Consider the following 57671-nt stretch of genomic DNA (forward strand, 5'->3'; position numbering starts at 1 on the left):
GCCCCCGCAACCACTTTCATTATAACTCCATAGAATGCAAGATATAACAATCACTTAGATCGGCGAAGTTGGCATTCGCCATTTTAGGGTGGTCAGGCGAGCTGAGAGGCTGGTTTGGCTAGCATCCAGAGGATCTGCGGCTCGCGACGCTTGTCTACTTCCATGTCCGACCACCTCCTTCTTCCACCATCTTGCAGAGCAGGGGCTATTCCAGCGCTGGTGCATGAGCGCGGGTGCTTGGGCTAAAGGTAGCCGCATAACCTGCTGAGTGGGGAAAGTAAAGCGTAAGCGACAGACGCTTGTTTCTTCAAGTCTACTGCGAGCAACGGCTGACGTCCAACGAGATCCTGACCAATGCAGAGGTAGCCAGGATCGAATTGCATTGCATCGCTCTTGCCGAGCGGAATTAGAACGCTTTCATCGAAGCTCTAATATGCGTACTTTAAGCTATGGAAGATCTCCATCCCTTGGCCCCGAACCATCTGCCGGCCTTTGTCACTGAGCCTGGGCGGACTGACGTGCTGTTCGTGGCGATGGGAGTGTTCGTGCTATTTTTCGTCGTCGGCATTGGCGTCTTTTATTTCAAGCTTCATGCACTACCCGAGCATATGGCGAAGCGCGGCCAGAAGATCCAGTTCGAGATTGTCTGCGTGCTCGCGCTGCTCGCAATGTTCACACATAATCACGCGTATTGGATTGCAGCGCTCCTTCTTGCACTCGTTCCATTGCCGGATTTCACGACCCCGCTCACATCGATGGCACGCTCTCTCAGCCGGATCGCCAAGGGTTATTTCGAGGACGAGCCGCCAATATTTCGCGGGCCAGAATTGCGCGACCGGTCGAGTATAAAACCGGCACCGACTGATGAGGCGACGGAAACGCCGTCTGCCAAGGTCCAAGATGCGGATTGACCCGACGGGGTGGATGGCTTCCGCTCCAGGCATCGCAATGTGCCAAAGTGTGACTGTCGAAAGTTACATGAGGGTGGGCGGTCCATAGGGAAGATTAGCACTACTTTGGCAGATTTTTTGGCTGAGAGGGTTCTGCGGCAGTGGGGGCGGCTGCGCGAGCGCGGTGAGGATGGCTTGCCTGACGGCGGGTAGGCTCGGTTGGGGCGGCGGGCCGAGGATTCTTTTTTCCCCCTGCCGCTTGTTTGAGGCGGCGAGATTGCAGGAAGGCATAGGCGATCATCGTCATCAGCGCGTGTCGGTGCAGGCCTGTCCATGAGCGTCCCTCGAAGTGGTCGAGGCCAAGTTCCTCCTTGAGCTGCTGATGCGCCTGTTCGCAGATCCAGCGCGCCTTGATGGCGCCTGCGATCTGCTTGAGCGGGGTGTCGGCGGGCAAGTTGGAGAGGTAGTATTTGCGCTCGCCGGTCGAGCGGTGCTCTCCGATCACCCAGACCTCCTCGCCGGGCAAATGCTGGGCGCCCATGTCGCGGATGCGCTGGGGCGGGCCATCAGCAACCCGAGCACGGACAGCGGCGAAGCGCGCCGAGAGGCGGCCTTTGGTGCCACGCCGCTAGATCACGATGAGATTGGATCGGCGCGATCCAATCTCATAAAACGTGATCGATCCTATATATTTAGAGCGGAATTTTAGGCGAAAACCGCTCACACTTTTCGCCATCCCGCTCTAGCTGACCGTCCGCCATGTTGCCGCCTCCAGCATCGCCTGCGCGGTGATCGACGTCACGTCGGGGATATGCCGCCGGCGCGGGCGGCCGCGTCCGGCAACGGGGAGGATCATCGCCACGTCGGCGGGATAAACCTTCTGCTTGAACGGGATGCCGACGGCCCAGGTGAGGCCGCGCGCAGTCAGTGCTTGCCGGAAGGGGGCGCTCAAGCCATATCCGGCATCGGCAAGCACGCAGCCAAAGCGTAAGCCGGCTGAGCGAGCCCGGTCGATCTCGGCCAGGGCGATCTCGGGCTTGGTCCTGAAGGCGCGATGGTCCTCGGGCACACCGGCACGATCGAGCCGGGCGGCATCGCAAGTCCAGCTCTCGGGCAGAAACAGCCGCAGCCCCACCATGACCGGCACTTCGCCACAGGCCAGCGTCAGCGACACCAGCGTCTGGCAGTTGGCGTTCTTGCCGGGCGCCGAGGCATATTGCGGCGCCACACCGACCGAGTGGCGCCCCTTCTTGGGCAGCGCGGTGTCGTCCACGATCAGCCACGCATCGTTCCCGCCAACCTGTCTGTCGGCCTCCGCGAGCAGCACCTTCTCCAGCGGCGCAGCATCCCGCACGCCGCTCGCGATGAAGTGGTGCAACTGGTCATAGCCGACGCCTGCGGCGCGCGCCGCCATCGGTTGGACACTCTTGCGATCCCCAACGCCAATCAACCCTGCAATATAGGCCGGACACATCCGCGCACGCGTCTTGTGCCGCAGTGCCACAACAAACGGCTCGAGCCAGCGCTCCAGATCGACTTGCCAGTCCCTGTTCATGGCCGGCCCCTCCAACAGCCGACTTCTCATGAATCACCGAAAACGCCTCTTGGGAATCGGGAGGGTTCTGTGAGGTCGCGCAGGGATGCACTGGCGACCGAACGCCGTGCGCGACCTCATCGAAGCCGGATTGAACTGGCCCGCTGACGCTGGCACGGCGCTATGGATTTAGTGCTGCGGCGTTTGATCGTGGTGCGCCGGTATTGATGGCGCATGCCGCTGCGGCAAGGGCGATGCCGCGCTGCGGCGGCGTCCGGCGCTGGTGTTGCGGGGCCACCGCGGTCTTGAGCGCGGCTTTGGCAGAGCCAAAACCGGAGCGGGATCACATAGGGAACACAGGCCCCTGTCGCACCGACTTGGGCCGGTGCGACAGGGCTGTCGGGACCAATGGGCGCGGCGGCGTGCACTCATGACGTGCCGGGCCATGGTCGCGCCGGCGGCAGCCTGGCGGTGATGCGCAGGATGCCGCCGCAGCAGGGACAAACGGTCGGATCGAAGGGGGCGCGCTGACAACTTTCCGCGCGGCGGCGTTGCGGCGGGGCATCGGCCAGCAATCGCCTGATGACGGCGAGCCGGGCGCGGCGGATGCCGTTGGCGAGGAAGCCGTAATGGCGGATGCGGTGGAAGCCATCGGGCAGGCAGTGGAGCAGGAAGCGGCGGATGAACTCGTGCGGTGCCAGCGTCATGGAGCGCGGTGCGTTGCCGTAACGGTAGTCGCGCCAGCGGAAGGTCACGCCGGTGTCGTCGGCGCTGACGAGGCGGCTGTCCGCGCCTTCCAGATGCATTTGATCTCGACCGGCATCTCGTGGCCGGCGCTGAACCAGATTGTGTGCGCCCTGCGGTTCTTCTACGGCGTGATGCTCGGGGAGGCGATGATGCCTGAGCGGATCCCCTACGCGCGGGAGCCCCGCAAGCTTCCGGTGGTGTTGAGCGCCGACGAAGTCGTCCCCTTCCTTAAGGCGGTGCCCAGTCTCAAGAGCCGTGCCGCACTGACCACCGTCTGCGCAGCGGGGCTCAGGACCTCGGATGTGGTCAGCCTGCGCATCGAGCACATTGACAGCGACCGCGGCATATTTGCGGTGCGCGGCGGCAAAGGCGGCAAGGACCGTGACGTAATGCTGTCGCCGCAACTGCTGGGCATTCTGCGAACCTATTGGCGTCTCGCCCGACCGCCGCGCTATCTCTTTCCGGGTCGCGACGATGACCATTCCTTCTCGCCGACTGTGCTACATGCTGCGTGCTGCTCGGCGGCAAAGGTGGCCCCAAAGCGAGTTGAAGAAGATCAAGGCGACGCTCACCGCAATCGCCCAGACGCCATAGAGGAGGCCGATTGCGGCCAGCGACATACAGATGCCGTTGAACACAAAGGCGAGCGCGACTTTCTGCATTACTTTGCGATAGGCGTGCCGGCTGAGCTCGCAGGCGATTGTCACTGCGCTCAGCCGGTATCAGAGGATGATGATGTCGGCCGAATCAATGGCTATGTCGGCACGTTTTCGCCCGGCAGGACGCCGGCACGACGCGCACGGCCTCCGGTCGGACGGTGTCGGCCAGAATCGTCTGGTCGCTGACCTTAGCCCGGCCCCCTTGCCCGGATTTGCGTCGCATTACTCGGCTTCCGGTGGCGCGACGTCCCGCTCGAAGCGTCCCTCACCAATGTCGGTGACGCGCATGAACTGCGTGCCAGTCCTGCCGCCACACCAGCGTCTCAACCAGGTTGTCGCACTATAGTCTTACGATCATAGTGACGGCAGCCGCCGTCACGGACCCTGGGCGGCTGCGCTGTCAGCCCGTCCCGCTCGCAAAAGCGAATGGTCTCCACGTCAACACTTACCTTTTCGGCGGCGCGGGCAATGGTCGTTAGATTTGCCTTGGCCTCTCATCTTCCAGAGAAATTTAAACTTCGTAAATATAGTATGGAGTCAACAAGTGAGAATGCCAGCCGAGGCAATCCGACCAAATTTCCCCAAGGTCAATCGCCGTGTCGTTCCATGCAATTGCGCCTTACGACTCCACGCCGGCCAAGCCCAGTGCTATTCTTGCCAGACAGAGAATGCAGGGAGGATGGCTATGCACGCGCATTCCCTGATGGCTATAGCGCTAATTGCAACAAGCGCAAATGCTGCGGAACCGATAATCTTCCACACGTCCCACTTTCCGGACCTGACCATCGTTGATCTCAGCCTACTCACCCGCGAGCTTTCCACCGTCGCCGGGTACGATATCGATGTCACCATAGGACTCACGGAGGTGGGCAGCGATGGTGCACCAAGCTACCGCGATCGCGGCAGGCATCATGCAAGCGTGCGATGCGGAACTCCCGCACGCATATTGGTCGGCGGTACCGACTACGCTATCCATCTGGCGTCGTCATGGCATGATGCCAACGATTGGAAGCGAGATCTCTGGCGAGCGGTGTGCACGGCGCCGACCTCCTGAAACTGCCCGTGCCGGATGGTGCACTGGGAATTGCAAAAGGTCAGAAAATCCGGTTGGCCGTTGCAACGCTCGGACATCAGTCACGATATTGGCAATCGCGGCTTTGGGGACGGGCGCATGTCGCCGAACTTCCAATGGTGTTGGCGCACATCACGCGTGGCGAAGAGAAACAACGCGGCGCCGACATGATGCGCGACTCTCGGTCGGTCGCGTCCGGAGGGCGGATGGTGAGTCGTCGCTTCATTGTCGTTTCACTCCCCTGTCCGACAGTGATTACACCTCTCCGGCTCTCAGCAGCCGTAGCGAAGACACGCACCAGTTCCTCGGCCAGATCCTAGCAGCTGCCAGCGGGCAGATACGTGCAATTAGCCCGGTCGACGCCAACCGCCTTGGCTGCTTGGGCGAAGCTGTGACCTTCTTCCTCTACGAAGTGGAAGACCTCCCGCGCAAGCTCCACATCGAGATGGCCGAGCCGCCTAGCGCAATCACCGCTCAGGCGGTACAAGAGGCCTGTGATTGCGAGTCCGGCGGCGGTTGGCTTCGGCAGTCTTGGGTGCGTGAGTGGGCTCCCAGACTGGCGTGTGGTGCAGCGTTCAGGGAAAGGACAATGTCCGACGCACGACATTGCAGCGCGCCGCGCTCAGACGGCGGCGGGCCGGCAATGGCTGCCGTCTCTGGCGTTCTCACAGCCTACGGACTGGCAGGAGCAATCAGCGAAATCATCGCGGCAGCAGGGGCCGCAATGTTCGAGCAACGCCTCGCGCAGGGCGGCCCGAGCACGATGCAGCCGCACCGCGAGGGCGCCGCTGGTCAAACCCAGTTCCGCGGCCAGCGCGCTGCGGTTGGCCTCCCCGAAATCCACCTGGCGCAGAAGATCGGCTTCCGAGGGGCGCAATCTGGATATCAATCCGATAACGCATCGACAGAATTCGCTCATCTGCTCGGATTCCTCGGCCCCGGGCCCAGGCTCACGCGTTAGGGCGTCGACCAGCCTGCCGCGTCGCGCTGACTTGCGGCGATGATCCGTCAACGTCGAGCGAAGGATTGCAAAGAGCCAGGCGTCCATCCGTTCGACCCGACGCAACTGGCCTTTGCGCGCCAGAACCCGGATGCAAAAATCCTGTAGGACATCCTCAGCGTCGGCACGGTCCCTGAGCCGTCGCATCAGGAAAGCCAGAAAAGCCTCGCGCCCTCGGGTGAGCGCCGCCTCGAGCGAAGGCCCAACGTTGCGGGTGCCGTCTGCGTCGGTCCTGTCGATCTTCATCGGGCCCTATCCGATCTTGGCAGGTGGAAGAATGTAGCGTCGCTGGGTTGCAGGTTATTCGCCTTGATCTGGATCAACCAGTCGTAATTGTCCGTAAGCCCTGTAACCACTTGGCCAGCCCACCAACTCCTTTGAAAAAGAAGGTGCCTACCCTGCGCACTATCGCGTTGGGCGTCGCGTCACGTCTGTCCTGCTGGCGGCGCTGGCCATTACCGACAACAACGTGCTGATCCGGGAGGCCGCGGAACCGGTCGGTCCGCTGATGGCGATGGCAACGCAGATACAGATCGATGGATTGCGGCTGGTCGTCGGCGGGCTGGGGTTCGAAGACCGCTGTGCTGTGGCCTTCACGCCGCAGTTCTTGGTCATCCCCGCCGAACTCGCCCGGATCATGTCGTCACTCGCCTACTTGTTGTGGACCGACATTGTGCGCACACCTGAACTTGGCGGAAACACGTTCGCGTTCCTCGTGCCCGCGTACGATTTGGCGATGACGCTGCGTCTTCGGCGAAACACTCAACTGGTTCTCCTCGGGAATCGTCGTTGCCCTCGCGGGCATCGCCCTGATCACTTCCCGATTCACGGATACTGCATCGAGTGCGGGCACCGGGAGAAATCCACCCTGCCGATGCGTCTGCTGCCGGAGCAACGAATTCGAACCTCAAGCGTCTTGCCAAAAGGCGCCGGAGCAAATGCCAGTATCGGCGATGCCATAGGAGCACATACCATGGCAGTTAGGACAGAAATGCGGCGCATCGCGCTCATTCCCATTCAGGCGCTCGGCTGGAGCTTCGGGATGTTTTTCGCGATAACCTACACGACGGGTATGCTCGTCGAATTCGTTTTCCAGGGCCTGATGATAACGAGTTCCTGGGCGCTGCTCTTGCCCCAGATTAAAGGGATTAGCCTTGCATGCTATGCGCAATGCGTCATTGAGACGCTGATTTACGGCTAGTTCGTGATGCTAATCTTTGGTCCCTTATTCAATCTTTTGCTGAAAGGAAACTGAGATGGCCTCGGCAAATCCGTCGCGCCAATCGAAAAGGCCAACTGCTTCGCGGCTGGCGGCAGATCAAGAAACATCGCCGCTGCCGGCACATCAGGTTTCGCAACCTGTACTGCCGGGCCCGACGGTCCAAGCCCCGACGAAACCCTTTCTACTGGACCTCGTAGAGCGCACCGTGCTGTTCCTAGATGTGCTTCGTGAACGCGCCGACAACATGATCGCGCACGAACGTCAGGGCATGCCGCCGCTTCTGGATTTCAAATACGAAACCATCCTCGACGCTCGCCATTTCGAAACACCGGCTAACTACGCGCTCCTACGCATCACCGAAGTTGGCGACGACTGCTGGGACGATTGCGTCGATCCGGGCAAGGCGCCGGTGATCGTCGTTGATCCGCGCGCCGGCCACGGCCCCGGCATTGGCGGCTTCAAGCGCGACAGCGAAGTCGGCATGGCGCTGCATGAGGGCCACGCGGTTTATTTCGTGGTCTTCTTTCCCGAGCCGATGTCCGGCCAGACGCTGGCCGATGTCCACCATGCGCTGCGCCGCTTCGTGGCCGAGGTCGCCCGCCGCCATCCTAGCCTACCGCCGGTGCTTTATGGCAACTGTCAGGCGGGCTGGGCGGTGACGCTGCTCGCCGCCGATTGCGTCGGACTCACTGGGCCGGTGGTGCTGAACGGCTCGCCGCTCAGTTACTGGGCCGGTGTGGCGGACGTTCATCCAATGCGGGTGATGGGTGCGCTAACCGGCGGAGCTTGGGCTGCTCACATGGTGGCCGACCTCGGCGACGGGCGCTTTGATGGCGCGTGGCTGGCGCAGAACTTCGAGAACCTGCAGCCTGAAAAGGCAATCTGGGAAAAATATGCCAGCCTCTTCACTCACGTCGACACAGAGGCTGAGCGGTTTCTCGACTTCGAACGCTGGTGGAATGGTTTCTACACACTCAGCCGTGAAGAAATTCTTGAGATCACTGAGAACCTCTTCATCGGCAACCAACTTGAATCCGGCGAAATGCACATCTGCGAGGATTGCAGCGTTGATCTGCGGCGCATCCGCAATTCGATGGTGGTCTTCGCCTCGGTGGGCGATAATATTACCCCACCGGAACAGGCGCTGGGCTGGATCGCGCGACTTTACCCCGACAGCGCGGCGCTAAAGGAAGCGGGCAAGCGCATTGTCTATTTGATCAATCCCCATATCGGGCATCTCGGTATCTTCGTCTCTGCCTCGATAGCGCGGCTCGAACACCGGGCGATCCTGGAAAGCCTGGACGAGATCGAGGCACTGGCACCGGGGCTCTACGAGATGAAGATCGACAACCCCTCTGGCGATCCCGACTGCCATAAGCCCGGTTTCGCGGTGCGCTTCGAGGCGCGCGAGGTCTCCGATCTGGGCATTAGCCCGGCAGGTTCGGAACTTCAGCGAGTGGCGCAATCCTCGCGCCTCGGCGATGCAACCTACGACCTTCTCTGGGGTCCCTGGATCAGGGCGCTTACGACGCCGGCGAGCGCGGCTGCATTGCGCTTGCTGCATCCAATGCGCTGGAGCCGCCTGATGTTCTCTGAACGCTACAATCCCTGGATGGGTGCGATTCGGGCGGTAGCCGAGGCCATCCGCCCGAACCGGGTGCCCCTACCCAACAGCGACCCGAGACTGCGTGCCGAGCGCGCGCTCATTGAGACGACCAGTGCGGCTATAGGCGACTGGCGGCGGGCGCGCGATGCTGGGATGGCCCTGACCTTCCGCGCCCTCTACGGGAATGGCTTCGGCGTCATAGCACCAAAAGACAAGGAGCGAGTGATCATGTGGTGGCTTACTGAAAACTGAGTCTGAATCCTCCCAATCGGCGGGATGCTGGTGATGAATTTCTTCGGGAACGCAAGCTGCGGACATGGCGATCGTGGCCGCTAGTACCAGCCCGCGGACGAGGTTGAGGTACATAGCCTTCGCGACGACGCTTGAAACCGTCAGATCCATGCGCGACACCGGTCCGCGCTTCCTAAGAAGACGAACCGGGACAGCCGGAAGGAACTGTGACATGAAGACCTTGATCGCCATTTAGCAAGCGGCGATATGCCTGCGGAGGTTCGCATTACCGTTGTCGGCATAGGGAAAATCGAGCGACTCGCGAAAGTGGGCCGCAGAGTTGGGCTCGCAAAGGCAAGAATGCTGCGGATTCGCTGAGGGTAGTATCATGGACAATGTTCTGCTACTGGGCTTTCTCGTCGGAATGGGCCACGCGCTTGAAGCCGACCATCTGGCGGCGGTGGGCGCACTCTCGACCCATGGCAGCGTGCGCCGGCATATGGCACTGCGCGGCTTTGCCTGGGGGCTTGGGCACACGCTTACGCTCTTTGCCATATGCACTGCGGTGATCGTGTTCGCGGTGGCGCTCACGCCGGAGCGGGCCGCCGCACTGGAGTTTGCGGTCGGGGCCATGCTGATCTTGCTGGCCGCCGGTGTGCTTTGGCGGCTCTGGCGCACACGGATCCATTTCCACGTGCACAGCCATGATGACGGGCGTCGCCACATCCATGCCCATAGCCACCGTATCGCCGAGATTCCCCATTCGCGTGATCGCCATGCGCATATCCATGCGCATTTTCCGCTGTCTGCGCTTCTAGTCGGCCTCGTTCACGGTGCCGCAGGTTCGGCCGGTTTACTGGCGTTGGCAGTCTCTACTGTCAATGACCCCTACGTCGCCCTCTCCTATATACTGATTTTCGGCTTGGGCTCGATGGTCGGCATGGCCACGCTGACCACTGTCGCGGCCTGGCCGCTCGGGGCGATGGAACGCGGGGCCGGCTGGCTGCATTCCGGCACGATGATGGCCGTCGCCGCGGTGGCTGCCTGGTTAGGTTTCTCGACTCTGACCCAAACCTGGGCACTCGCCGCGGGGGCGTTTTGATGCAGGCGCATAAATTTGCCTAATCGATTTCGACCAACTTGAGGGAACCGAGCGCTGTCGGAAGTGTCAGAGGCCGGGTTTCTTCACTTGCGCGGGGCCGGTCCGCGCTTCCCCACAAGACGAACAGGGACAACTAGAAGGAATATTTACGGGAAGATCCTGATCGCCGTCATCTACAAGCATCGGCCAGACTCCGCCACGGCGATACCGAACGGCTTCACGGTCCCGAAGAGGAATATACCATCGACCTCGCCGACGCCGTGATCGTGCGCCAAAGCGAGAAGGGCAGGCCGCGACTTCAGTACTCGGTTGGCCAAACCTCGTCAGGCGCCTGGAGTGGCGGTTTCTGGGGCTTCCTGATCGGCGTCTTCTTTGGTCCACTTGGCTCGGTGTCGGGTGGCGAGGGAGGCGCCGGTATTGGCGCACTTTCCGGCTACCTGACCGGCTACGGGATCAACGACGACTAAATCTGCGCGGTGAGCAAGAGAAGGTCGAGCCTTTGCTATCAGGCGCCGTTTATGCTGGCACGCTCGATGGCGACGGACACTGGAATCGCCGCGGTCGAAGGTGCCGCCCACGTCGCCCTCGGGCTGAAGGCGCCGGTGGTACTGACCTCGCGTGCCGAAACGATGCCCGCGCGGCTTGGTTCGATCGCGCTCGCCGCGTGGTTCCGCCCGAGGGAACGCGACACCGGATCGCGCGCCCAGCATCGCCAAGCCGGTTCACGTCTGCTGTGGCGGCGGGGGTGATACGGTGCATTGAAGCAAGATCGTGGCAATAAATGTCAAAACGTCAGGAATGGGCGTGCCGAACACCGATGGTGTAGGTCGACGCGACTTTGCCCATTATGCCGCCACTGGCGCCGGTGCGGTCGTACGGCCGCGTATCAGTTCGAAAAATCCTTCGGACGACGTCGCCAGCGCCGTCAGGATTGAGGTGGATCGCTCCGCGATGGGGACCGGCTGGCGGATCGCGATGAAGAGTCAGGGCATACCATCGTTGTCTTGAGGCGTTCGCCTACCGCAATCCAGGCAGCCCGCTCGGCACCATTCGAAGACTTGCCGAGCCGTTCGATATCATCAAAGAAAACCCGAACGCGACAGCCTACAAACTGGCGCTGGACGAAAACCGTAAGCCGGTTGACGCGAGCGAAAGGCTCAAAGTGATCTGGGCCTGCAATCACCTGGGCTGCATCCGTCCTGGCTGAACGCGCCCGCTATTGGCGACATCGGCCGATTGGTTCTGCTCCTCTTGCCGCACGGACTACGACCCTTCAAGGCGCATCCCGAAAGAAGGAACCCAATAGCAAGGGAAGTTTCTTACGTGGCCATGGCCAACAGGGTGCATTCTCACGTGCCAATCGGTCTGCTTGTCGGCTTCGTGGGCGGGTTGGCCAAAATCATCTGCGTTTCGGTCTATGTCGCCGGAATGGGGGTCAACGCCGCAAAACGTCGCGCGCGGCGGAGCAGAGGCGCTCGGCGTCCGCGGTGGCCCGAATACGCTGTCGTTGGGTGTCGCCGTCCGCCTAGCCTTAGCCGGATCACTGGACATTACAGTTGCTCTGCGGGCCCTGCCTATCCCTCGGCGCTTTCGGTGTTCCGACCTTGCGCTGGTCCTCGTGGCGCTGAGCGAGGACTGGGCTTTCGATTTCCTGCTGCAGGTTCTTAGCCCTGATTTAGTGACGATGGGGCCGATGTCCATCAGCTACGTCTCGAAGCTGCTGTTCGGGCCAAGCCCGAAGGGAGAGAGCCAAAATCCGCCGTGTCCCGAAGAGGTATGGCAAGAACCGCCCATCTTGGCGTCGCGAAATCTTGAAAGGGGTCGCTCTTTCCTGCGGTTTCGCTCCAAAATCTGAGCAATTTTTGCTTATACCGCACGCCAAATCCTGAATGTCGACCGGCCCTAGGCCATCTGGGGCGATGATCGAGCGACACGAATGGTAAAGGGTAAATGGACAGGCCATGAAAGTCAAAGATGTGATGATTACCGCCGTTTTCTCCATGAAGCGTACCCGACGCCCGGACTTGCGATCGAGCTGCGGTCACCGCTGAAAATAGCCGCGCAGGAGAACGCTGTAAGCGCGACCCCAAGGTCGCACAGAATTGCCCCAAGGTCGATCAGGAAACCGGCGAATGGACGGCTCCGCCGAGGATGGAAAAGAGTGGCGTCTGCAGCAAATCTCACGCGAAATGCCATGGAATTGAAAGGATGGGATCAGCAAGTCGGCCTTGATGGGAACAACTCTTTCCTCGGTCGTGATCCGATCGCCCTTCGTAATGTGGCAATTTGAAAATCGTCCTTGTTGACTTGGATCAAGGCATTCGGACGGCACCATGGATTGAATTACAATGGAATGAGGAGTCCGACGTGTTTCGTTTTCGCCTGCAGCCTTCGCTTTCCTCGGTGATCGGCGCCATCGCGCTGATCGCCGCGATGATGGCTGCAGGTGCGGGTGGGCTTATCCCTGCGCACGGCTTCGCCGACGAGATTCTGGGACAAGTCGTCATTCTGGCCGATGCCGACAATACAGGACAACCGGATACCGACAAATCGCATGGTGCGGCATTCGGGCATTGCCTGACAGGCGTGAACTGCATGATGGCCGTCCAGACTGCGTCCGCCGCTCTGGACATACCCAAGCCGGCTCGTTTGTCATCGACAATCGTCCAGCGCGTTATGGTCCCATCACGGATTTACGGGTTCTTCCGCCCGCCACGGCGCGGCTGATGCCGCGCCGCACGCGCAGCTCTTGAACGAGCTCGCGCCCTTCCTTCGACAAGACGGATCGTTAGCGACGCATTGCTTGTAATGCGACGCCCTGATCGGCGTCTACAGGTTGGTTCCTCAAGGAAGGACACCAGACATGGACAAGACAGTATCCATCCCGACCGATGGCCGGCGCGCAACCTCCCGCCTGCTGGAAAGCTGCTGCAATGGTGCGGCAGGCCCCGGGAAGGCGCGTCCGGCAGAAGCCGAAAAAGCCGTGCCGGCCAAACCTGCGCCGGCGCCGACCCAAGGCGGTTGCGGGTGTAGCCATCGCTGACCCGGATGCGCCGGGGCGCTGCACTGTTTACTGCAGTTCGCCCCGCCATCTGAACAGCAAAACAGCAATGAAGGACGTATCCAATGAAAACGATCACGACACTCGCTACCGCGCTCGCTCTATCCCTTGCGGCGCCGGGCTTCGCCCTGGCCAACAGCCATCACGGGCACGGCGCCCAGAAAGCGGCCGGGGACTATACCAGCCCGATGGGCGGCCAGGCCGGCATGATGCAGGGCATGATGCGCATGATGATGCCGATGATGATGCAGATGCACGGCCAGACAATGGGCGGCGCCATGACGGGTGTCGGTCCCGAGGGAAGCATGGCCATGATGGATGGCGCGATGATGCTCATGATGATGGGCGGCGACACGATTGGCGCCTCTTCGCCCAACGCCGTACGGTCAGCCATGCTCGCGCGGCTTGCCGAGTTTGACGCCGACAAGGACGGCAGCCTATCGCTCTCGGAATTCGAGGTGCTGCACGCCGCGGTGACACGCGAGACCACAGTCGATCGGTTCCAGCATCTCGACGCCGACGGCGACGGCCGCATTACCGAGGTCGAAATGGCTGCCCTCGCCAAGCGCGTGGAGATGCGGGGAAAGATGAAGGACTTGTCGGAGAAAGAGGATTCCGGAGAGCCCGCCAAAAACTGATGAGCCAGGCACTTCCGGTCCGCTGCAACTGCGGTGGCGGACCGGAACCTGAAAAGGAAAGAATGAGGGTATGGCACCGATTATCTACTTTGCAGCGGTTGCCGCGGTTCTTTTCATCGCCCTCCGGTTTGCATGTGGCGATTGTGTCATGGGTCGAAGAACCGCAGGCAATACGCATTTGATCCCGATGTTGGCGCTTGGATGGGCGCTCAGCCTCTTCCTGGCGATCACCTATCTGGTATGCGTGACCTTCGATCTCCTGTTCCCGAGCTATGCGATGTATGAAACCTGGGCCCGACTGCTGCCGGGTTTCGTTTGGCTTACGCCTGCCGGCTTCGCGATCGGCCTGATCGAAAGCTTCGTCTATGGCTGGTACGCCGCGCTCATCTTCGCGCCGCTGTATAATTGGTACTCATCGCGGTGGGTGCGATGAGCATATCCGAAGCCGGGAAAAGGCTGCGGAGTGTCTCCCGGCTTTGGGCATGCAGAGAACCTGACAACCGAAATCCGGAGATTTGAGCATGACCACTGCTGCGGTCGACGAAGCCGATCTCAACCGGAGGGATTTTCTCTACATCGCTACCGGATCCATGGCTGCGGTCGGGCTCGCGGCGGCGGCGTGGCCGTTCATTGACGCCATGAACCCTTCGGCTGAGGTTCGGGGTCAAGCAGCAGTGAATGTCGATCTGACTTCGATGGAGGCAGGTCAGCGGGTCACGGTGAAGTGGCGCGGCAAGCCGGTGTTCATCGACCGGCGGACATCCGGGCAAATCGAGAGCGCCGTCGCAGATGACGCAGCCGAGCTTAGAGATCCGCAATCTGATGCCGACCGGGTCGAGGACGCCGAATGGCTGATCGTTGTCGGCATCTGCACCCACTTGGGCTGCGTACCGCTTGGCCAGAAGGTGGGTGAGCCAGTCGGCGATTGGGGAGGCTGGTTCTGCCCCTGTCATGGGTCGCACTACGACACCTCCGGTCGGATTCGAAAGGGTCCAGCTCCGAAAAACCTCGTGGTTCCGCCTTACGTCCTTGTGCCGGGTGAAAAAGTCACCATTGGCTGAACAGAAGGGAAGCTATCCGGATGCCATCGGACAAGCGAAACGCTTTGCGCTTCCTCGGAGCCGCCGGCACCGTCACCGGGGCGCGCTATCTGATCGAGACCGGCCCGCGCCGCCTTCTCGTCGATTGCGGTCTGTTTCAGGGCTTCAAGACCCTGCGCGACCGTAACCGCAAGCCGTTCCCGGCGCGTCCGAGCATCATCGACGCAGTGCTTCTCACGCACGCACATCTCGATCATACCGGTTACCTCCCCGCCCTGATCCGGGCGGGCTATGCCGGGCGCGTCACCTGTACCGAGGCGACGGCCGAGCTTTGCAGCCTGATCCTTCCCGACAGCGGACATTTGCAGGAGGAAGAGGCCCGCTATGCCGTACGCAAGGGCTATTCCAGGCACAAGAAACCGACGCCCCTCTACACGTTGAAGGACGCCGAGGCGGCGCTCGAACGGCTGGATCCGATTGCCTTCGGTGAGCGCCTTGATCTCGGCGACGGTATTGGCGCCACATTCCTCCCGGCGGGGCATCTTTTGGGTGCAGCGCAGATCCGGCTCGAGATCGGGAACCGGGTCGTGCATTTCAGCGGTGATCTGGGTCACGTCCCCGATCCACTGATGCGGCCGCCCGCATCTTTCGGCGGCGCGGATGTGCTTGTCTGCGAATCGACTTACGGCAATCGCAGCCATCCGGATATCGACCCAGAGGCAGAACTTGCGCCGATCCTCAAGCGCACTTTCGCTCGTGGCGGGACGGTCCTGATCCCATCCTTCGCGGTCGGCCGCGCGCAGGGGCTGATGTACCACGTTGCACGGCTGATGAAGCGCGGCGAGATCCCGCGCGTGCCCGTTTTTCTTAACAGCCCAATGTCTGTCGATGCGACCGAGATCTATCACCGCCATCATGACGAGCATCACGTATCTCGGGAAGACTGCCTGGCCATGTTCCAACTGGCCAAGCGCGTGCAAACGGTCGAGCAATCGAAGGAACTCAACACTCGTCGGGGTCCAATGATCATCGTTTCGGCCAGCGGCATGCTGACGGGAGGGCGCATTCTGCACCATCTGGTCAGCTTCGGTCCGGACCGCCGCAATACGATCCTTCTGTCCGGTTTTCAGGCTGGCGGTACGCGAGGCGCTGCGCTGGCAGATGGAGCGAGAAATCTGCGCATGTTCGGGCGCGAAGTTCCGATCGCGGCCGAGGTTGTTCAACTTCAGAGTTTCTCGGGTCATGCAGACGCAGACGAGATCCTGCGCTGGATGGGCAGCGCGCCGCGACCACCCGCCATGACCTATGTCACCCATGGCGAACCTTCGGCCGCCGATACCCTGCGCGAAAGGATCGAGCACGAACTCGGCTGGGCGGCGCGCGCACCGGAACATCTCGACACTATCTGGCTGGATCGTCCGCGATGACCCAGACGCTCTCCCTTGTCCCAGCTCGAATCGACACCTATCGCCAACCGGTGGTCTACATGGCCGAGGATTGCCACATCTGCCGCGCCGAGGGCTTCGCCGCCCAGACCCGTGTTCGGATCGACCTGGGCGAGCGGTGGATTGTCGCCACCTTGAATGTGGTGGCGACGGGCGGGTGGCTGAAGGTTGATCAGGCGGCGCTCTCGGTTTCGGCCTGGTCTGCGCTTGGCGCACGGCCGGGGGACCGCGGGCGTTTCTCGCATCCCGAGCCCGCTGCCTCGGCCACCCGCATTCGGGCCAAGGCCTACGGGGAACGTCTCGCTGGGCGAGATTTCGCCGTCGTCGTGCGCGACACGCTCGACAACCGGCTGTCGGAGATCGAGCTCGCCGCTTTCCTCACCGCCTGCACCGGCGACAGGCTCGACGAGGTCGAGACGGAGGCGTTGACCCGGGCGATGCTGGACGCGGGCGATCGGCTCGACTGGGAAGGGCGCCGGGTGCTCGACAAGCATTGTGTCGGCGGGTTGCCGGGCAACCGCACGACGCCGATTGTGGTCGCCATCGTTGCTGCGGCAGGAGAATTGATCCCCAAGACCTCGAGCCGTGCCATCACCTCGCCTGCAGGTACCGCTGACACGATGGAGGTCATGGCACCGGTCGATCTGGATGCGGCGGCGTTGCGCAAGGTCGTTGAGGCCGTGGGTGGCTGCGTCGTATGGGGCGGCGCGCTGAACCTCAGCCCGGCGGATGATCACTTTATTCGTATCGAACGCCCCCTCGATCTCGATTCCACCGGCCAGCTCGTGGCGAGCGTGCTGTCGAAAAAGGCGGCGGTGGGATCGAGTCATGTCCTGATCGATATGCCGGTCGGACCGACCGCCAAGGTGCGCAGCCGCTCTGCGGCGGACGCGCTCGGGGCGCGGCTCTTGGCCGTCGGTCGACGGATGGGGCTGGATGTGACCCTGCATATCAGCGATGGCGCCGGCCCGGTCGGGCGCGGCATCGGCCCTGCGCTCGAGGCGGCAGATGTTCTGGCGGTATTGCGGCGCCAGGCAGATGCGCCGATGGACCTTCGATCACGAGCGCTCGACCTCGCCGGTGGGTTGCTCGACATTGCGTCGGGAGTGCATGGCAAAGGCCGCGCCCGGGCCGCGGCACTGCTCGACAGCGGTGCGGCCGAGGCGAAGTTCATGATGATCTGCGCTGCCCAGGGCGGATTCCGCGAGCCCGAAGCCGCGCCTGCGCGACACGAGATCATTGCTCCGCGCGCGGGCATGCTGGAGACCATCGACAACCGGATCATAGCGCGCATCGCCAAGCTTGCCGGCGCCCCGCGCCAGAAGTGCGCAGGCATCCGGCTCGATAGCCGGCTTGGCGACAGGGTGGAGGCCGGCCAGCCGCTCTACACAATCCACGCAGCCACACGAGGCGAACTGGCCTATGCGCGCGCCTATGCGGAGGCCCACCCCGAGGTCATGCCGATCCGCGAGGTGACGCCATGATCCTCGTCCCGCTTCCCGGCATGACGTCGCTGGCAAACGGCATCGCCCGCCACCTAGATGCCCAGGTACTACCGCTCGATCTGCATCGCTTTCCAGATGGCGAGAGCCTGGTGACGCTGCCGGATGGTCTTTCCGGTGCCGAGATCGCCCTCGTCGCCAGCCTGCGTGATCCGGATCGGTTGGCGCTGCCGTTGCGGTTTGCTGCAGCGACTGCGCGCGAATTGGGTGCGGTGCGTGTTGGACTGGTCGCACCATATCTGGGCTACATGCGCCAAGATCGCCGTTTCGAGGCCGGTCAGGCGATCAGCGCGCTGCTTTTCGCGCAGTTTCTCGGCGAAAGTTTCGAGTGGCTCGTGACCGTCGATCCGCACCTCCACCGAATTGCCCAGCTCGACGATGTCTTTCCGATGCCGACCGTCCGCGTTCCGTCCGCATCGCTCATCGCGGCGTGGGTCGCATCTGAAGTGCCTGACGCAATCTTGCTTGGGCCTGATAGCGAAAGCCAGCAATGGGTTGCCGACGTCGCCCAAATGGCAGGTCTCGCCTACGAGGTGCTGCGCAAGAGGCGAATCGGTGACCGGCAGGTCGAGGTGAGCGCGCCGGAAGGCGCCGATCTCAGCCGAGGCACACCGGTGATCCTCGACGACATCGCCTCGTCCGGTCGAACGATGGTGCGAGCCGTCGAACGGGTGCTGGCGGCCGGCGCCAAGCCGCCGGTCTGCGTTCTCATCCACGCGGTTTTTTCCGACCGCGCTTTCGATGACATTCTGACGGCCGGGGCGGCGCGCGTCGTCACCACCGATACGATCCCGCACCCTTCCAACGCCATTTCAGTCGCCGAATGCCTCGCTGCGGCGATCCAAGCGGCCGCATTTGAAGGTCTAGCAAAGGAGATCAGGTCTTGAAGAAGTCGAGCAATCTCGCAAGGAATTTCGTTCTGGGGTTTTTCGGCATAGGAGCCCTGGTAGCAGGGTACCAGAGCTTCATGCCCTCCAGAAGCTCGACCCCTGCAGCGGTAAGCACCTCAGCGCTCGTCGTCCCTCAACTGTCCACCGAAGCGGCAGAAGGCAAGCGTGTTTTCGACGCGGTCTGTGCCGCTTGTCATGGCCGGAATGCTCTTGGAACCGAACAGGGCCCACCGCTGGTCCACGATATCTACAATCCGGGCCACCACTCCGACGAAGCCTTCTATTTCGCAGCCGCCAATGGCGTGCGCCAGCATCACTGGCCCTTCGGGAATATGCCGCCGCAGAAGGTGAACCGCGCCGAGGTGGATGAAATCATCGCCTATGTCCGCGAACTGCAGAAAGCCAACGGAATAACCTATCGTCCCCATAACATGTAGGTCACGCCATGAACGATAGCCGCAGCCACGCTGAAAACGAGCCCACGGTCTGGACCTGCACGATGCACCCTGAGATCAGGCAAGGGGAGCCGGGCGATTGCCCGAAATGCGGAATGCATCTCGTGCCCGAGAGCAGGGTCTCGGCCCATGCCGGGCATGAATACGCGCACCGTCACCACGAACATGCTCAGCACGGACATGGTCTGGCAAGGAGGGGCGACCTTGATGAAGTCCCCGCCGGCTGGAGCGGCGCGGTCTATACTTGCCCTATGCACCCTGAAGTGCGTCGGACCGAGCCTGGGTCCTGCCCGATATGCGGCATGGGTCTGGAGCTTGAAAATGCGGCGATGGCCGACGAGCGCCCGAACCCCGAACTCCTCGATTTCACACGCCGTTTCTGGGTCGGGACGGCGCTAACCGTACCGCTCCTGATCCTGACCATGTCGCCTTACCTGGGGATCATGGTAATCCGCGATTTCTTCGGAGAACGAACCTCGCTCTGGCTCGAAGTCCTGATCGCCACGCCAGTGATCCTGTGGTCAGGCTGGCCGTTCTTCGTACGCGGCTGGATATCGTTCCGCACCATGAACCTCAACATGTTCAGCCTGATCGGCATGGGGGTAAGCGCAGCCTACGCCTATTCCATCGTCGCGGTGGTCGCGCCGGGGATCTTTCCCGACGGGTTCCGCGACCCCGATACCGGGGCGGTCGGCGTCTATTTCGAAGCCGCGGCGGTGATCGTCACGCTGGTGCTTCTGGGTCAGGTGATGGAATTGCGCGCCCGCGAAGGAACCGGCAAAGCGATCCGCGCGCTTCTCGATCTGGCCGCCAGGACGGCGCGGGTGATCCGCGCGGACGGCCGCGAGGAAGAGGTGCCGCTGGAACAAGTTCAGGTGGGTGACCGCATTCGCGTGCGGCCTGGCGACAAGGTGCCAGTCGATGGCGTGGTGGCCGAGGGCCGCTCCTCGATCGACGAAAGCATGATCACCGGAGAGCCGATCCCGGTCGAGAAAGTGGTCGGCGACAAGGTGACAGGCGCCACGATCAATGGCGCCGGCAGCCTGATCATGGAGGCCACGCGCGTGGGATCGGACACGATGCTGGCGCAGATCGTCGAGATGGTCTCGACAGCACAGCGTTCGCGCGCGCCGATCCAGAAATGGGCCGACATGGTGGCCGGCAAGTTCGTGCCCGCAGTGATCGGCGTCGCGATCCTGTCTTTCATTGCCTGGGCGATCTGGGGTCCGGATCCGGCCTTTGCCTATGCGCTGGTCTCGGCGGTGGCGGTGCTGATCATCGCCTGCCCCTGCGCGCTTGGACTGGCCACGCCTATGTCGATCATGACAGCGACGGGGCGGGGTGCGCAGGCCGGCGTTTTGATCAAGAACGCCGAGGCGCTGGAGCGGTTCGAGAAGATCGATACATTGATCGTCGACAAGACCGGCACGCTGACCTTGGGCAAGCCAGAACTTGTCGCCGTGCTGCCCGAACCGGGGCACGGCGAGGCCGATGTGCTGCGGCTCGCGGCGACGCTGGAGAAGGGCTCGGAGCACCCGCTGGCTGAGGCGATCGTCGCCGGGGCCGAGGAGCGCGGTGTTGCCTTGGGCGAAGCCGAGGACTTCGAGGCCGTGACTGGCAAGGGCGTCAAGGGCCGCGTGGACGGCCACTCCGTGGCGCTCGGTAACCTTGCCATGATCCGTGACCTTGGCATCGAACCCGGTGCGCTGAGCGACCATGCGAACGCCCGCCGCGACCAGGGCGAGACGGTCATGTTCGTGGTGGTCGAGGGCGCTGTGGCGGGCCTCGTCAGCGTGGCCGATCCGGTGAAGGAGACCACGCCCGCGGCACTGACCGCGCTGCACGAGTTGGGTTTTCGCATCATAATGGCGACCGGCGACAACGAACGCACTGCCCGCGCCGTGGCCGCGCGGCTCGGTATCGATGAGATCCGTGCCGACGTGCTGCCCGAGGACAAGGTGCGGATCATCAAGGAGCTGCAGGGGCAGGGCCGCAAGGTCGCCATGGCCGGCGACGGCGTGAACGATGCGCCCGCGCTCGCGCAAGCCGATGTCGGCATTGCCATGGGCACCGGCGCCGACGTCGCGATCGAAAGCGCGGGCATCACGCTGGTCAAAGGTAACCTCGATGGCATCGTCCGCGCCCGGCGTCTGGCCCGCGCCACCATGCGCAACATTCGCCAGAACCTGTTCTTTGCGCTGATCTACAACGCCTCCGGCGTGCCGGTCGCGGCCGGGTTCCTTTATCCGTTTCTCGGGATCCTGATCGGCCCGATCTTCGCCGCCTTCGCGATGAGCGCCTCGTCGATCTCGGTAGTGCTGAATTCGCTCCGCCTGCGCGGGGTGAAAATATGACGGTGGGGTGGGGGCGTCACAAGTGCGATGGGAAATTGGCACTGATCGGGCGGCACAGGTCAGCGGCAGCCTTGGGTTGCCTGGTCCGGAAAGGCATCGGTTGAAAAGTCGAGCCGCACGTTAGCGTCAACGTTGCCGCAGCTTTGCCCGCCCGCCCATCATCGCAAGCAGAAAGGAGTCGCGCCATGAACGATCCATTGAATCCGGGTGTCGCACCTCACGATAGGCCGCAGCCGCCGTCCTTCTGGCGGTCGCGAACCGGGGCGTACTTGATTGTCGCGTTGGCCCTCGGTGGTCTGCTTCTGGCTTTTGAGCATCGTGTACACATCCTCGCCAGCGAATGGCTTCTCTGGCTACCGCTCCTAATCTGCGTTGGGATGCATTTCTTCATGCACGGGGGCCATGGCGGGCATGGAAGCCACGGCTCAGGTGGTGACAAGTCATGACCGAACCGGGTGCCTCCTACGGCCTATGGCTGCTTGTTTTTATCAACTCGGCGGTCTTCATCCTCTTCGCATTCAGCTTCTTCAAGCCACGGACGTCGCGCGACTGGCGCAGCTTCGGCGCGTTCAGCGCCTTCATTGTTGCGCTGTTTGCCGAGATGTACGGCTTTCCGCTGACGATCTTCTTTCTGTCGGGATGGCTGCAATCGAACTGGCCCAGGGTCGACTGGTTCGCCCATGACAGCGGGCACCTGCCGGAAATGATCCTCGGTTGGCGAGCGAATCCGCATTTCGGGCCATTCCATCTGCTAAGTTTCGCGCTGATCGGCGCGGGATTCTGGCTGATCTCGGTGGCTTGGCATCATCTCTGGGCGGCGCAGAGGGCCGGCCGGCTGGCGGTGACCGGGCCATATGCCCGCATCAGGCACCCGCAATATGTCGGCTTCGTGCTGATCATGGCCGGTTTCCTCGTGCAATGGCCGACGTTGCTCACCCTCGCGATGTTTCCGGTGTTGGTGTGGATGTATGCGCGCCTCGCCCGCAGCGAGGAAGCCGACAGCCGGGCGCACTTCGGAGAGGCTTGGGACCGCTATGCCGCGACCGTGCCCGCATTTATCCCTGGCTGGACTGCGCGACAGCCTGGCCGGACCAAAGCAGGTTGAGAAAGAGAAAAAGACGTAATCGATGGTTTCGCAACGGGGCGCGACGGGATCTGGATGATCCTCTTTCTGATCTTGGTGGGGCTCACTACCGCTTATTCGGGGGCGTGACCATGAGCGAACTCGATCTGCCAAGGGAGGCGAAGGTCGGTGCGATGCTGCCCTGCAACGTGGCTCTGCGCGAATCCGCCTCTGATATCGAAGTGTCGGCCATCGATAACGCCGAGCTACTGGTTGTGGCGGGTAAGCCGCGCAACATGCTGGCCGAAATCGTCGCGGCGATCTGACGATCGGATGATTTGGAAAGCCGTGAAAAAATGGAGGAACAAATGACAAAATGATCGATTTGTACTGCTTTGATCCTCGTTGCGGGTGTCGCGTCGCAGGCCGTCGCCAGCGAACACGGTCATGGCATGACTGAAATGATGGCGCCGGGCCTGACGATGCCCCGCATGGACGCCGCCGAGGGCCGGCGGCTCTTTGCCTCGAAGGGGTGCGTCGTCTGCCATTCCGTCAACGGCATAGGTGGCGAGGATGCCCGGTCGCTCGACGCCGAATATATGGACATGCCGATGAACCCGTTCGAATTCGCCGCGCGGATGTGGCGAGGCGCCGAAGCGATGGTGATGATGCAGCAGGACGAATTGGGCGGCCAAATCGAGCTGACTGGCGACGAATTGGCCTCGATCATCGCTTTCGTTCACGATGCCGATGAGCAGAAGACATTCAGCAAGGAGGATATTCCGGAAAAAATCACCGAACTGATGGAGCATGAAGACGAGTAGGGCGAAGGGCATTCAGGGAGAAAGAAGGGGTTGCGGTTCCGCTCGGGCGCCAGACAGGCTCGTCCTGGCCGGCGGAACGGGCGATATCGGGCAAATGCTGATGGCTCTGCACAGGCCTAACGACCGGTGGTAGGTCGAACTAATTTTTCGGCGCCGCCATTTGCTCGAGGGGCCCTCAGCGTCGTGGCTCTCGGGCCGCGCGATCGACATCCGCGCCTCCGATGGCGCGCGGGAGGGGCATCGTTCTTAAAATATCGGTGATGCCCAGTTTTGTCGCGAAGCTTGCACGGGCGGTCGGAGCGGCAATACGCCTGTGGTATTCAAAGGCACTCGCGGTCTTTGCCGAACCGATTTCAGAGACGACGCTCCGGAGGTTCTGGCTGAAACACGGGTCAGGTGTGACACAACGAAGGCAGATTTGTCTGTCGCGCCAAACTTGGGAACGGTCCTGACAACCCGCTTTGCAGTTCAAACGCTGGCGCTCCACCGCACGTTCAAGGCGCGTGAAAGGGCGGAGGCGGAGAGCCAAAAGCTCATTTGGGAGATCGCCTGGGATACCTATCGGGTCTGGAGATTGGGGCCATTGGCGCTCGCGCGCACGATAATGTCCAATCCGGTCAAACGACTGAAAGTGGCCACCGATGGGTTCCCGTGCATACCATTTGGTCTCCCGGGCTATAACTCGCGAGAGGTTGCGGCGAGGTTGAATACCGTGGCTGTCGACTGCGCTGGTTGCTTGATTGCTGAAATCTCCCTGCGTCACGGCGAAGGCGCGCTTTGTACTGCGACTTGGTTCACTCTCGACTTTCCGCCCGAAGAACAGTGGGGCGGCAGTCTGGAGCGTCCAAATACCATCGTCGGCGGATATGACCAATTCGGCTTCCAATGCTACGTCAGGGAAAGGTCACTAGAGAATGCTGAGTGAGGTGAGGGAGCATATTGAAACATCGTCATAGCAATGAGGGCTACAAGGCCGGTTCGATTACACTGGGCGGAGCCGTCGCCATGGGTACCGGAGTGATGATCGGGGCGGGGATATTCGCGCTGACCGGCCAGATCGCGGAACTCGCCGGGCCGTTCTTTCCGCTTGCCTTCATAATTGGCGCGATCATCACCGGGTTCAGCGCCTACAGTTACGTCAAGATGTCGAACGTCTGGCCGTCGGCAGGTGGGATCGCGATGATCCTGCAGAAATGCTATGGGCCCGGGGCGATCGCCGCCGGTGCCGCGTTGCTCATGGCGCTTAGCATGGTCATCGCCGAAAGCCTCGTCGCGCGAACCTTCGCCACCTATCTCTTGCGGCCCTTTGACATCGACGGCGGGCCGCTGGTGCCGATCCTCGCCGTGGCGGTGATCCTCTTCGCTTTTCTGGTGAACATCGCGGGAAACCGGTCGATCGGCCTTTTTTCGCTGGTCATGGCGGCCATCAAGATCGGTGGCATCGCGCTCTTCGGGGTCGCGGCGCTGTGGTCGAGTGGGTTCGGCGTTGCGGCGACCTCGCCGAGGGGCGACAGTTTTGGTGCGACGGGTTTCATCGCCTCGGTGGCTCTGGCGATCCTCGCCTTCAAGGGGTTCACTACGATCACGAACAGCGGCGCGGAAATCACCGATCCGCACCGTAGTGTTGGGCGCGCGATCACGATCTCGATTGCCCTTTGCGTCGCGGTCTATCTTCTGGTGGCTTTCGGCGTGGGATCGAGCCTGACCATCGACGAAATCATCGCCGCCCGCGACTATTCCCTTGCCGAGGCCGCCGAACCCGCGCTGGGCAAAGTGGGGTTCCTGCTCACAGTCTTTTTGGCGGTCGTGGCTACGGCCTCGGCGGTGCTCGCCAGCGTCTTCGCGGTGTCACGAATGCTGGCGATGCTGACTGACATGGAAATGATCCCACACAGCCACTTCGGCATGTCGGGGCCGATCCAGCGGCACACGCTCGTCTACACAGTCGTGATCGCATCGACGTTGGCTGTGCTCTTCGATCTCAGCCGGATCGCGTCACTCGGGGTCTTTTTCTACCTTGTGATGGACATGGTCGTGCATTTCGGCGTCTGGCGGTTTCGCCAACAGGAAGTAGGTGCCAGGGGGCCTGTGCTTTTGGTGGCGCTCGCCTCCGACGCCTCGGTCCTCGTGGCTTTCACGGTCATGAAGCTTAGAAGCGATCCGGCCATCGTTGCCTTTGCGGTTTCGGCAATTGCGGTAGTGTTCATCTTCGAATGGGTCTTCCTGTCGCGCTGGCTGGCACCGCGGCGCGACGGAGTTCACCGGTGACGGCGCCCTTATCGCATGCAGTTCGGGACGGACGTCGAGCAGGCACGGCGATGCTCGTGGCAATCGCACTGGGCATGGTCGCGGCGAATTCGTCTCTGGCGGAGAGCTATGCCTTCCTGCACCACTATCCGTTGAGGCTGGGCCTGCCCCCGCTTCAGGTCGAAGCGCCATTGATCGACTGGATTAACCAAGGACTGCTGACGGTCTTTTTCTTCCAGATCGGCCTGCACACCAAGCACGAGATGACCACCGGCGCTCTCGCATCTCCCGGCGCCGCTGCGATTCCGGCTGCCGCGGCGCTCGGCGGCATGATCCTTCCAGCGGCAGTCTACACTACGTTCAATTACTTCGATCCCGTGAAACTCGGCGGCTGGGCGATCCCGATTGCCACCGATATCGTCCTGGTCCTCGGATTCTTATCGCTGTTTGGAGGTCGGTTAGTGCCCGGTATCATCGCATTCGTAACGACCGCTGCCATTTTCGACGATCTGGGGGCGGTGATCGTGATCGCGCTCTTCTATGGCGAGATCGAGGCGGTCTGGCCGCTGGCCGTCATCGCCACTGGCCTCTTGGGTCTGCTCGGCCTAAACCGATGCCTGCACACCCGTCTCGCACCTTATCTTCTGGCCGGAGTGGTATTGTGGTTCGGGCTCGTCGCGACGGGCCTAGAAGGAGCTGTGGCGGGTGCTGTGGTCGGGTTGTCACTGCCGCTCTCGGCCTTTCCAGCCCATTCGGCCTCACACACTGAACGGCGCATTTCCCCGGTTGCCCTTTTTTTCGTCGTGCCGGTCTTCGCGTTCTTCAACGGAGGCGTTCCGCTCGAGTTTGCGCACCCGGCACTGGCCACCGATTCAGTGGCACTTGGCATCGCCGCGGCCCTCGTATTCGGCAAGCCCGCAGGGGTGCTTGCGGGCACGCTGCTCGCGGTTCGCCTCGGCTTCGGGTCCTTACCTGCCGGGGTAACCGCGCGCGATATCGCGGCGACTGCCCTGCTCGCCGGGCTCGGCTTCACGATGAGCCTGTTCATCGTGACGATAGCGTTTCACGATCCGCTGCTGACCGATACCGCCAAACTGGCGGTACTCGCCGGTTCGGGGCTCTCCGCAGTCATTGCCCTGATCACCTTGACGACCGGCACTAGGAAGACTGAGTGAAGCGTTGTCCGCCGGCGTCTCTCAGCGTCCCGGGCGGACGCAGGGCTGCCACTCCCAAACGCGATTCATCAGCCCAAACAGGAACGAGGCCGACCAAGCGATGAGTAGAAGGCCGTTCAGCGCTTCGACCCCGGTCAGAAACCGCATATGCCTGGTGGGGAAGATATCTCCGACGCCGAGCGAGGTGTAGGTCGTCGCCGAGAAGTAGAAGTAGTCGAGCGGCGCCATGATCGGCTCGCCAACAAAGCTGCCGATCAAAAACCCGTGCTCAGCCAAGGCATAAGCAGTGGCGTAGAGCGTGATTTCTGCCAGGTGGACGGCGAAGAGCAAGGCAGTGACCGCCAATACGCGCGCCGGGGGAGCCAGAGGAACTGCGGCCATGCTTCCTGAACACCATCGTAATGCGCCCAGGTGAAGCAGGGCGGTGGCGAGAAATGCAGAGACTGCGAGCACGATTGTATAGAGCACGTGGTATGATTTCCAGCTACGGTGGTTTTCAGTAATTCTAACAGTAATGTTCATCTGACTGAACGCGATCAGCGTTGGCAAGTGGGGGCGGAAATCTAACCTGGCTATTCGTACTTGGCCTTGTGGCCCAACCACTGGCACAATTCATTCTTTGTCGGGATGAGACAATTTAAGAGTGCCTCTCGAGTGAGGCTTACGGCCATTCGCGATGGTGCTGATGCCGGGGGCACGGAAAACAGATTTGCAGGAGCCCCGATCTGTCCCGTAATTGCGACGGCGGAGGTGAGCAAGATATCATACTACTGCATTCCAAATACAAGGATGATCTCTATGGCGTGGTGACGTAACGGCGCCAGATGAGTTTATTGTGGTGATGTCACCATCTGTGGTCCCTATGACGCCCGCCGATTGCGGCTTACTACGGGCGGTCCCATCAAGCGGAAGGAATATGATACCGGTCTAATCATGCGCTGTCCTTACCGGACACCACGCCACAAGCCTCTCTCGGCGGAGGACGCGCTCGATTTCTGCGAGGGGCGTCAGCTGCAGTCTCGACCGCCGCTGACAGGGATGTGCAGCGGGCATCTGGAGCGCGGCGAGGCCTTGGCGATCGGTGGCAAGTTGCAGGAGGCCCAGGAAGTGCGCGGCCCCCGTCCGATCGGGCAGGCGCTTGATATGGCGGGGTGACCCGGATGTTTCGGAATCGTCAAAGGGGAGGCGGATCGCTCTCAAGCTTAACGTTGAGGTAGACGCCAAAGATATTCATGAAAACGATGCGCTTGTCAGCGCGAGTGCGATCAGGCGGTCACGGTGCCTGCCGGGGCCGCCTTCACGTTTAGCCGCTTCATCGTTGCGGAAGCTTCAGATGATTCGCCTCGCATCGGTGGAATTAAGCTGGTCGCGCCTAGCGGCCACAACCCCTTGGCACTGTTTGCAACGACAATCGCAGTGACCCGAAGTTGCGTTCCATTCGAGTGACGGCCCCCTCGCGGGTAACCACACTGGCATTTAAGAGGTTGACGCGCCTGCTTGGAAGTGTCCAGTTGGGGGGAAAAAGCGCCAGCTGGCCACTATCCCAAACGAGATGCTGGTCCTGATCGTCGACCGTGAAAATCGGCCAGCCAAGGAGGGGCGTGGCAAGCATGGCAATCGTCAAGGTGCCCACTTGAACGCATATACGCGCACAGCAATTCTACTGCACTGGCTGATGGCGGTTCCGTTCGTTGGCCTCCTGGTTGCTGGTGAACTGACGATGGGAGATCATCAGTCTCGTTTCCTTCCGTCGCTCCATGCAAGTCTTGGTCTGGTTTTGTTCCTGTTGGTTTGCGCGAGGCTCATCTGGCGGTTCAGGCATCCTGCGCCACCGCCAGTTGCCAACAACAGCATTGCGGTTCTTGGAATCCGCTGTGCACACGTACTCTTGTATGCCGGAATGGTTTTCTTGCCCTTGTCAGGCTGGCTGGCATACACTGAACACGTCCGACTTTCGCTTGGCATTCAACCCGCGCGCTGGTTCGGATACAAAATTCCTCTCCTTCCCGATTTCGGCGTCAATTGGCACCTGATTCACAATTGGGGCGGCAAGGCATTTATGGCGCTGATCACGCTACATGCGATAGCGGCATTCAAACATCACTTCATTGATAGAGACGATACATTGCGACGTATGCTGAGATAGAGCACATACGGATGTAAATCCTCCCTCCCGCATCGCAGCTATCGAACTCAAGAGGCGGGATACCGAGCGATTGCGCATTCGCAAAGGCGTCGGACCTGCATACTTCTTGCGCCAGTTGAAATAGGTTGCCTAGTTGATACCTGCCTCATGGCAAATCTCCTCGACAGGGACGCCTTCATCTCCGCGCTTCACGATGAACGCCTTCTGCGCATCCAAAAAATTCGATGCCTTCATGTTCTTCCGCTCCTTCCCAACCAGGAAAATCGTCGCGGAAAATTCTAAACCAAGTCGAGGGCGCTTAGCGGGAGCACATCACCTTTCAACAACACATCCCAAGATCTGGTGAGTGACTTGCACTTAGCACTATTCGCATAATCGTCCCCTCATATGGAGGATCATGCGATGGTCCAGAATGAATCCACAGCGCGCTATGATCAGCCCAAAAGCGGCAAGACACTCAATGGCGGGCGCAAGGAGGGTCTGCTTCAGGTAGGCGTCGGCCGGGCGATTGCCCACCACGGCGAATTATTGCAAGGAGTGTTTGAGGGCGAGGACGGGCGGCTGCATCGCGGGCTCGTTACGCTGCCATTGGCTGCAAGGAAATCCACGGTTACCTTCTGGCCCAATGGAGAGGGCGCGATCCGGTGCCGGCCGGCCAACAGAAAAAAGGCGGCGCGGGCGGCGGCGTTGACGTTCAACCATCTCGGTTATTCTAAGGTCGGTGGCGACCTCACTCTCGAGAGTGACATCCCAGTCGGTCATGGTTACGGCTCGTCGACGGCCGACGTGATAGCGGCCATCCGAGCGGCCGCCGCTGCTGCCGGTGTGATATTGCGTCGTTCTACCGTCTGCAAATTGGCAGTTGAAGCGGAAGAGGCAAGTGATGCCATCGCCTACGGCGATCAGGTGGTGCTGTTTGCGCATCGCGAAGGCCTCATTCTCGAACATTTCGGCGGTGAGTATCCACCGCTCTTGGTGGTCGGCTTCCGGATCGGTCGTGCCCGTCCGATCGCCACGCTCCGCTTGCCGCGAGCGCGCTATGACGGCCAAGAGATCGAGCAGTTCAGGGTTTTGCGCGGTCTGACATCTCATGCGGTGCGGCAGCAGGACCCTCGCTTGATCGGTCGCGTCGCCACCGCGAGTGCCCGCATCAGCCAGCATCATCTTGCCAAACCGCGCTTCGAGGCGGCGGTGAAACTTGCGGAAGAGCACGGCGCATGCGGCATCCAGGTCGCTCACAGCGGTACGTTATTGGGAGTGCTCTTCGATGCCGATGAACGCGGCGTCGCGGCACGAGCAGCCGTCCTTGCCGAGACTTTGGGCCAGGCCGGATTTCTTGGGATTATGACCTTCACCGTCAACGTCGATGGGACCTTACTGCAATGAGCGGCGGGGACGATTTTCTCACCACCTATGAAACACCGCGCCTCGCGCGATTAGCGCCCAATCTCTTCGCCGCCTGCTTCTCGCTGATGAAGATTTTACCCGCCCGTTTCATGCTCGAGCGAGCGCAAGCCGCGGGCCGCCTGCAACCCGGCGGCCCGGTCGCAGAAACCACTTCGGGTACCTTCGGCTTGGCGCTCGCCATGCTCGCGGCGGTGCGCGGGTTCGATCTCACCTTGGTAAGCGCAGCCAGCCTGCTAGACGAAACCCTCAGGCGCCGCCTAGAACACTTAGGTGCCAAAGTCCATGTCATCGATGACCCGGAAGGTTCCGGCGCCCAATCCGAGCGACTCAACCGCCTCAAAGAGATATTGGAAGACTGCCCGGAAACGTTCTGGCCGCAGCAATACGACAATCCCGACAATCGGTTGGCCTATGGTCGACTTGCCGAATGGATGACCCGCACAATCGGTCGAGTGGACTGCCTTGTCGGCTGTGTCGGTTCAGGTGGCTCGTTGTGCGGCACCGGCAGCTTCCTCCGCGAAGTCTTTCCGGACCTGACTATCATTGCCGTGGATACCCATCGCAGCGTCCTGTTCGGTCACGCGCCAGGGCGACGGCTCCTGCGTGGCCTCGGCAACTCGATCATGCCATTAAATTTGCGCCATGAGATGGTCGACGAGATCCATTGGGTCGGTGCGTTTCCAGCGTTTGCTTCGGCGCTTCGCCTTCATCATGACCATGCCCTCTTCATGGGGCCCACCAGCGGGGCGGCGGCGTTGGTGGCGGCATGGTACGCGCGCAGGTATCCGGATGCGCTGATCGGTGTCATTATGCCCGATGAAGGCCACCGCTATCAGCATACGATCTACGATGACCGCTGGCTTGCGGTGCTCGAGGGCTGGCCGATAGTTGTCCCTCACGAACCCGATACTCTCACGCAGGTAGAGGCGCGGGGGGAGAGCGAATGGACACGCCTTTTCTGGGACCGCAAAGCACTGCGCACAATGCTTGAGGCCGAGCGTGGCGCGTAGATCGTCGGTCGTGCATCACGGTCATCTTGCGTGTGGTTCTTTCCGGGACCATTGTCAAGGGCAGCCACGCACCATAGCGAAACACAGCCGCTGCCCGTATTTACAGCCGCTGCCCGTATTTATGGTATCGCTACGCGACATTGCGGGACCTCTACCAGCGCATTTGACGTATCAGCGGAAGGACCAGAGTCAGCGCCGCGATAACGAGGAAGGTGAGGCTGATCGGGCTTGTCACGAAAAGTACCGGGCTGCCGAAGCCGAGGATCAAGCCCTGACGGAGATTTTCCTCAAGCAGCGAGCCGAGCAAGAAGGCAAGGAGCAGCGGCGCAAGATCGAAGCCGCTTTTTCTGAGGCTATAGGCAAGGAAACCGCAGATGGTGACAACGCCGACATCGAACAGGCTGTTGTTGATGGAGAAGGCGCCGATCACGCAGAAGATCAGAATCGAGAGGGCCATCATCGCCGGCGGGATACGTAACAGCAGCACGAAGACGCGGATGAGCGGCACGTTGAGTACGATCAGCATGGCGTTGCCGATCAGCATGCTGGCGATCACGCCCCAGAAGAGATCGGGATGATCGACAATGAGCCGCGGACCAGGCACGACGCCCTGCATGAGGAGGCCGCCCATGATGACACCGATCACCGCATTAGCTGGAATGCCGAGGCACAGGAGCGGAATGAAGCTTGCCTGGGCTGCAGCATTGTTGGCGCTTTCGGGGCCGGCCAGCCCCTCGATAGCACCCTTGCCGAAACGCTCAGGCTGGCGCGCAATGCGCTTTTCCATGACGTAGCTGGCAAAGCTTGCGATCAGAGCGCCGCCACCAGGAAGAAGGCCGAGAAAGAAACCCAGCACCGTGCCCCGCGTCATCGGCATGGCGGAATCCTTCCAGTCCTTGGCATCAGGCAGCAGGTCGCGTAGGCGGTAGCGAGCCGACAGCGCCGGGGTAAAATCCCGTTGGCGCTCGGCGAGGATCAGCACCTCGCTAACCCCGAACATGCCCATGGCGAGAACAGCGACGTGGAAGCCATCGCGCAGATAGGGGATGGAGAAGGTATAGCGTTCCTCGCCTGAGACGAGGTCGACGCCGACGGAGGAAAGCAGAAGGCCGAGCGCCACCATAGCCCAGGCACGGATGCGAGGCCCTTCGCCGATATTGGTGGCGAGGGTCAGGCCGAACACCACAAGGGTGGTCTTTTCGACCGGACCAAAGGCCAGCGCCGTCGACGCGAAGGCCGGGCCCACCAGTGCAATCACAAAGGTCGCCAGCACACCGGCGATGAAGCTCGCAAAGGCAGTGATGCCGAGCGCCACGCCGGCGCGGCCGGCCCGCGCCATCGGATAGCCGTCGAAGCAGCTGACCACGCTTGCAGCTTCCCCCGGCACGCGGAGTAGGATCGAGGCCGTTGAGCCGCCATAAAGCGACCCATAATAGATGCCGGCGAGCAGTATGACCGCAGCTGTCGGCTCTAGCATGACTGAAACCGGCAGCAACAGGCTGATGGTTGCGGTCGGACCAAGTCCCGGCAGGATGCCGATCGCGGTGCCGAGGACAGCGCCCAGGAAGGCGACGGCAAGATTGGTGGGCTCAAGGGCGACGCCCAGCCCGCCCATCAAATTGACCATGGCATCCATTTATCCGATCCCCAAAATACCCGCCGGCAGCGGCACGCTGAGAAAATGGCGAAAGACGCCCCAGGACAGCATGGCCAGCACTATGGCGACGCCTAGCGCGCAAGCCCATGAGCGGTTTTCGATCCCGCGCAACACGCCGAGGATGAGGCCAACTGTGGCAACGACCGCGCCAAGAGTTTTCATCGCGAGCCCGAAACCGGCGATCGCGGCTGCGTAGCGCAGGAGTCGTCCGCGATCGACCGGCTCGTCCTCAGCCTCGGCGACCCCGCCCTGAAGCGCCGCAGCGAGGGAAGTGGCGAACAGCAGCGATCCGGCGGCGAAGGGGAACAGGCCTGGTCCTGGCCGGTCCACTGTCCACAGGCCAAGTCGCCACGCCATTGCCGCGGCGAGAATCCCGGCCGCCGCGAGGCCGATTGCGCTCATTCGCGCCGGGTTCATGGACGCAGCCCAAGGGCATTGATCTGCTGGCCAATCTCGCGATATCCGTCGACCACGGTCTGCGTGAAGCTGGCGCTGTCGACATAGACCCTGTGGCCGTGCAAGGTCTTGAGGAAGCCCTCGTAGGCATGGCTCGCGGTCATCTCCTCGAGGAACTCCTCCCACCAGGAAACGAACTCAACCGGCAGATTGGCCGGTCCGAAAAGGCCATAGACGGCGGGAATAGCGAGCGGGTAGCCACGTGTCTTGAAAGTGGGCAGTTCAGGCTGTTCGGGGATTGGGTCCGGCCCCGTCTCGATCAAGAGTCGGATGGAACCAGCTTCCAGATGCGGACCGTAGCCGGAGGCGACCACCGCGTCGATATGACCGCCGAGCAGTGCGGTAACGGCTTCGGCGCCGCCGCCGAAGGGCACGAACACCGCCTCGACCCCTTCCTGACGAAAGGCTGCCTCTGTCGCGATGTGCGCCAGTCCTCGTGGTGCGGCCGTCGCCCATCTGAGCCGGCCTGGATTAGCTCTGGCGTAATCGAGTGCTTCGTCCCAGGTCGCAAACGGGCTGTCGGCGTGCACGAAGAACGGAATCGAGATGCCGGCATAGGCGGCGACGTAGGTAAAGTCATTCGCCGGATCGTAGGGCACCTTCTGGATGTGTGGCGCCACCATTAGGGGACTTGCTGAAAAGAGTGACAGGACCGATCCATCGGGCTTGGCGCGGGCCACCTGGTCGGTGGCGATCGTGCCGCCTGCCCCTGGCCGGAAATCGAGTGTTATGGCCAAGTCGCGGGCGGATTTGGCATATTGGGCGGCGGTGCGGGCTGCTAGATCGCCGGCGCCACCAGCGGCAAAGCCGACGACAATAGTGGCGTCACCAGCCGGATAGGGACGTGTGGCGGTGAGCGCCGGCAATGGCAGGGGAACTGCGGCCAGTGTTGAGCCGATCAAAAAGCTGCGTCGATCCATTTTCCCACTCCTTTGTCTGTTCTTCTTAGTTGGCTGGTTGAAGGCTTACTTCGTGGTCCGCCTTTGGGCCGAGCAGGTCGTTTCTGGACAATTGTCGCCACGCCTCGGCAACCGATGTGAAGCTCCGTTGGGCTTCGCTGTACCGCAGCGAACGATCGATGTCTTTCAGGCCGCTGGCGGTCACCACGGCAACAACTCGATCATCAGGTGCGATGACATTTTTCTTTCGGAGGAACTCAATGGCGACAAAGGGGGCAACCGAGGCCAGTTCAGCGAATATCCCTTCCTTAACCGCCAGATCCTCCTGCCAAGTGATCAGGCCGCTATTGCCGACAGGCACGGCCAGGCCATCCGACTGCCTGAGCGCATTCAATGCCTGAAACGTGCTGCGCGTGGCACCGATCGAAACAGCAAGAGAGTCGAACCCGGCCTTCATGTCGGGTATGCAATCGCCATCGCCGGCCAGCGCAGCAGTCAGCGATCCGTGCACTTCGGCGGCAACCAGCCGCGGCAGGCGGGCGATCGTGCGCTGCTCATGGAGTTCCCTAAAGCCTTGCCAAATTCCGGCCAGCGCATCGCCATAGCAGACCGGAAGAACGCACCAGTCGGGAACGGCACCTCTCATCTGTTCGACAATTTCGTAAGCAAGTGTCTTGTAACCCTCGATGCCGGCCGGATGACTACCGATGACGGGAGCACGGAAGGGAGAGGTAGCAAACCAGCCATAGCGCTTAACTCCCTCGGCGATGAAGTCCCAGCGATCGGCCTTGTTTGCAAAGGGCACGACAATTGCGCCCATCTTGCGGATCTGGGCGAGCATCGGGCCGGTTGCGCCGGCGAAAGTGGCAACGATACAGGTGAGGCCCGCCCGTGCCGCATAGGCGGCAAGCGAAGCGCCCGCGTTACCCGAGGAGGCGGTTGCCACGACATACGCCCCCTGCATGCGCGCTACCGAGACGGCGACAGACGAAAAGCGATCCTTGTGCGACCAGGTCGGGTTGCGGCCTTCGTCCTTGATGAAAAGATAAGGAAGGCCCATCCGACTGCCGATTGCGGGTGCCGGCACAAGCGGCGTTAGACCTTCGCCGAGGGAGACAGCATCGGACGCGGGACATGGAAGGTGATGAGCATAGCGCCACAGCGAAGGCAATGCCGCCGTTGAGCCCGAATGGCATTCGGCTGAGGCGATATCTTCGTCATGGTATGCAACGCACAGATTTGCGGGTGCTTTGTCATAGCAGGCCGGGCAGCCGCGCGAGTCGATGGCAAGCTCTGTGGGATAGTGGCATCCGCAGCGGATGCATTTATAGCCATGAAGCGTCTTCATGGCGACAGCACCGTGAGGTCGCCGCTGGTGGCCATCAGCCGCTCGACACCGTCGACCTGCACCACCACCATGTCCTCGACCTGCAGGCCCCAGCGGCCGAGCTGGTAATAGGGCGTCTCGATACACAGCACCATGCCGGTTTCGATGATCTCGTCGCTGGTTGCGGTCAGCGACGGAGCGTCATAGCCGTCGATCCCGATGCCATGACCGACATGATTGCGCCGGTAGTGGCCAATCCCCTCTCGGCGAACCGTTTCAACGGCCGCCTCGAAGACGTCGGCAACGCGCACGCCCGGCCTAATCAACTCGCAAGCCCGTTCGACCCCGGCTAGCAGGGCGCGGTGACAGCGGAGCACTTCCTCTGACGGCTCGCCGAAAGTGGCAATGCGGGCAATGTCGGCGCGATAGTGACGGCACCGCCCACCGACATCGAAGCGGATGACATCGCCCTGTCTCAGCTTGCGATCGGAAGGCTGGACGTTCATCAGAGCGCTTCTCTCGCCGAAACCGATGCAGCCCAGAACCGGAAAGGCATCGTCCTGGACGGTCTGGGCATGGAAGGCGCGGGCTAGGTCGAGCTCACTAGCTCCTTTGCGGGCGACTGCAAGCGCCGCCGCAATCGAGCGCTCCGCGATCTGGGCGACCTTGGAAAGCCGGGCGATCTCTTCGTCGGTCTTGACCGCGCGCACGTGCCGAAACAGCCCGGCGGCCGGGAGAAGGCTGGCATCAGGCAGGCGCTCCTTTAGCATATCGATCTGGCCGGGCATCAGGCCGATCTCATCTATGCCGATACGGGCGCGCGTGAGGCCCGCGTCGGTCAGTGCCGCGACGAGCGCGGAGAGCGCATCGCTATGATTGAGCGCCTCCTGCAGTTCGAGCAGCCGCTGGCTGACCGGATCCTTTGCATCATCGGGGTGCCCATCGACATGGAAGGCGCCATAGCGACGCACGCGCTCGACCCAGATTTGCTGGTCGGCGACCAGATCGAGTGTGGCCGTGCTGGTGACGATCTCAGGTTCGCCCTTGCCGGGCGACGGCCACACGACATAGGCCTGAGGGCCGCGACGGATCCATTGCGGCATCGCCCAGAAGCCGCTCATATAGGTGACGTTTTCTGGGGTGGTGGCGACGACCGCGTCAAGCTGCAACTCGACCATTCGAGCGTGAAGGCGATCCTTGTTGAGCAGCACGGCGTCAGGCGGCATCGTGGGGATCCTTGTCTTGCAACTCGCTCTCACCGCCGAATCCAAGACCCGCCGAGATCCGCGCGGCGGCGGCCATCACCTTTTCCCCCACCTCGGCAATTTCGATCTGCGGGCAGACGGAGCGGGGATAGGCAACGCTGATGGCAGCGATTACCGAGCCGCTGGAGCTGCGCACTGGCGCGCCGACCGAAATAACACCGAGAATGTTTTCATCGAGTGAGGTGGAGTAACCGATCGTGCGCGCTGTGCGGAGCTGGCTGATCAACTGCTCAGGTTCGGTCACGGTACGGGGCGTTAGCCGCTCAAATGGCGCTTCGCCAAGAATCTTGCCGATCGCATCATCGGATAGTCCGACAAGCAAGGCCTTGCCGAGAGCGGTCGAATGCAGTGCCATCCTCTCGCCCGGCGAAGAGCGGATGACGACCGGGCTGCGGCTCTGGACGGCAAGAAGATAAAGACCGGCCGACCCACAGCGCACTCCCAGGAAGGCGTTGAAGCAGTCCTCGGCTGCTAAGGCCTGCAGTTCCGGTTCGGTAAGGGCAATCAGCCGGTCCTTGCGCAGCACGTGTTGGGCAAGGACGAGCACTCCATGGCCGATCCGGTATCGACGCGTGTCGGCCGTCTGTTCGACATATCCACGTTCGGCAAGCGTGTTCAGAAGCCTTTGGATGGCCGGGGCGCTTAGTTCCAGGCGTCTTGCGACCTCGCGCACGCCCACCGGTTCGTCTGAGTCTTTCAGTATCTCCAGTACCGAAAGCCCGCGTTCCAAGGAAAGGCTGCCTGACATCATATGTTCCTTTAATAGGAATAACGTTCCGATAATCATAAGTTAAGCGGATAATCCCATTTCATGTCAAGCACGAATGTCTACTATAGTGTGTCGCTCTAAAGTGTGCGGTGCAGTGACCATGCGAGTATGGACATCCGCGTGGTCGTCGGTCTCAATGTGCAGCGCCTCCGGCGCGAACGGGAGATTTCTCAGGAGGAGCTGTCGTTGCGCTCGGATTGTACGCGCGGCTATCTGAGTGGCATCGAGACCGGCCGCCGAAATCCCACCGTCCTGTTCCTCGCGGACCTTGCCAAGGCACTTGAGAGCGACGTCTCGGAGTTCTTCGTCAAACCGGCAAAGGTTAGGGCCACCAAGAAAAATAGTGCAGTTGACGCTGGCGAAAGCGTCAAGAAGCGAACTTCGAGAGCGAAAAAGGCGCGAGCGCGCCCTTCGAGGTAGCTGGCCGGCTCTGCCGGGTCGATCGGCCACGGGGTCTTAGCGCCGGGAGGGTGGTTCGCGCCGGATCAGCCACTCGACATCAACCTGTAACGCCAACGCGATCGCTTCTAGCGTGTCAACCGTAGGCGAATTCTCCTCCCGCTCGAGCTTGCCGACATAGTTACGGTCAAGCCCGGCGAGATCGGCCAATTGCTCCTGCGTCAGCCCCGAGGCCTGACGCAACAGTCTCAGATTGCGAGCCACGACCGACCTCAGCCTCATGCAATGAGACAGTCAGGATGCCGCGTTTGGCTCCACCTATTATAGTAATCATTCGTATGCTGCAGGCTTGTTTTTCCGTTGCAGCCGCAGGTAAGATTTTCCTTCAGTAGTCGCCTTGAACGGGTGGAATTCGCCCGCTGCGTTGCAGATGAAGCAAAACGAACTCTTCGATGTTCTTCAGGCCGCCGAAAAGATCGACCAGGCGACAAACGTCGACGAAATTCTCGGCACGCTTTGTACCTGCCTCAAACACTACGGCTTTTACGCCTGCCTGATCACCCAGCTACCGCTAACGCATGAATTGCGCTGGCAGGAATATATCCTTGCCAATTGCTGGCCACGGGAATGGTACGAGCGTTACAATGCTACCGGTCACTTTCGTCACGATCCTTGCGTAGCTTACTGCCGCCGAACGGCCGATCCGTTCCTCTGGAGTGAAGTCAGTCGAAAGAACTTGGAGGCACCCGCCCGTTTGGTGATGAATGAGGCGAGCGAATTTGGCCTCCGGCAGGGCATCTGCGTGCCCATTCACGCCCCGTTCTCGCCGCCTACCGTAGTCACGGTTTCTGGGGAAATTGCCGATCTTGTGCCTGCCACCCGGCACATTGTCTGCCTTCTCGCCCGTCAGGCTCTGCAGGCAATATCGCGTTTGCGTTCTGGTTCGGGCAAATCCTCAAAGCCAATGTTGTCCGAACGCGAGCGCGAGGTCTTACGGTGGGTGGCCGACGGCAAGACGGCCTGGGAGATCTCTCGCATCCTTTCCCTCTCCGAGCACACCGTCCTGACACATCAACGCAACGCCAAACTGAAGCTTGATGCCGCCAACAACGTCCATGCTGTCGTGAAGGCCTTTCTCAGGCACGAAATCCAACCTGGATAAATCCCCAGATCTTGGTATGGCGGGCAATAACCTTCCCGGCCTAGGAACATGGAAAGCGGGGGATTCGCCATGTTCCATATTCACATTGTCGATAGTTCGAACCGAGGCGCTTATCGTGATGAACTCGAACAGCATTATCGGCTGCGCCACGAAATCTATGTCGGCGAACGCGGTTGGCACAATCTTGCCCGCCCCGACGGCCGCGAGGTTGATGCCTTCGACACCGAGGATGCCGTCTATTTGCTCGGTATCCTCCCAGGGAAAGGTGTCGTTGCCGGCTCGCGCCTTGTTCCGAGCCTCAAGCCTCATCTGATGAGTGAAGTCTTCCCTCAGCTTGCGCCTCAGGGGGTGCCGCGTGCCAATGACATCTTCGAATGGACGCGGATATTCGTTGTGCCTGCGCTGCGTCGACCGGGAAGTCCTTGTCAGGCCGCCGGCATAGTCTATTGCGGTATCGCTGAGTACTGCCTCCTGCGAGGCATCAGCCAGCTCTCGATCGTTTGCGAGACCTATTGGGTCGACCGTTTGGCCAAGCTCGGGTGGAACCCGCGCCCACTCGGGAGGTCATTTGAGTATCGTGGCGAGACCATTGTCGGCCTCATGGTCGACATGGGTGAGGCCGCGCTCGAAACGACGCGAGGGACTTACGCCATCAGCCATTCCGTCCTGTGGGCACAACACTACCAAGGTGCGAGCCGCTCAGTCGATCTCCATGACATGGCGGGGGGAGCGACAGGAGGGTGAGAACCGGATGAAAGAAGTGAGCGAGGAAACGTCCTTTGAGGACTGGCGGGACTGCGTCAATTACCGCCACCTACTCAATCTCGATCGCGCCGACTGGGCCTGGGAATTCCTGCGCCGCCATCCCGATTGTCCCAGCTTTCTGATCATGCCGAGGTCACGCCAGGTCTTGCGCGCGGCACCACCAATCAATCTGGTCACCCTTGAGGAAGAACTGGACCATGCCCCATCTTGGGGGTTGCGATTTCGCCGATACGCTCTCCTCACCGGCTTCCGCATCATCGGTTTTCTGGCGCGGTGATTGCCATACCAATGTTCTACCAGTCGAGGCATTTCCCGCCGGCTTCGTCGGCGACGCTGATTCCTTTGACCTTCTCAACGTGCCTCATCCGGTCACCGTTCTGCGTTCGCTGGATGGCGAGCATGTGCTGATTTGCGATGGGCCGCGATCATTGCGTCTCGATGTCATTGCCGGGAGCCTTCTCTCCGGCCCGGTACGGCTCGGCTACTGCCTGTCGGGTTTTGCTGGCGTCGAAGCCAAAGTGATGACTCTGCGGCGCCTTCTGGCGCTCGAGCGCCTCGGTCGCTTGCCCAGCGCATTGTTTCACCCTGAACGTAAGGCGCGTCGCTGGGGCATGGTGCTGCAAGCCTATGATGGCATGCGTGCCGGCGCCAGCCAGCGCGAGATCGCGACCATCCTTTACGGCGAAGAGCGCGTCCGGGCCGACTGGGAGGCCGGCTATCTCAGAACCCGTGTCCAACGCCTCATCCGCGCCGCCGATGAGATGATTGTTGGTGGTGGCTATCGCGTGCTGCTGCAATAGACTCACGCTGCTTAGCAAGTTCCACGTTTCCGTAAGACCTGGTGCGCGTCGTCCAGCGAGCAGTGGCTCGAGTCCTCCGGGGCCCTACGCTAGGTGCGAGAGGAAAAGGGCGGCTTTCTATGGGCAAAGCGCTGACGGTCGAAAAAAGGCTGGGAGCCGAAAATCCCATGAGAAGAAGCCGCTATCAGTTCCAGTTCGTCCGCCTCGCCGCCGTCATCGGCATTGTATTATTCGTCTGTCTGCCCTTCTGGCCCGAGCTCGACAGAGAGCATACCGACCAGGCCAATGTGATCGACGCGAATACGATCGAAGTGGGCGGCGAGCAGCATCGCCTCTACGGCGTCGATGCCGTGGAGATCGACCAGCGCTGCCGACGTCGCGATAGCACGACATGGCCTTGCGGCAGAGAGGCCGCCGCCGCGCTCATCAAATTTCTCGAAGGCAGAAAGGTCACTTGCGAAGTCTGGCAGGGAACGACGCGCGATGCTCATGGCCGGTTCGTATCTGTCTGCTACGCCGGTGGCGACGACATCAGCAGTTGGGTGGCGAAGAACGGCTGGGCGGTTGCCGATCGCGACGCCAATCGTCTCTACAACTATACAAGCGACGAGGGCACGGCCCGGTTTCTGCGCCGCGGCATCTGGGACGGAACCTTCGATCCGCCCGCCGAATGGCGGCCCCGGCAGCAGGCGGCAGGGCAGCCATGAACGCGCTGTTTCCTCCGCCGGCCGACACCTCCACCATCAGGCTGGGCGCGCTTTCGCTCGGCGCCGGCGTCCAGTCCACCACCCTCGCACTGATGGCCGCCCACGGCGAGGTCGGGCCGATGCCCGACTGCGCCATCTTCGCCGACACCGGCTGGGAGCCGAAGGCCGTCTATGGGCATCTCGCCTGGCTTAAATCGCCGAATGTACTGCCGTTCCCAGTGCATATCGTGACTGCCGGCAACAACCGCGACGGGCTGGTCCGCGGCGCGCAGGGCGAGCGCTGGGCGTCGATTCCCGCCTTCACCAGATTCGCATCGGGCAATGTCGGCATGATCCGCCGGCAGTGCTACCCATGGAACTGAAGATCGTGCCGATCCGCCGCAAGGTGCGGGAGCTGGTCGGGCTCACGGGCAAACGCTCGCCGGGCCGCCCCGTCGTTGAACAGTGGATCGGTATCTCCCTGGACGAGATCGTGCGCATGAAAATGTCCTTCGAGCCCTGGCAGGTGAACCGCTGGCCCCTCATCGAACTGGGCATGACGCGCCGCGATTGCCTGCGCTGGCTGGAACGGAACGGCTATCCCATGCCGCCCAAGAGCGCCTGCATCGGATGTCCGTATCATTCCGACGTCGTGTGGCGGCAGATGCGCGAGGAGGATCCCGACGGCTTCGCCGATGCTGTCGCCATCGACCGGCTGATCCGCACCGGCTTCCGCAATCTGCGCGGCGAGGTGTATCTCCATCGCTCCTGCGTGCCGCTCGACGAGGCCGATCTCGACACGCCGGCGGACAAGGGACAGCTCGACCTCTTCGCCGATGAATGTGACGGCATGTGCGGCGTGTGACCTGTTTTGCCTGATCGCCGATAGGGCCGCTCTCGACAAGTTCGAGAGCGGCCGTTTCGCCCGTGACGGGTTTTCAGGTCCGGAACGGTTCCGGGCCGCCCGTCGCGGGAGAACATCGATGCGCGATCGCGATTACGGTGCCGACATCGCCAAGGCCATCGCCACGCCGGGCGGCTATCTGAAGATCGGTCGTGGAGGGTTCAGTCTGCATTACCTGAATGCGTATGGCGGCCAGAGCAGCCTGTCCGGCTACGATTGCGACACCGTGAAACTGCAGACCATCGCCGCCGGACTTCCGGTGATCGACAGCCGCTGCGTCGACTTCGACAAAGTGACCAGGCTCGTCATCTCCGGGCCGATGATCTGCGTGGGTGGTGCGCCCGAGCCTGAACCATGGGGCGCATTCTCTTATGCGCCGCTGATCGAGGTGGCGCGGGCATACGCCGCGGCCGGGGCGGAGGTCTACAACCTCGACCTGGAGGAAGCGGCGGGGGCGGCGGCCTGAGAGGGAGAGGGAAGTGGGTATCTTCGTGACGAGCCTGTCAGGCGAAAGAGAGGCTTTCTCCGGCTCGTCACGGAGAACCGACATGGCAACGCCTAAGAAAATCTCCCTGTCCCAGTCCCGGGATATTCCGTTCGACAAACTGGTGCTGTCGAGCCGCAATGTCCGGCGGGTGCGGGCCGGCGTATCGATCGAGGAACTGGCCGAGGACATCGTCCGGCGCACGTTGTTGCAATCTCTGAGCGTGCGGGCGGTGATCGGCGAAGACGGTCAGCCCACTGAAAAATATGATGTGCAGGCCGGCGGGCGCCGCTACCGGGCGCTGGAGCTGCTGGTCAAGCAGAAACGGCTGGCGAAGAACGCGCCGATCCCCTGCGTCGTGCGGGAGGACGGTATTCTGGAGGAGGACTCGCTGGCCGAAAACTGCCAGCGCGTATCGCTCCACCCGTTGGATCAATTCCGCGCCTTCCAGTCGCTCAAGGAGCAGTGCCTCGGCGAGGAGGAGATCGCCGCCCGCTTCTTCGTGACGCCGCAGATCGTCAAACAGCGACTGAAGCTCGCCAGCGTGTCGCCCAAGCTGCTGGAAGTCTATGCCGATGACGGCATGTCGCTGGAGCAACTGATGGCCTTCACGATTTCCGACGACCATGCCCGGCAGGAACAGGTCTGGGAGACCGTGCAGCGCGGCCACAACAAGGAGCCCTATTACATCCGCAAGCTGCTGACCGAGAACACGGTGCGGGCCTCCGACAAGCGCGCTCGCTTCGTCGGGCTCGCGGCCTATGAGGAAGCCGGCGGCATCGTGCTGCGCGACCTGTTCTCGCAGAATGACGAAGGCTGGCTGCAGGATGTGGCGTTGTTGGAGCAGCTTGTCACCGAGAAGCTCGCGGCCGAGGCCGAGTCGATCAAGACCGAAGGCTGGAAGTGGATCGAGGTCGCTCCGGACTTCCCCTATGGCCACACCGCCGGCCTGCGCCGCGTTATGGGCGAAATGGAGCCGCTGTCCGACGACGAGCATGCCCGCCGCGAAGCCCTGCGGTCGGAGTTTGAGGAGATCGAACAGCGCTATTTCCAGGAGAGCGACGAGGACCTGCCCGAGGAGATCGACCGGCGTCTTTCTGAGATCGAGGCGGAGCTCGACGCCTTCGAGGAGCGGCCGGTCCGTTACGATCCCGACGAGGTCGCCCGCGCCGGTGCCTTCGTCTCCATCGACGGCGATGGCCGGCTGAAGGCCGAGCGCGGCTATGTTCGTCTCGAAGACGAAGCACCGGTCGCGGACGACCGGGGTGATGCTGGCGAAGCAAGAGGCGATGGTGATGCAGCATCGCCAGGTTCCGTCGAAGGCGCGCATTTCGCATCCAGTCAGGATCCGACGAACACAGGTTCCTCCGACGCCGACGCGGATGGTGAGGAAGACGGCCTGAAGCCGCTATCGGAGCGCCTGGTCATGGAACTGACAGCGCACCGGACACTCGCCCTGCGCGATGCGTTGGCGGGCGATCCTGACATCGCCTTCCTCGCCGCGCTCCATGCCCTCGTGCTCCAGACCTTCTGGCGTTATCCGACGGCGAGCTGCCTGGAGATTCGCGCCGAAAGCCCGACGCCGACCGTTCAGGGCCCGGGGCTGAAGGAAAGCCAGTCGGCGAAGGCCATCGACGGTCGGCACGCGAATTGGGAGAAGCAGCTTCCCGACGAGCCGGAACTGCTCTGGGAGTTCCTCTGCGATTTCGACCACGACAGCCGCATGGCGCTCTTCGCCCATTGCGTCTCGCTCACTGTCAACGCGGTGCATGAGCCGTGGAATCGGACACAGGGACGCCGGCATCATGCCGACCAGGTCGCCTGCGCGGTTTCGCTCGACATGACCGCGGCCGGGTGGAAGCCGACGGTGGAGAACTACCTCAATCGCGTACCGAAGGCGCGCATCCTTGAGGCGGTCATCGAGGCCAAAGGCGCCGGTATGGCGGAGCTCATCGAAGGGCTGAAGAAGTCCGACATGGCCGAGCAGGCCGAGCGGCTTCTTGCCGATACCGGCTGGCTGCCAGTTCCTTTGCGTACAGGTGGGCCGCTGCGCACGCCCGGCGTCGAGACAGCTTCGCACGCCGGTGAAGGCGCCGAGGCCGAGCCGGACGATCAGGCCCAGGGAGGGCCGGCTGCCGATCTTCCGGAGTTCCTCACCGCCGCTGAGTGATCGCTCCGGCTGTTCCCGTCAATCCCATCCACATGAAGCCCGGCCCCGCGCGGCGTCAGCCCGCGCAAGTCGAAAGACTGGCCGGGCTTCGCTTTTTCTGGAGACGTCACGTGCAACGCGAACGCATGATTTTCCCGGACGAACGCCCCGTCCATACGCCCTGGGGCGTCGCCGATTACGCCCGCGAATTCGCCGAGGGCATCGTCTTCTACGGCACGCCGTCCCATGGCGGCTTCAAACTTTCCGCCGAACGCCTGGCGCAGATGCATTCCGCCCTGCGCGATAAGGACGGGTGGTTCGAAGAGGACTGCGCCTGGGCCAAGGTCGCCTTCGCCTTTCGCGAATGCTTCAACGATGAGCAGCAGGAGGCCGCGATCCGGACGCTGAAGGATTGGTGCCCGGATGAATATGAGGCGGTCACCGGTAAAACCCTCGCCCCCGGCGCATCCCACATCAAGGGCCAGCGCCTTTTCCACGAATGCCATGCGCAAGACTGGGTGGTGATCAGCGCCATCAGGTCGGACCAGCATCCCGGTGTGGTCGAGTGCATCGCCACTCTTGGCGGCAAGCGCGCCGAATGGGGCAGGTCCGATCCGGAGAGGCGCTGCTATCTCGTGCCGGATGCCGAATATGACGGGCGCGGCAAATTCGGCTTTGTTATCGATCCCGATCGCCACGTGCTCTGCGACAGCCCCTCCAGCTTCCTCTCAGGGAAGGCGGCGCAATGATCCCTGACCACATCCGCGCCAATTTCCAGACCCTCATGCGCGCCGCCGAAAACGGCGACCTGGCGCTGATGGAGTGCGCGGACGCCGAAACCGGCGCGCCGCGTTACGTCATTTGCGCCGTCGGCTGTGACGGCGGCGAATACCTCTTCACGCCCTTCGGCCATCTGGCGGAGGGGAATCCCTACGAGGCGTACCACTCGTCAGAGTGAGAGCAGACCGGGATGAGGGTGGGCCGGGAGCGGGCAAGAGAGAGCCTGCCCCGGCCTTTTCCTGAAACCTCAATCCCGGAGCAATCTCATGAATCTGATGACGCCAGCGGCGGCGGTGGCGGCCGCCGCACCCATCCGTACGCCCGAAGAAGAGGCCGCCTGCATTCTCAAGGCGGCGGAACGCATTCTCACCGGTCTCGAACGCGGCATTCTCATCGAGGCCCGCGTCCTGCGGCAGGCGATGGAGGAGGCGTTCGGCGGTTCGGACGCCGAGGGTTTCTGGACCTGGAAAGCCGCATACGAAGCTTGCGAAGCAGCGCAGGTGCTGTTCCTCCGCAGATATGGTCGCGCCATGCGGGAGAAGGCGGGCTCACCCGTAGCGATGCTCGCCATGCTGTCTCGCATCGCCGGGCTTCTTCCTACCCACACCCGTCGCACGCAGGAATCCGAGGAGTTCCAGCAGTTCAGCACACCCATGCCGCTTGCCTATGTGGCCAGCATTGCGGCGGGCCTCACCGGCGACGATGCGGTGCTGGAGCCGTCGGCCGGCACTGGGATGCTTGCCGTATTCGCCGAGCTCATGGGCGCGCGGCTGGCGCTCAATGAGATCGCCGAGACGCGGGCCGCGCTTCTGCGGCGGCTATTCCCGGACAGCCTGATCACCACGCATGATGCCGCCAGCATCGACGATCGGCTGGCGGACGATATCGCGCCGTCGGTCGTGCTGATGAACCCGCCTTTCTCGGCGGCGCTCCACGTGCGGGGGCGCGTCTCCGACACGGACTTCCATCACGTGCGCTCGGCGTTGGCGCGCCTGTCCGAGGGCGGTCGCCTGGTCGCCATCACCGGCCACAATTTCCCCGTTGATAAGCTGAGCGGCGCGGTGCGTTTCACCTGCGTTGTGGACGGCTCCGTCTATTACAAGCACGGAACCACTTTCGACACGCGCCTCACCGTCATCGACAAGTCGCTTGAATCGGCTTCGCCGCCGGTTCTGCCGTGTGCGGAAAATGCCGCCGACTTGCTCACCCGCCTCATCGAACATCTGCCGCCTCGCCGGGAGGTGGACGGCGAGATCGGGCTCGCGACAGCGGCGAAGCCCGCTGTTGTGCGCAAGGTCGCGCCAATCGCGCGCAGGCCGCAGCCCGTCACTTCCGCGGCGCCCGATGCTGTCGAGCTCACCTATGAGGCCATCGAATGGAAGCCGACCAAGGGCGCCGACCTGACCGACGCGCTCTACGAGGGCTACGCCCTGCAATCGATCCATATCCCAGGCGCCAAGCCGCATCCTACGAAGCTGGTGCAGTCGGCGGCCATGGCCTCGGTGGCGCCGCCGCACCCTTCCTATCGGCCGCATCTTCCAGTGCATATAATAAAGAGTAGCGTTCTCTCCGACGCTCAGCTTGAGAGCGTCATCTACGCCGGCGATGTGCATTCCGGGCATCTCGCCGGATCGTGGTTGGTCGATGAGACCTTCGACAATATCCATGCCGCACCGGAAGGCGCCGAGAATGCCGTGCGCTTCCGCCGCGGCTGGTTCCTAGGCGACGGCACCGGCTGCGGCAAGGGCCGACAGGTCGCCGGCATCATCCTCGACAACTGGATCAAGGGCCGCCGCAAGGCGGTGTGGATCTCCAAGTCCGACAAGCTGATCGAGGACGCGCAGCGCGACTGGTCGGCGCTCGGCATGGAGCGCTTGCTGGTTCAGCCGCTGTCGCGTTTCAAGCAGGGAACGCCGATCCGGCTGACCGAAGGCATCCTCTTCGTCACATACGCCACCCTGCGCAACGAGCCGCGCCTTCGCCAGGTCATCGACTGGCTGGGAGACGGCTTCGACGGCGTGATCGTTTTCGACGAAGCCCATGCCATGGCCAACGCCGCCGGCAGCAAGGGTGAGCGCGGCGACCAACTCCCCTCCCAGCAAGGTCGTGCCGGCCTGCGGCTGCAGCGTGCGTTACCGGATGCCCGCATCGTCTATGTCTCCGCCACCGGCGCCACCGACGTGCGCAACCTCGCCTATGCCGAGCGGCTCGGCCTCTGGGGCGGCGAGGATTTCCCTTTCGCCAACCGGGCCGAGTTCGTCCAGGCCGTCGAAGCAGGCGGCGTGGCGGCGATGGAGGTCCTGGCCCGCGACCTCAAGGCGCTCGGTCTCTACACGGCGCGGTCGCTGTCCTATGAAGGCGTCGAGGTCGAGATCGTCGAGCACAATCTCACCCCGGCGCAGGTGGAAATTTACGACGCCTATGCCGAGGCGTTCCAGGTGATCCACTCCAACCTGAACGCTGCCCTCGAAGCCTCGAACGTCACCGCGGAGCGAAAAACCCTCAACGGCCAGGCGAAGTCCGCCGCGCTGTCGGTGTTCGAGGGCGCCAAGCAGCGCTTCTTCGCCGCGCTGCTTTCGGGGCTGAAGACCGCCACGCTTATCAAGTCCATCGAGGCGGATATGGCGGCGGGACATGCCGCCATCGTGCAACTGGTCTCCACCGGTGAGGCGATCCTCGACCGCCGCCTGTCCGAGATTCCAGCCGAGGAATGGGCGGACCTGAACGTCGATCTGTCGCCCCGCGACGTGATCCTCACCTATTTGCAGCACGCCTTCCCGACGCAGCTCTACGAGCCCTACACCGACGAAGACGGCAATCTGCGCTCGCGCCCCGCCTTCGATCCCGAGGGCAACCCGATCCAGTGCCGCGAGGCCGTCGCCTCCCGTGACCGGATGATAGAGCGTCTCGCCTCGCTCGATCCCGTGCCAGGCAGCCTCGACCAGGTCATTCAACGCTTCGGGACAGACAAGGTAGCGGAAGTGACGGGACGATCACGGCGGATCGTGCGCAAGGGCGATCGGCTTTGTGTCGAAAACCGTCCGTCCTCGGCCAATCTCGCCGAGACGCAAGCTTTCATGGATGACGAGAAGCGCATCCTGATCTTCTCGGACGCCGGCGGCACGGGCCGTTCCTACCATGCCGACCGGGGCGCGAAAAATCAGCGCCTGCGCGTCCATTACCTGCTCGAAGCGGGATGGAAGGCCGACACCGCCATCCAGGGACTCGGCCGTTCCAACCGCACCAATCAGGCGCAGCCGCCGCTGTTCCGCCCCATCGCCACGGACGTGAAGGCCGAGAAGCGCTTTCTTTCGACGATTGCCCGCCGCCTCGATACCCTTGGCGCCATCACGCGCGGGCAGCGCCAGACCGGCGGCCAGGGGCTGTTCCGCGCCGAGGACAATCTCGAAGGCGATCAGGCCCGCGCGGCGCTCAGGCAGTTCTATTACTGGCTGGCGCAGGGCGCCATTCACGGCTGTTCGTTGACTCAGTTCGAGGAAGTGACCGGCCTGACGCTGACCTTCGAGGGCGGCAACATGAAGGAGGAATTGCCGCCGATCACGACCTTCCTCAACCGGCTGCTGGCACTGCCCATCGCCATGCAGAACACGCTGTTCGCGGTGTTCGAGGAGATTTTGAACGCCCGCATTGAGGCGGCGATTGCAGCGGGTGTCCACGATATCGGCCTGGAAACCATCCGCGCCGAAAGCCTGATCGTCACCGACCGGCGCACCGTCTGGCGGCACGACAGCGGCGCTGAGACGCGGCTGTTCACGATCGAGCGGCGCGATCGCAACCGCCCCATGACGGCGGAAGAGGCGATCACCATCGAAGGCGGGCGATTGCTCGTCAATGAGCGCTCCGGCCGCGCCGCCGTCAAGACGTCCGCGCCGAGCCTGATGCTCGATGACGGCAGCGTGGAACGCCGCGTCCGGTTGTTGCGCCCCATGCAGCGCGACACGATGAGCGTCGATGACTTCGCCGCCACGCACTGGAAGGAAGCGGAGAGGCAAGAATTTATCGCCGCATGGGAAAAGGAGATCGCCGGAATCCCCGAATTCTCGACGAGCACGTTCCATCTCGTCACCGGCCTCCTGCTGCCGATCTGGCGGCGTCTTCCGGAGAGTAACGCCCGCGTTTATCGGCTGCAAACCGATGATGGCGAGCGCATCATCGGCCGCATGCTGACGCCGGTTGAGGTGGAAGCGTTCTGCCGCAATATCGGCATGGAGGCGCCGAAGCTCTCCGCCGGGGACGCCTGGACCCTGATCAATGAAGGCAAGGTCACGGCCCATCTCGCCGATGGCCTCGTGCTCCGCCGCGCGCGCGTGATGAACGAGAGCCGCATCGAACTCACCGGCTTCACCTCCGGCATGGTCGATGCCCTGAAGGTCCGCGGCCTGTTCGGCGAGATCATCTCCTGGAAGCTGCGGTTGTTCGTGCCGGTGGGCGAATCCGGCAAGGCGGTTTTCGAGAGCCTCACCGACCGTTGGCCAATTACTGAAATCGCGGATCGGGGGTGACATATGCCCCGCGCCGCCGATCTGGCGCGCCGCCTCGGTGAACAGGCCGAGGCGGTGTGCCGCTATTACCTGCCGAACGGTCGCCGCCAGGGCCGATACTGGATCTGCGGCGATGTCATGGGAACGCCGGGGCGGAGTCTTTATGTCCGCCTTTCCGGCGAACGTGCCGGCAAATTCTGTGACGCATCGACCGGCGAACATGGCGATCTTCTCGACCTTATCGCCCTCAATCGCGGCCTCGACTTCTGTGCCGCGCTCGATGAGGCGCGGGGATTCCTCAGCCTGCCGGTTCTGCCGACCCGCCAGGTCGAGCCGCCCGCGCCGTCCGGCTCTTCCGAGGCGGCGCGGCGGCTTTTCGCCGCGTCGAAGCCGATCCGCGCTACGCTGGCGGAACGCTATCTCCAAAGCCGCGGCATCGTACTGCCTGCGGACGTTTCCGCGCTCCGCTTTCATTCGCGCTGCTTTTATCGCGGGCCTGTGGGGCGCGAGATATGGCCGGCGCTCATCGCCGCCGTCACGGATCTCGACGGCGCCATCACTGGCGTGCATCGCACCTGGCTTGATCCTGGCGGCGGCAAGGCGCCTCTCGATCAGCCCCGCCGCGCCATGGGTCATCTCGCCGGAAACGCGGTCCGGCTCGGCGTTGCCTCCGACGTCCTGACGGCGGCGGAAGGCATCGAAACGGCGCTGGCGCTCAAGACCGTGATGCCCGCCATGCCGGTCGTTGCCGCACTCTCCGCCGCCCACCTCGCTGCCCTGATTCTGCCGTCGTCGCTGCGTCGCCTCTATGTCGCGCGCGACAATGACGGGGCCGGGCGCTTTGCGGTGGAACGATTGCGCGCCCGCTCCAGAGCCGGCGATATCGACATCCGCGCGCTCGCCCCGAGGACAGAGGATTTCAACGCCGATCTCCTCTCCCTCGGCCCGGACCGGCTCAGGGCATGGCTCGCCGAGCAGCTCGCTCCGGACGATGTTCAGCGTTTCCTGGTCGCGGATGAGCAGAGGCGATGCATGTGAAGTCCGTCAGCGCCGGACGGGCGAGGAGCGGCATCGGGGCCGGCCTTCCGGTTCACAAGGGGCCGCGCCACGGCCTTTCCAAGAGAGGGATCTGCCAGCGCCGGCCGACTTTGCAACGGCCTTGCGGCCGTCCTCCACTTCGTTGCGGCCCGGCGGGTGCAAAGCCGCCCCTTGGCACTGGCGGGCGATCCCCGGAAAGGCCGCGACGGACGCGGCCTCGGAACCGGGAGACAGCCCCATGCTGCACGACCTCTTCACCGACGACGCCATCGAACCCCATCACGCGGCATCGCCAACCGCCCATGTCCTCGACGAAATGGCGCTTCACGGCACCCGTCCCGGCCCGGACGATCCGGAGCGCCTGACCGTGCCCGAAGCCGACCGTGCCGAGCAGGAGATCGAGACCGCCGCAGCCGCCCTCATTGCCCTCATGGCCGATACGGCGCTGGATGACGATCTCGATGACGTCCTCTGGGGCTTCGCCAATCTCTTCCACCGCCGCATCGGCTGGCTCGACCGCTTGCTCGACGACAACGAGATGACGCAGCGGCGCTTGGCAAGCGAGCAGGACGGCTCGGAGATCAAATCGGTCGAACTCGAGCGCCTGACTGCCCGCGGCGAGGCATTGCTCGAACGCCGCGCCGCCTTCGAGAACCTCCGCGACCTTGCCGCCACTCAATTCGAATCCGCGACCGGTTCCGCCTGGCGGCCCCGCACGGGCTCGATGACGAACCGGCGGACGATGACGGCGGCCATGATCGACAGCCGCGACTTCATCGCCGCCAAGCGGCGGGCCGAGACCGAACCGCTGCTGCCCACCGGTCCGCGCATCGCGTTCACCGGCGGCGTCGACTGCAATGATCACGCCCGCATCTGGGATGCCCTCGACAAGGCCCGCGCCAAGCATCCCGATATGGTGCTCATCCATGGCGGATCGCCGAAAGGCGCCGAAAAGATAGCCGCCTGCTGGGCCGACAATCGCGGCGTGGCGCAGATCGTCTTCAAGCCCGATTGGACCCGCCATCGGAACGCAGCCCCCTTCAAGCGCAACGACCAGATGCTCGAAGCGCTCCCCATCGGCGTCATCGCCTTCCCCGGCTCGGGAATCTCGCAGAACCTCGCCGACAAGGCGCGTAAGATGGGGATCGCGGTGTGGCGGTTCGACAAGGGCGAGGGTGGCGCGTGACGCGCCGCAGCTGCCGTCGTTGTTGTTTTCCTGACACTTTTGTTTTTTTGGTTATCAACGTGTCGAAAGATACAAATACCTCCGGCGCATCGATGGCGTTGCAAATGTAGTGTGATGCCGAAAGCACTCGGTAAGATTATCCCCAATCTGAAACACTTCGAGCAAGACACGGTCGTTGATTGGGGCGCGCCATCTGTCTCGTAGTTAGCAATTACGGAAGGGGCGGCGCTATGTGCAAAAGGCAGCCTTCTGCTACGGAGTTAGGATGAGTTTGCCGGTAATATCGAAAATGTTGATCGCCTGCGAGATGGCATCGAGCTCCTTTCCAACAGTGTTGGTGCAACTCCGCGACCGGCGCAATGTAACAGAAAATGTACAAAGTTGTTTGCGCATTGCCAATGCGAGTATTTCCTTTCAGACTGGCTGAGAGGAGCAAGGAATGGATGAGCAGGAGAAGCTCACGCCGATCGGGCAAGTGATCTAAATCGGCGAGATGCTGACTTCCGCCTTCCGGGCTGAGAACATTACGGGGGCGCTGTCGGGCACGAGAGTGAGCTCAGGCGCGATCTCGCACCCGAACAATAAGATCTACGCCAAGATTGACGAGTGGCGGCACCGAAGGATAGAGCGCAGTCACCTCTACGTATTCCTAGACGGAATCGTGATGAAGCGCTCGTTGGTCGGCAAGGTCCAAAATGTCTCGCTACGGGTGGGGACCGAGCTGATGAGCAACGGCTTCCCGGCTATCCTCGGCATCGCGGAGGGCCCGAAGGAGGATAAATCCGGTTGGGCGGCGCTTCTGCGTCATCTCGTGGATAGTGGGCCCTCAGGTGTGCGGCCGTTCGTTTCCGATGCTTGCCGTCGGCTCGTCGAAAGAGCCGCATTGCTGCCGTATGCGCAGTGCCAGCAGACGCTTCAGTCGCGTGTTCTCGTCCTCCAACGCCTTCAGGCGGCGCGCCTCCGAGACGTCCATCCCGCCGAAACGGGCCTTCCAGTTGTAGATCGAGGCGTCACTGACCCCGTGCTTGCGGCACAGGTCGGCGACCGAAACACCGGCCTCGTGTTCCTTCAGAATTCCGATGATCTGCTCTTCAGAAAAGCGGCTGCGCTTCATGTCCTGGTCCTCTCGATGGGCCAGAACGAACTTCAATCCGGATTAGAGCGCGGGGGCAACGTCAGCCTAAATAGCCGCTCCCGAACTCGAAGCCGTTGCCTGAGAGCACCGCTTACACACTGTCCGTATATTTGTTGGCTTGATGTTCATGCAGCAAGCCATCTTTGATGCTCCAACGATCTACAATTGGCACTCAAAACGGCATTACGTTAATAGCTTGCTCCATTCGGCGAATTGAAAATGGCATCTTGGATGGAAGTACACGCTTTGGTCTTTAGCGGGCCGGAACCCTCTTGGCACGTGGTAGGAACAAGATATCCAATTTGCCATCCCGACCGGGCAAGTCGACGCCCTGCATCTGCATGAATGAAGTTGAAGGAAACCTGAATTTCAAGGCTTGAACCAAATCCATTGAGACCACAAGGGATGCGCCAAGGCTTTTGGTTATGCGCTCCAGGCGGTAGGCAACGTTGACAGTATCGCCGAGGACCGTGAACTCATCATGGTAACCACTCTTTACGACGCCGCTAAGGATTGACCCGTAATGCAGTCCTATTCCTACGGACGGTATCATTCCGTCCAGTCTTTTTTGCCCCTCAAGCCAACTATCGAGTGAATTCGATATTTCAATAGCACATGCCAATGCCCGGTCGGTATCATCATTAGCATTGTGAGGGACGCCAAAAACGGCGAGGATGCCATCTCCGGTAAACTTGTCGATCACTCCGCGATGTTTTAACACGGACTTCGAAACTATCTGCCGATACGCCGACAACATCAAAGCTAGTTTCTCAGGTGAGGTGTTTTCCGACAATCGAGTAAACGCTCGAATATCAATGAACATCACGGCAGCGTGATTGCGCATCAATCCTAGGTTAGGGCCTTCTTCCTGGAGAGTTAGCGCAACCTGGGGAGAAAAGAAGCGGGTCAGATTCCGGCGCATATTGTCTGCATTCAGTGCGAGCAGCCTAGTTTGCTGCATCTCTGACGCAAAAAGATGCACGGCTATTGCTGTGAAACCGAAACTAGCGGCGAAGCCCAGATCCTTGTTGAACAAGCCCTCGATGAATGGTGTCAGCCCGATACTGTGGTGACGCAGCGCCTGGACGATCAACATTCCTATCCAAGCAAAGAAGACAGCTGATGAAAAGACAATAATGCGGCCTTGATCCTGACGAAGAGCGACATGATTCAACAACACAAATGGGATCACAAGGCTCGTAGTTGTCAGATTGTGATTGGCTGTCGCAGCAGTATCCAGAAGGTTGCCGTAAAGCACTACACTGACCAAAACTGCATCGATCAATATGTAGATCATTGTGGCATTGCGCCAATCGGGTCGGTAGAAGCTGGTCAATATGGACGTGGCTGTCACCGTCAGATAGGCAAATGCAATTAGAAGGTAGCCGACGATATTGTGGTGAGAGCTTTCGAAAAACAAATTTACGGCGACGATACCAAAGGCAACGAGCCGCAACGCGTTCCAGCGGAGCTCACGAGACGCATCAACGCCAAGAAGCGAAGTGCCGTCACGATTTTGTCCCAAGACGGGCTCCTCTTAGTCCGGCAGATTCCACGAGGGGCGCAATGCGCCAAGGCGCGAGGCGCCCCTGTAGGGGGAATGAGGGCGTTTCCGGTTTTATTTGATTTCGACGATAGTGAGCTTGCCGTTCACCCGGTCGGCGACGAATTCGATGTTGTCGCCTGCTTTCAGCTTTTCAAGCATGGCATCGTCGGCCGGGCGAAACACCATCGTCATTGCCGGCATGTCGAGGTTTTTTAGCTCCTCATGGATGACGGTGACTTTTCCAGCCTTAGCGTCAACTTTCTTGACGGTGCCCTTTGTATATTCGGTCGCGAATACGCTACTTGCGCTAAAAAACAACGATGCACAGGCAAGTGCAATTTTCGATATTTTTGTCATGTTGCACCTTTTGTTTGTCAGTTCAGCGTTGGATATTCCCAAGGCGAACCGGATGAGCGTGGGGTTTTCTTTCAAAAAGCGGATCAGTTGCGTGCGAGCGAATTGACAACGTCAATGCCGCCCCTCATCCCGGCTTCATAATGCCCCGGGATGAGGCAAGCGAACTCGAAATCGCCGTCGTTGACGAACGACCAGATGATCTCGGCTTTGCTTCCGGGCTCCAGGTGAACCGAATTCGGGTCGTCGTGTTCCATTTCCGGAAATTTTTCCATGAGCGCCTTGTGTTCGGAAATTCCATGGTGATCGTCGAGCACGAATTCGTGGGCGAGTTCTCCCTTGTTTTCGATGATGAAGCGAATCGTCTCGCCGTGATTGATCTGCATTTGGTTTGGTTCAAAGATCATGTCGCCATCATCCGTTTCGCGCATCGTAACGGTGATCGACCGCGTGACTTTCGATGCCTTGCCCGGCTCCCCGACAGCCATTCTGTGGTGTTCTGCCGCCAAAGCGTGACCATGCCCTCCGGTATCCGCTCCGTGGTGAGGCGTCTTTGCCGCGTCCCCGTGGCCGCCGGCGTGGCTGCCGCCGGCCGCGGCAGCGGAGGCATAAAGAATGGCGCTGACAGTCGTGGTCATAAATCTCTGCATTCGTTTTCCCTTCTGGAAATTGCCGTGAGCATCAAGCGCTGGCATTAGCCGGCCGTGTTGTGAGATCCGGGCCTCGGGGTAATTTGGGTTTGAGCATCGGCGGCCTTTCGCGGTTCCGGCAATTCGCCGGTCCACTCGTAAGCCTGCGTTCCCGGTGGGTTCTGGTACCAGCCAGGATCCGAGTAATCGCCGGGGGTCAGGCCTTCGCGCACCTTGACGACCGAGAACATGCCGCCCATTTCGAGCGGGCCGTGCGGTCCCCATCCGGTCATCATCGGAATAGTATTGTCCGGCAATTCCATTTCCATGACGCCCATATCGGCCATTCCGGCAGTCCCCATTGGCATGTATTCCGGCTGAAGATTGCGGATTTTCTTCGTCAAATTGCGCTTGTCTGCGCCGACGAATGTGGGAACGTCATGCCCCATTGCGTTCATTGTGTGATGCGACTTGTGGCAGTGGATCGCCCAATCGCCTTCGTAGATTGCATCGAATTCAAAGGCCCGCATGGCGCCGACAGGAATATCGATCGACACTTCAGGCCATTGCGCTTCAGGCTTAACCCACCCTCCATCCGTGCAGGTCACGGCAAAATCGTAGCCGTGCATGTGGATGGGATGGTTGGTCATTGTCAGGTTGCCGACCCGGATCCGGGCCCGTTCGCCTTTGCCTATGGGGAGGGGGTCGATTCCGGGAAACACCCGGCTGTTCCATCCCCAAAGGCTGAAATCGAGCATCGTCATCACCTTCGGCACATACATGCCGGGGTCGATGTCGAAGGCGTTCAGCATGATCAGGAAGTCGCGATCGACCCGCCGGAAGTTCGGGTCCTTGGGATGGACGATGAACATGCCCATCATGCCCATCGCCATTTGCACCATTTCATCGGCGTGCGGGTGGTACATGAAGGTGCCGCTCTTCACGAGGTCGAACTCGTAAACGAAGGTCTTGCCGGTGGGGATGCCGGGATGGGAAAGGCCCGATACGCCGTCCATACCTGACGGCAAGATAAGCCCGTGCCAATGAACCGATGTGTGCTCAGGTAACTTGTTCGTCACGAATATGCGGATGCGGTCTCCTTCAACCGCCTCGATCGTCGGCCCGGGCGATTGACCATTGTAACCCCATAGGTAGGCGGTCATGCCCTCTGCGACTTCCCGCTCGACCGGTTCGGCGACCAGATGGAATTCCTTGACGCCGTTGTTCATCCGGAACGGCAGGGTCCAGCCGTTCAGCGTTACGACCGGGTTGTAGTCCGGACCGCTTTGCGGATGCAGCGGCGGCTGCGTTGCCGCCGTCTCCATGATTGCCGCTTCGGGAAGTCCGGCGTTTGCCGTTTTCGACCAGGCTGCCGTCGAGACCAGTGCAGCGCCGGCGCCCAGCAATTGACGTCTGTTGAACATGGCTTTCTCCTGTTTAGTGGCCGCCGCCGCTGCTG

The 57671-nt window shown here is 61.7% G+C and carries 53 protein-coding genes and 7 pseudogenes (1 of these 60 running past the window's edge); 41 read left to right on the forward strand and 19 right to left on the reverse strand.

Translation table 11 applies throughout. The features are described 5' to 3' along the window. Window positions 1–449 precede the first annotated feature (449 nt). Window positions 450–911, forward strand: coding sequence for a hypothetical protein (locus H2509_RS00015; protein WP_182161029.1), 462 nt, complete (start codon window positions 450–452; stop codon window positions 909–911). 100 nt (window positions 912–1011) lie between these two features. Here H2509_RS00015 and H2509_RS00020 read toward each other — a convergent pair. The 3 pseudogenes from H2509_RS00020 to H2509_RS21220 all read right to left on the reverse strand — a co-directional run. Then, a pseudogene (locus H2509_RS00020) lies at window positions 1012–1521 on the reverse strand (transposase); the annotation flags it as partial. Window positions 1522–1635: 114 nt separating this feature from the next. After that, a pseudogene (locus H2509_RS00025) lies at window positions 1636–2482 on the reverse strand (IS701 family transposase); the annotation flags it as partial. Window positions 2483–2852: 370 nt separating this feature from the next. After that, window positions 2853–3215, reverse strand: a pseudogene (locus H2509_RS21220) (transposase); the annotation flags it as partial. On the opposite strand from H2509_RS21220, the pseudogene H2509_RS20830 reads away from it, so the two are divergent. After that, a pseudogene (locus H2509_RS20830) lies at window positions 3210–3707 on the forward strand (tyrosine-type recombinase/integrase); the annotation flags it as partial. The pseudogenes H2509_RS21220 and H2509_RS20830 overlap by 6 nt on opposite strands. Before the next feature lie 446 nt (window positions 3708–4153). On the opposite strand, the gene H2509_RS20835 reads toward H2509_RS20830, so the two are convergent. Together H2509_RS20835 and H2509_RS00045 are read right to left on the reverse strand one after the other, a co-directional pair. After that, entirely contained in the window at window positions 4154–4300 is a 147-nt protein-coding gene (locus tag H2509_RS20835; RefSeq protein WP_182161218.1) for a MerR family transcriptional regulator, read from the reverse strand. A 1224-nt stretch (window positions 4301–5524) separates the two neighbouring features. Further along, window positions 5525–6148: an RNA polymerase sigma factor gene (locus H2509_RS00045; protein ID WP_182161032.1), complete on the reverse strand. Its 624-nt coding sequence runs from the start codon at window positions 6146–6148 to the stop codon at window positions 5525–5527. Between the two features lie 223 nt (window positions 6149–6371). Between H2509_RS00045 and H2509_RS00050 the strand changes: the two genes are divergently transcribed. From H2509_RS00050 to nhaA, 21 genes are all read left to right on the forward strand, one after another. Then, window positions 6372–7103, forward strand: coding sequence for a hypothetical protein (locus H2509_RS00050; protein WP_182161034.1), 732 nt, complete (start codon window positions 6372–6374; stop codon window positions 7101–7103). 55 nt (window positions 7104–7158) lie between these two features. Then, on the forward strand, window positions 7159–8982 hold the full coding sequence (locus tag H2509_RS00055) for a DUF3141 domain-containing protein (protein ID WP_182161036.1): 1824 nt from the start codon (window positions 7159–7161) through the stop codon (window positions 8980–8982). A 367-nt stretch (window positions 8983–9349) separates the two neighbouring features. Then, window positions 9350–10063: a HoxN/HupN/NixA family nickel/cobalt transporter gene (locus H2509_RS00060; protein WP_209001700.1), complete on the forward strand. Its 714-nt coding sequence runs from the start codon at window positions 9350–9352 to the stop codon at window positions 10061–10063. 266 nt (window positions 10064–10329) lie between these two features. Continuing rightward, complete coding sequence (locus H2509_RS21120; RefSeq protein WP_182161038.1) at window positions 10330–10530, forward strand: DUF1269 domain-containing protein; 201 nt, start codon at window positions 10330–10332, stop codon at window positions 10528–10530. Between the two features lie 51 nt (window positions 10531–10581). Next, a complete protein-coding gene (locus H2509_RS00070; RefSeq protein ID WP_182161040.1) occupies window positions 10582–10812 on the forward strand; it encodes a hypothetical protein in 231 nt (76 codons plus the stop codon). A 1537-nt stretch (window positions 10813–12349) separates the two neighbouring features. Then, window positions 12350–12790, forward strand: a complete 441-nt coding sequence (locus H2509_RS00075; protein WP_182161042.1) for a hypothetical protein — start codon at window positions 12350–12352, stop codon at window positions 12788–12790. A 399-nt stretch (window positions 12791–13189) separates the two neighbouring features. Continuing rightward, window positions 13190–13762, forward strand: coding sequence for an EF-hand domain-containing protein (locus tag H2509_RS20715; protein ID WP_209001701.1), 573 nt, complete (start codon window positions 13190–13192; stop codon window positions 13760–13762). Between the two features lie 70 nt (window positions 13763–13832). Then, the gene (locus tag H2509_RS00085; RefSeq protein WP_182161044.1) at window positions 13833–14195 is read left to right on the forward strand and encodes a DUF5676 family membrane protein; all 363 of its coding nucleotides are present in this window, start codon (window positions 13833–13835) and stop codon (window positions 14193–14195) included. Window positions 14196–14283: 88 nt separating this feature from the next. Then, complete coding sequence (gene petA / locus H2509_RS00090; protein ID WP_182161046.1) at window positions 14284–14823, forward strand: ubiquinol-cytochrome c reductase iron-sulfur subunit; 540 nt, start codon at window positions 14284–14286, stop codon at window positions 14821–14823. Between the two features lie 20 nt (window positions 14824–14843). Continuing rightward, complete coding sequence (locus tag H2509_RS00095; RefSeq protein ID WP_182161048.1) at window positions 14844–16229, forward strand: MBL fold metallo-hydrolase RNA specificity domain-containing protein; 1386 nt, start codon at window positions 14844–14846, stop codon at window positions 16227–16229. After that, complete coding sequence (locus H2509_RS00100; protein ID WP_182161050.1) at window positions 16226–17731, forward strand: thymidine phosphorylase family protein; 1506 nt, start codon at window positions 16226–16228, stop codon at window positions 17729–17731. The genes H2509_RS00095 and H2509_RS00100 overlap by 4 nt, the downstream gene beginning before the upstream one ends. Further along, entirely contained in the window at window positions 17728–18636 is a 909-nt protein-coding gene (locus H2509_RS00105) for a ribose-phosphate diphosphokinase (protein ID WP_182161052.1), read from the forward strand. Before H2509_RS00100 ends, H2509_RS00105 begins: the two co-directional genes overlap by 4 nt. Beyond that, on the forward strand, window positions 18633–19076 hold the full coding sequence (locus tag H2509_RS00110) for a c-type cytochrome (RefSeq protein ID WP_235974564.1): 444 nt from the start codon (window positions 18633–18635) through the stop codon (window positions 19074–19076). The genes H2509_RS00105 and H2509_RS00110 overlap by 4 nt, the downstream gene beginning before the upstream one ends. An 8-nt stretch (window positions 19077–19084) precedes the next feature. Beyond that, window positions 19085–21448, forward strand: a complete 2364-nt coding sequence (locus tag H2509_RS00115; protein ID WP_182161054.1) for a copper-transporting P-type ATPase — start codon at window positions 19085–19087, stop codon at window positions 21446–21448. A 185-nt stretch (window positions 21449–21633) separates the two neighbouring features. Continuing rightward, window positions 21634–21894, forward strand: a complete 261-nt coding sequence (locus tag H2509_RS00120; RefSeq protein WP_182161056.1) for a DUF2933 domain-containing protein — start codon at window positions 21634–21636, stop codon at window positions 21892–21894. Beyond that, a complete protein-coding gene (locus H2509_RS00125; protein ID WP_182161058.1) occupies window positions 21891–22553 on the forward strand; it encodes a methyltransferase family protein in 663 nt (220 codons plus the stop codon). The genes H2509_RS00120 and H2509_RS00125 overlap by 4 nt, the downstream gene beginning before the upstream one ends. A gap of 110 nt (window positions 22554–22663) precedes the next feature. Then, the gene (locus H2509_RS00130; protein WP_182161060.1) at window positions 22664–22837 is read left to right on the forward strand and encodes a DUF302 domain-containing protein; all 174 of its coding nucleotides are present in this window, start codon (window positions 22664–22666) and stop codon (window positions 22835–22837) included. Window positions 22838–22963: 126 nt separating this feature from the next. After that, a complete protein-coding gene (locus H2509_RS00135; RefSeq protein WP_182161062.1) occupies window positions 22964–23335 on the forward strand; it encodes a c-type cytochrome in 372 nt (123 codons plus the stop codon). Between the two features lie 418 nt (window positions 23336–23753). Then, on the forward strand, window positions 23754–24260 hold the full coding sequence (locus H2509_RS00140) for a hypothetical protein (RefSeq protein ID WP_182161064.1): 507 nt from the start codon (window positions 23754–23756) through the stop codon (window positions 24258–24260). A 14-nt stretch (window positions 24261–24274) separates the two neighbouring features. Beyond that, complete coding sequence (locus H2509_RS00145; RefSeq protein WP_235974566.1) at window positions 24275–25603, forward strand: APC family permease; 1329 nt, start codon at window positions 24275–24277, stop codon at window positions 25601–25603. Beyond that, window positions 25549–26757, forward strand: coding sequence for a Na+/H+ antiporter NhaA (gene nhaA / locus H2509_RS00150; RefSeq protein ID WP_268925572.1), 1209 nt, complete (start codon window positions 25549–25551; stop codon window positions 26755–26757). Before H2509_RS00145 ends, nhaA begins: the two co-directional genes overlap by 55 nt. Window positions 26758–26778: 21 nt before the next feature. On the opposite strand, the gene H2509_RS21040 is transcribed toward nhaA, so the two are convergent. Next, window positions 26779–27225 carry an ion channel gene (locus tag H2509_RS21040; RefSeq protein WP_209001704.1) on the reverse strand — a complete coding sequence of 149 codons (447 nt, stop codon included), beginning with the start codon at window positions 27223–27225 and terminating at the stop codon, window positions 26779–26781. Window positions 27226–28309: 1084 nt separating this feature from the next. Here H2509_RS21040 and H2509_RS00160 point away from each other — a divergent pair. The 3 genes from H2509_RS00160 to H2509_RS00170 all read left to right on the forward strand — a co-directional run bounded on the left by H2509_RS00160 (window position 28310) and on the right by H2509_RS00170 (window position 31320). Continuing rightward, window positions 28310–28903 (forward strand): cytochrome b, encoded by a 594-nt coding sequence (locus tag H2509_RS00160; protein WP_182161068.1) that lies wholly within the window; start codon window positions 28310–28312, stop codon window positions 28901–28903. 402 nt (window positions 28904–29305) lie between these two features. Continuing rightward, on the forward strand, window positions 29306–30289 hold the full coding sequence (locus H2509_RS00165; protein WP_182161070.1) for a GHMP family kinase ATP-binding protein: 984 nt from the start codon (window positions 29306–29308) through the stop codon (window positions 30287–30289). Then, window positions 30286–31320: a PLP-dependent cysteine synthase family protein gene (locus tag H2509_RS00170; protein WP_182161072.1), complete on the forward strand. Its 1035-nt coding sequence runs from the start codon at window positions 30286–30288 to the stop codon at window positions 31318–31320. The genes H2509_RS00165 and H2509_RS00170 overlap by 4 nt, the downstream gene beginning before the upstream one ends. A gap of 151 nt (window positions 31321–31471) precedes the next feature. Here H2509_RS00170 and H2509_RS00175 read toward each other — a convergent pair whose 3' ends face one another. The 6 genes from H2509_RS00175 to H2509_RS00200 are packed head-to-tail and all read right to left on the reverse strand — an operon-like array spanning window position 31472 to window position 37711. Next, window positions 31472–32956 carry a tripartite tricarboxylate transporter permease gene (locus tag H2509_RS00175; RefSeq protein WP_182161074.1) on the reverse strand — a complete coding sequence of 495 codons (1485 nt, stop codon included), beginning with the start codon at window positions 32954–32956 and terminating at the stop codon, window positions 31472–31474. Beyond that, entirely contained in the window at window positions 32957–33379 is a 423-nt protein-coding gene (locus tag H2509_RS00180) for a tripartite tricarboxylate transporter TctB family protein (RefSeq protein ID WP_182161076.1), read from the reverse strand. A gap of 11 nt (window positions 33380–33390) precedes the next feature. Further along, window positions 33391–34353, reverse strand: coding sequence for a tripartite tricarboxylate transporter substrate binding protein (locus tag H2509_RS00185; protein ID WP_182161078.1), 963 nt, complete (start codon window positions 34351–34353; stop codon window positions 33391–33393). A gap of 25 nt (window positions 34354–34378) precedes the next feature. Beyond that, entirely contained in the window at window positions 34379–35680 is a 1302-nt protein-coding gene (locus tag H2509_RS00190; RefSeq protein ID WP_182161080.1) for a threonine synthase, read from the reverse strand. Next, window positions 35677–36870, reverse strand: a complete 1194-nt coding sequence (locus H2509_RS00195) for a M24 family metallopeptidase (RefSeq protein ID WP_182161230.1) — start codon at window positions 36868–36870, stop codon at window positions 35677–35679. The genes H2509_RS00190 and H2509_RS00195 overlap by 4 nt, the downstream gene beginning before the upstream one ends. A 4-nt stretch (window positions 36871–36874) precedes the next feature. After that, window positions 36875–37711 (reverse strand): IclR family transcriptional regulator, encoded by an 837-nt coding sequence (locus H2509_RS00200; RefSeq protein WP_328804930.1) that lies wholly within the window; start codon window positions 37709–37711, stop codon window positions 36875–36877. A 90-nt stretch (window positions 37712–37801) separates the two neighbouring features. On the opposite strand from H2509_RS00200, the gene H2509_RS00205 reads away from it, so the two are divergent. Then, the gene (locus H2509_RS00205) at window positions 37802–38113 is read left to right on the forward strand and encodes a helix-turn-helix domain-containing protein (protein WP_182161082.1); all 312 of its coding nucleotides are present in this window, start codon (window positions 37802–37804) and stop codon (window positions 38111–38113) included. A 36-nt stretch (window positions 38114–38149) separates the two neighbouring features. On the opposite strand, the gene H2509_RS00210 is transcribed toward H2509_RS00205, so the two are convergent. After that, the gene (locus H2509_RS00210) at window positions 38150–38374 is read right to left on the reverse strand and encodes a helix-turn-helix domain-containing protein (protein ID WP_182161084.1); all 225 of its coding nucleotides are present in this window, start codon (window positions 38372–38374) and stop codon (window positions 38150–38152) included. A 148-nt stretch (window positions 38375–38522) separates the two neighbouring features. Here H2509_RS00210 and H2509_RS00215 point away from each other — a divergent pair, with 148 nt between their 5' ends. The 14 genes and pseudogenes from H2509_RS00215 to H2509_RS00280 all read left to right on the forward strand — a co-directional run. Beyond that, window positions 38523–39254, forward strand: a complete 732-nt coding sequence (locus H2509_RS00215) for a LuxR family transcriptional regulator (protein ID WP_182161086.1) — start codon at window positions 38523–38525, stop codon at window positions 39252–39254. Between the two features lie 69 nt (window positions 39255–39323). Beyond that, window positions 39324–39998, forward strand: a complete 675-nt coding sequence (locus H2509_RS00220) for an acyl-homoserine-lactone synthase (RefSeq protein ID WP_182161088.1) — start codon at window positions 39324–39326, stop codon at window positions 39996–39998. 7 nt (window positions 39999–40005) lie between these two features. Then, a complete protein-coding gene (locus tag H2509_RS00225; protein WP_182161090.1) occupies window positions 40006–40296 on the forward strand; it encodes a transcriptional regulator domain-containing protein in 291 nt (96 codons plus the stop codon). Next, the gene (locus tag H2509_RS00230) at window positions 40217–40819 is read left to right on the forward strand and encodes a DUF2285 domain-containing protein (RefSeq protein ID WP_182161092.1); all 603 of its coding nucleotides are present in this window, start codon (window positions 40217–40219) and stop codon (window positions 40817–40819) included. The genes H2509_RS00225 and H2509_RS00230 overlap by 80 nt, the downstream gene beginning before the upstream one ends. A gap of 167 nt (window positions 40820–40986) precedes the next feature. Continuing rightward, window positions 40987–41526, forward strand: coding sequence for a thermonuclease family protein (locus H2509_RS00235; RefSeq protein ID WP_182161094.1), 540 nt, complete (start codon window positions 40987–40989; stop codon window positions 41524–41526). Next, window positions 41523–42370: pseudogene (locus tag H2509_RS00240) on the forward strand (hypothetical protein). Before H2509_RS00235 ends, H2509_RS00240 begins: the two are co-directional and overlap by 4 nt. 118 nt (window positions 42371–42488) lie before the next feature. Next, window positions 42489–42875, forward strand: a complete 387-nt coding sequence (locus tag H2509_RS00245) for a hypothetical protein (RefSeq protein WP_182161096.1) — start codon at window positions 42489–42491, stop codon at window positions 42873–42875. Window positions 42876–42957: 82 nt separating this feature from the next. Then, a complete protein-coding gene (locus tag H2509_RS00250; protein ID WP_182161098.1) occupies window positions 42958–45063 on the forward strand; it encodes a ParB/RepB/Spo0J family partition protein in 2106 nt (701 codons plus the stop codon). A gap of 110 nt (window positions 45064–45173) precedes the next feature. Continuing rightward, window positions 45174–45791, forward strand: a complete 618-nt coding sequence (locus H2509_RS00255) for a DUF7007 domain-containing protein (RefSeq protein ID WP_182161100.1) — start codon at window positions 45174–45176, stop codon at window positions 45789–45791. Beyond that, entirely contained in the window at window positions 45788–46000 is a 213-nt protein-coding gene (locus H2509_RS00260) for a DUF6117 family protein (RefSeq protein ID WP_182161102.1), read from the forward strand. Before H2509_RS00255 ends, H2509_RS00260 begins: the two co-directional genes overlap by 4 nt. Before the next feature lie 97 nt (window positions 46001–46097). Beyond that, on the forward strand, window positions 46098–50345 hold the full coding sequence (locus tag H2509_RS00265) for a strawberry notch-like NTP hydrolase domain-containing protein (protein WP_182161234.1): 4248 nt from the start codon (window positions 46098–46100) through the stop codon (window positions 50343–50345). A gap of 3 nt (window positions 50346–50348) precedes the next feature. Further along, on the forward strand, window positions 50349–51362 hold the full coding sequence (locus H2509_RS00270; protein ID WP_182161104.1) for a DUF7146 domain-containing protein: 1014 nt from the start codon (window positions 50349–50351) through the stop codon (window positions 51360–51362). A gap of 238 nt (window positions 51363–51600) precedes the next feature. Continuing rightward, window positions 51601–52548 (forward strand): DUF2493 domain-containing protein, encoded by a 948-nt coding sequence (locus tag H2509_RS00275; protein WP_182161106.1) that lies wholly within the window; start codon window positions 51601–51603, stop codon window positions 52546–52548. Window positions 52549–53041: 493 nt separating this feature from the next. Further along, window positions 53042–53395, forward strand: a pseudogene (locus H2509_RS00280) (transposase); the annotation flags it as partial. A gap of 54 nt (window positions 53396–53449) precedes the next feature. On the opposite strand, the pseudogene H2509_RS00285 reads toward H2509_RS00280, so the two are convergent. From H2509_RS00285 to H2509_RS00310, 6 genes and pseudogenes are all read right to left on the reverse strand, one after another. Next, a pseudogene (locus tag H2509_RS00285) lies at window positions 53450–53662 on the reverse strand (transposase); the annotation flags it as partial. A gap of 274 nt (window positions 53663–53936) precedes the next feature. After that, the gene (locus tag H2509_RS00290) at window positions 53937–55208 is read right to left on the reverse strand and encodes an adenylate/guanylate cyclase domain-containing protein (protein WP_182161108.1); all 1272 of its coding nucleotides are present in this window, start codon (window positions 55206–55208) and stop codon (window positions 53937–53939) included. A gap of 93 nt (window positions 55209–55301) precedes the next feature. Continuing rightward, window positions 55302–55586: a copper-binding protein gene (locus H2509_RS00295; RefSeq protein ID WP_182161110.1), complete on the reverse strand. Its 285-nt coding sequence runs from the start codon at window positions 55584–55586 to the stop codon at window positions 55302–55304. A gap of 83 nt (window positions 55587–55669) precedes the next feature. Continuing rightward, on the reverse strand, window positions 55670–56233 hold the full coding sequence (locus tag H2509_RS00300) for a cupredoxin domain-containing protein (RefSeq protein ID WP_235974567.1): 564 nt from the start codon (window positions 56231–56233) through the stop codon (window positions 55670–55672). A 44-nt stretch (window positions 56234–56277) separates the two neighbouring features. Continuing rightward, window positions 56278–57636 (reverse strand): multicopper oxidase family protein, encoded by a 1359-nt coding sequence (locus H2509_RS00305; protein ID WP_182161236.1) that lies wholly within the window; start codon window positions 57634–57636, stop codon window positions 56278–56280. Between the two features lie 13 nt (window positions 57637–57649). Beyond that, window positions 57650–57671 carry the final stretch of a TolC family protein gene (locus H2509_RS00310; RefSeq protein ID WP_182161114.1) on the reverse strand. The gene runs 1451 nt beyond the window's last position, so 22 of the gene's 1473 nt are visible here — the last part of the coding sequence; its start codon lies beyond the right edge, outside the window; the stop codon is at window positions 57650–57652.

It is taken from the genome of Stappia albiluteola (assembly GCF_014050225.1).
GTDB classification, from domain to species: Bacteria; Pseudomonadota; Alphaproteobacteria; order Rhizobiales; family Stappiaceae; genus Hongsoonwoonella; species Hongsoonwoonella albiluteola.

Bases quoted from the DNA above. Each gene is read 5' to 3' on its own strand.
- H2509_RS00015 (WP_182161029.1), top strand. From the start codon at position 450: ATGGAAGATCTCCATCCCTTGGCCCCGAACCATCTGCCGGCCTTTGTC.
- H2509_RS00045 (WP_182161032.1), bottom strand. From the start codon at position 6,148: ATGAAGATCGACAGGACCGACGCAGACGGCACCCGCAACGTTGGGCCT.
- H2509_RS00055 (WP_182161036.1), top strand. From the start codon at position 7,159: ATGGCCTCGGCAAATCCGTCGCGCCAATCGAAAAGGCCAACTGCTTCG.
- H2509_RS00060 (WP_209001700.1), top strand. From the start codon at position 9,350: ATGGACAATGTTCTGCTACTGGGCTTTCTCGTCGGAATGGGCCACGCG.
- H2509_RS00070 (WP_182161040.1), top strand. From the start codon at position 10,582: ATGCTGGCACGCTCGATGGCGACGGACACTGGAATCGCCGCGGTCGAA.
- H2509_RS20715 (WP_209001701.1), top strand. From the start codon at position 13,190: ATGAAAACGATCACGACACTCGCTACCGCGCTCGCTCTATCCCTTGCG.
- H2509_RS00085 (WP_182161044.1), top strand. From the start codon at position 13,833: ATGGCACCGATTATCTACTTTGCAGCGGTTGCCGCGGTTCTTTTCATC.
- petA (WP_182161046.1), top strand. From the start codon at position 14,284: ATGACCACTGCTGCGGTCGACGAAGCCGATCTCAACCGGAGGGATTTT.
- H2509_RS00095 (WP_182161048.1), top strand. From the start codon at position 14,844: ATGCCATCGGACAAGCGAAACGCTTTGCGCTTCCTCGGAGCCGCCGGC.
- H2509_RS00100 (WP_182161050.1), top strand. From the start codon at position 16,226: ATGACCCAGACGCTCTCCCTTGTCCCAGCTCGAATCGACACCTATCGC.
- H2509_RS00105 (WP_182161052.1), top strand. From the start codon at position 17,728: ATGATCCTCGTCCCGCTTCCCGGCATGACGTCGCTGGCAAACGGCATC.
- H2509_RS00115 (WP_182161054.1), top strand. From the start codon at position 19,085: ATGAACGATAGCCGCAGCCACGCTGAAAACGAGCCCACGGTCTGGACC.
- H2509_RS00120 (WP_182161056.1), top strand. From the start codon at position 21,634: ATGAACGATCCATTGAATCCGGGTGTCGCACCTCACGATAGGCCGCAG.
- H2509_RS00125 (WP_182161058.1), top strand. From the start codon at position 21,891: ATGACCGAACCGGGTGCCTCCTACGGCCTATGGCTGCTTGTTTTTATC.
- H2509_RS00130 (WP_182161060.1), top strand. From the start codon at position 22,664: ATGAGCGAACTCGATCTGCCAAGGGAGGCGAAGGTCGGTGCGATGCTG.
- H2509_RS00135 (WP_182161062.1), top strand. From the start codon at position 22,964: ATGACTGAAATGATGGCGCCGGGCCTGACGATGCCCCGCATGGACGCC.
- nhaA (WP_268925572.1), top strand. From the start codon at position 25,549: ATGGGTCTTCCTGTCGCGCTGGCTGGCACCGCGGCGCGACGGAGTTCA.
- H2509_RS00160 (WP_182161068.1), top strand. From the start codon at position 28,310: ATGCTGGTCCTGATCGTCGACCGTGAAAATCGGCCAGCCAAGGAGGGG.
- H2509_RS00165 (WP_182161070.1), top strand. From the start codon at position 29,306: ATGGTCCAGAATGAATCCACAGCGCGCTATGATCAGCCCAAAAGCGGC.
- H2509_RS00170 (WP_182161072.1), top strand. From the start codon at position 30,286: ATGAGCGGCGGGGACGATTTTCTCACCACCTATGAAACACCGCGCCTC.
- H2509_RS00175 (WP_182161074.1), bottom strand. From the start codon at position 32,956: ATGGATGCCATGGTCAATTTGATGGGCGGGCTGGGCGTCGCCCTTGAG.
- H2509_RS00180 (WP_182161076.1), bottom strand. From the start codon at position 33,379: ATGAGCGCAATCGGCCTCGCGGCGGCCGGGATTCTCGCCGCGGCAATG.
- H2509_RS00185 (WP_182161078.1), bottom strand. From the start codon at position 34,353: ATGGATCGACGCAGCTTTTTGATCGGCTCAACACTGGCCGCAGTTCCC.
- H2509_RS00190 (WP_182161080.1), bottom strand. From the start codon at position 35,680: ATGAAGACGCTTCATGGCTATAAATGCATCCGCTGCGGATGCCACTAT.
- H2509_RS00200 (WP_328804930.1), bottom strand. From the start codon at position 37,711: ATGATTATCGGAACGTTATTCCTATTAAAGGAACATATGATGTCAGGC.
- H2509_RS00205 (WP_182161082.1), top strand. From the start codon at position 37,802: ATGGACATCCGCGTGGTCGTCGGTCTCAATGTGCAGCGCCTCCGGCGC.
- H2509_RS00210 (WP_182161084.1), bottom strand. From the start codon at position 38,374: ATGAGGCTGAGGTCGGTCGTGGCTCGCAATCTGAGACTGTTGCGTCAG.
- H2509_RS00215 (WP_182161086.1), top strand. From the start codon at position 38,523: ATGAAGCAAAACGAACTCTTCGATGTTCTTCAGGCCGCCGAAAAGATC.
- H2509_RS00220 (WP_182161088.1), top strand. From the start codon at position 39,324: ATGTTCCATATTCACATTGTCGATAGTTCGAACCGAGGCGCTTATCGT.
- H2509_RS00225 (WP_182161090.1), top strand. From the start codon at position 40,006: ATGAAAGAAGTGAGCGAGGAAACGTCCTTTGAGGACTGGCGGGACTGC.
- H2509_RS00230 (WP_182161092.1), top strand. From the start codon at position 40,217: ATGCCCCATCTTGGGGGTTGCGATTTCGCCGATACGCTCTCCTCACCG.
- H2509_RS00235 (WP_182161094.1), top strand. From the start codon at position 40,987: ATGAGAAGAAGCCGCTATCAGTTCCAGTTCGTCCGCCTCGCCGCCGTC.
- H2509_RS00245 (WP_182161096.1), top strand. From the start codon at position 42,489: ATGCGCGATCGCGATTACGGTGCCGACATCGCCAAGGCCATCGCCACG.
- H2509_RS00250 (WP_182161098.1), top strand. From the start codon at position 42,958: ATGGCAACGCCTAAGAAAATCTCCCTGTCCCAGTCCCGGGATATTCCG.
- H2509_RS00260 (WP_182161102.1), top strand. From the start codon at position 45,788: ATGATCCCTGACCACATCCGCGCCAATTTCCAGACCCTCATGCGCGCC.
- H2509_RS00265 (WP_182161234.1), top strand. From the start codon at position 46,098: ATGACGCCAGCGGCGGCGGTGGCGGCCGCCGCACCCATCCGTACGCCC.
- H2509_RS00270 (WP_182161104.1), top strand. From the start codon at position 50,349: ATGCCCCGCGCCGCCGATCTGGCGCGCCGCCTCGGTGAACAGGCCGAG.
- H2509_RS00275 (WP_182161106.1), top strand. From the start codon at position 51,601: ATGCTGCACGACCTCTTCACCGACGACGCCATCGAACCCCATCACGCG.
- H2509_RS00295 (WP_182161110.1), bottom strand. From the start codon at position 55,586: ATGACAAAAATATCGAAAATTGCACTTGCCTGTGCATCGTTGTTTTTT.
- H2509_RS00300 (WP_235974567.1), bottom strand. From the start codon at position 56,233: ATGCAGAGATTTATGACCACGACTGTCAGCGCCATTCTTTATGCCTCC.
- H2509_RS00305 (WP_182161236.1), bottom strand. From the start codon at position 57,636: ATGTTCAACAGACGTCAATTGCTGGGCGCCGGCGCTGCACTGGTCTCG.